The organism is Schleiferilactobacillus harbinensis (assembly GCF_008694105.1).
GTDB lineage: Bacteria > Bacillota > Bacilli > Lactobacillales > Lactobacillaceae > Schleiferilactobacillus > Schleiferilactobacillus harbinensis.
Genome location: NZ_CP041364.1, coordinates 509,679 through 567,349, shown reverse-complemented (window position 1 = coordinate 567,349; position 57,671 = coordinate 509,679). Strand labels below are relative to the sequence as shown.

Sequence of the window (57,671 nt, the reverse complement as noted above, 5' to 3'; positions counted from 1 at the left end):
AACAACTACAGCGGTATCCTGGGTGGCCGTGCCACTTGGTTGGATGGCGTTGAAGTTTACGCTAAGGACGGCAAGCAAGCACTGATCGATTGGCTGAACGGCCAAGGCAAGGAGAACGTTGAGGAATTGAACGATATCCTGAACAAGTATGCTACCCCTTGGTACGAAGTATACGGTGGTCTGGACAACATTGAGGTCTTTGACCGCAAGGTAATGACTGACTAATCGTTATTTCTAAGTTTAAGAAAAACACCGATCCTTTACAGGATCGGTGTTTTTTGCTGTTCCAGCACATTTACCGATGATGCAGCAAGCGGTGTGCCACCCAGTACACCAAGTAGCCCACCAGCGCGCCCAGTGTATTGAACATCACATCGTCCACATCGGTGATCCCCGTGTACAAAATAAACTGAAGCGCCTCAATACATACTGATACAGCCATTCCGGTGAACACCGTTTGAATCATGCCAATGCGCCGCTGGCGCAATACCGGGTACAGCATCCCAAACGGAATGAACCAGGCAATATTGCCGAACAAATTATAAATGAAATCCACAATGGATTGGCCTTGCTGCAGCTTGGCCGTCTGGGTCCACAACTGCCAGTTGATTTCACTCAGCGGCCGGTGCCAGTAAAACTGCAGCTGCCAAGGAAAATAGGTCCCGCGAAAAACGGTGAGGGCGAAGACCAGCATTAAGTAAAAGACAAACAGCCAGACCAGTATTTCTCTCCCCCACTGGCCCCGGTAATGGCGGTGATGGCGCCACCAGAGACGCAGCCCTAAAAAAATCAGAAAATACAGAATGGTTTTGTCCAACGAATAAAAAGTCAGTCGAATCAGCGGAAAATGGTTAATTCGGCCGCTGTATGTGTGTGCCACCCAGTCATAGAGTGGTCCAAGAAAAATCATGCAGTTCGCTCCCCACGTTTAGGATTATCTTACACTTCCCCTGCGAATTGCGTGTTGTTCGGCTTCCGCGGTACAATATTGGCATTGAACACACAGAAAGGATCACGGTCATGCACAAAATTCAGCAATGGGTCGGTACGCGTCCTCGGTATACCATCCTCCTCATGGTCCTGTTTTGGGCTAAATCAATGTTAGCCTACACAGTGGACTTCTTCCTCGGAGTGGATAACCCGTACGACGCATTCATCTTACTCATTAACCCGTTGGCCACGACCCTGTTTCTCTTCAGCTTGAGCTACTTCATTCCCCATCCCAAAGTGGCATATTGGGTGCTCTTCGGCATCTACGTGGTCAACACGCTTTTATTGTATAGTAACATTATTTATTATCGGCAGTTCAGTGACTTTTTGACCCTTTCGACAATCTTAAATGCGCGGAAGGTTAGTGCCGGCCTGGGCGCCAGCACTTTGAAGCTGATGACACTCCACGATGTCCTCTATTGGCTGGATATCGTCGTCCTGCTGCTCTTGCTGCTGCGCAAGGCCATTCCCATGAACCCCAAGCGCTATCCGTCAGTGAATGCCTGGGCGTGTCTGGTGGGGGCGCTCTTTCTGTTCCTGGTCAACCTGACCCTGGCCGATATTTCCCGGCCCCGGCTGTTATCCAGCACTTTCGACCGCACTTATATTGTGAAATACCTGGGCATTGACTCTTTTATGGTCTATGACGCCGCCAAATCCGCGCAAAATAACCAGGTGCGCTCCCAAGCTGACGGCTCTGACCTGGGGAATGTGCTGGCCTATACCCAAAAACATTATGCGGCGCCCAATCCGCAATACTTTGGGGTGGCCAAGAATAAAAATGTAATCATTATCCATCTGGAATCCTTCCAGCAATTTCTGATCAATTACAAAGTGGACGGCAAAGAGGTTACCCCCTTTCTGAACAGCCTATACCGCGACAGCAACACCCTGGCCTTCGATAACTTCTATCATCAGGTCGGCCTGGGCCGCACCAGCGATGCTGAAAACATGTTAGAGAACTCAGTCTACGGCATTTCCGACGGTTCCGTCTTTACCTCCTTGGGCAGCGACAACGTCTTCCAGGCGGCCCCGGCCATCCTGAGCCAAACCGACGGCTACACGTCGGCTGTCTTCCATGGCAACGTCGGCAGTTTTTGGAATCGAGACAGCGTCTATAAAAACCTTGGTTACCAATACTTCTTCGACAGCAAATACTTTGATACCTCCGCGGATAATTCCATCGGCTACGGGCTGAAGGACAAGCTGCTCTTTGCTGAGAGCATCAAGTACCTGGAGCAACTGCAGCAGCCGTTTTATACCAAGTACATCACCGTGACCAACCACTTCCCGTTCACCCTGACCAACACGGACAGTACCTTCCCCAAGGGCGACACCGGCGACAGCCTGGTGGATAACTATTTCCGAACCGCGAATTATCTGGACCAGGCCGTCAAAGAATTTTTCGATTACTTGAAGAAGAGCGGATTGTACAACAACACACTCGTTATGATTTACGGCGATCACTATGGCCTGTCGAACACGGATAATCTATCCCTGGCTAAAATGATGGGCCGGGATCCCAGCCATTGGACCGCCTTTGATAATGCCCAGATGCAGCGAGTGCCCTTCATGCTGCACATGCCCGGCCTCAAGGGTGGGCTGCAGCACCAATACGGCGGAGAAATTGACGTTTTGCCCACTTTGCTCCACCTGTTGGGCGTGAACACCCAATCCTACGTCCAGTTCGGTACCGACTTAATGTCCCCGCAACACGACCAGACAGTGATTTTCCGCAATAACAACTTTGTTACCCCGAATTACACCTTTGTCGGCGGTAAAGGCGGTGACAGCACAGTCTACGACAACCACACCGGCTTGGCCTTGAACGGTTTAACGGACGCGCAAAAAGAGACTTTCAACACGCTTCAGGCCACGGTGGACAACACGCTTGCCTTGTCTGACTCGCTCAATTCCAAGAACCTCCTGCGTTTCTACACGCCTGCAGACTTCACGCCGGTCGACCCGAAGCAATTCGACTATCGCACCCTATGGTCAAAAGTGACGACTGAGCGCGACAACAAGGGTAAGAAATCCACCAGTTTGTATAGTGAAAATCATGATCAAACCACCACTGGCCTCTACCAAACCGATGCGCCTGAACTGCAGAATAACCAGGACGCGATCACGACTGTGCCCGCGGATCAGTTGAAGCGGGAAAAGACGCTGCAGCCGGATGACAGCAGTACCAGCAGCAGCCAAAACAGCAGCACGGCCAAGTGATCGCCATTTTGTGCAGGGATTTTCACAAATAATTCAAACTCACCCAGTACAATAGTTGTTGGAGGGTTAAGGATGCTGTTTATTAATCGCGCGATTGCCAGTCTCAAATACCATCGCCGTAATTCCATAATTACTGTGGTGGGTATGGTGTTTTTTATGATCATTGTGCTGGCACTGCAAATGCTGCGTCAGATTGAAACGACCATTTCGACGGGGTTCATGAATAACATTCAAGGATTTCCCAAAACGATTCAGAGTGAATTGCAGTTGACGATTCGGGCGATGCAAGTGACCCATGGTACGGTACTCAATCAGTACGCCGCATATATTGCCTATACGTATTTGGCAATTTTCATCTTTCTCGTGGTCATCAACAGCATTTCCCTGCATCATCGGCAAAGTGAATTGAAGGCATACTCAGCTACGGGTAAATCGGTCTCCTGGATTTCTCTGCAATTGTTCGTGGAGTATTGTCTGCTTTTCTTCATCGCCTATGTGATCGTGTTCGTCTTAGGCATCGTGCTGACTTTTGTCGGTACTGGCTGGTTGCGGCAAGTGAATCAGCACATCTTCTTGCAGCAATTGCCGGATGTCTTGAGTACCACCCAAACCACGGCGTTCATTAAAAGCCTTTTCCACCAGCAGCTCACCTTCTTTAACTGGCAGGAATTGCTGGCGGGGAATACGGTCACGGTCAATCGGATCGAGATCTTTACTTCCGGTATTCGTCAGAGCTTCTTCTCCTTCCTGTCCATCGTGATCCTTGCCATTATCGGCAGTTCCTGGGTGGGCATTCACTGGTGGCGTTTCCGCCAAAGCCGTCAGTATCGCTAATCTTTTATAATGGAGGTCATGCAATTGCGCAAGGCCAATACTTCACCCCGGTGGGCGGAGGCCCTGCCCACCGCTGGTTCTTACTTCGTGCTTACCCCGACAGGAAGCTCCCCTGCCCACCTTTACCAACAGTTGTGGCACAGTTTCCACCGGTTGGACGACGTTGGCTTTGTTGATCCCAGCGATCAATCGGTTATTCCCTTTTTATCTGTCGCGGATAACATTTTGATTGACTCGCCTAAAAACGATATCGTCCGCTTACGGCAATTTCTGTTTGATAATGAATACACTGAACTCAACACTCACGATTTTTTGGATAAGCCGGCTAGCCAACTCAATGAAACCGAGCGCTTCTATGTGCAGTTGTTTCGCTTCTTGCTGTTGAAACGGCATTACATCATTACAACGAACTTCTTAGATAATCAAGGGATCGCCACATTTCGGATTTTCTTCAATCTCTTGGAAAATGTCCTGCAAGCGACTGACAGCCATTTGATCATGGTGACCAGCGATCACGAGATGGTGGACGGCCAACCGGCGGAACGGCTGCTTTCGGCCGACTTGTTTACCCAACAATAATGGCTTTTTTCAGACCTGGCGCAAGTCGGGTCTTTTGCGTTCTGCAGTTAATCTTTGCATAATAAGGGGGAAAGGAGTCTTAATTTCATGTCTGACATATTTATTGCTGCCCCGGTGCCTCAGCGCTTATTGGCCCCGCTGGCGCAATTGGATGCCCATGTAACGGTCCGCGAGAGCGATACACCGATCACCCCGGCAGAGTTGAAAGCCGGTGCGGCGAACGCGGAGGTGCTGGTGGTGCCCCTCTCGACCCCCGTGACTGCCGATATCATTGCTGCCGCGCCGAAGCTCAAGCTGATTGCCAATTACGGTGCCGGCGTTGATAATTTAGCCTTGGACGCGGCCCATCAACGCGGGATTCAAGTGGTGAATACTCCGGGTGTTTCCGCCAATGCTGTCGCCGAATTAACAATTGCGCTGATCCTGGCCTGGAGCCGGCGGATCCCCGAGGGAGACCAGCTCATGCGCGGCGCTGGCTTCCAAGCCTGGGAACCATTATTCTTCCTGGGCCATGAGATTGCCGGCAAGACCTTAGGCATTGTCGGCTTGGGGGCTATCGGCCGATCCGTGGCGGCCAAGGCGAATGCTTTGGGGATGCATGTCCGGTACTGGCAGCGCCACGCCCTAAGTGCAGCCGATGAGGCCAGCTTGAATGTCCAGTATGCGGCGCTGGACGATTTGCTGGCGGTCAGTGATTTCGTTAGCCTGCACGTACCGCTGGTGCCCGGCACGCATCATTTGATTAACGCCGCGAAACTGATAGAAATGAAACCCACCAGTGTCTTGATCAATGTCGCCCGGGGGCCGGTCGTTGACGAATCTGCTCTGCTGACTGCTTTGCAGCAAAAGCAGCTGGGCGGTGCTGCTTTGGATGTTTATGAACACGAGCCCCAGGTCACGGCTGGCCTCAAGGCCCTGCCCAACGTTATCTTGACCCCCCACATCGGCAACGCCACCGTTGAAGCCCGTGACGCCATGGCCGGGTTGATCGCGGATAACATTGTCGCTTACTTTAATCATCAGCCGTTACGCTATACCGTTTAACAATTAATGAGTGACCAACAAAGCCGGCCCCTCCCATGATGGGAAAGGCCGGCTTTGAACTGCCGCTAAGATTTTGTTTTCTTCTCTGCAGCCGTTGGTGCCTCTGTATTGTAAGCGGTCGTTGACATAGGTATCGTGACCCGGTGCAGGCCTCCTTGTAAACTTGGTTTATCAAGTAAACAAGGAGGCCTTTCATGGTTCAAATCAAAGATATCGTGCCGATCCAGGTGACCGACCGGTCGCCGAAGCCGCTGGTCAAACCGCAGGTTGCGGCACGAGTGAAGCTCAAGGACGCCGAGGTCGTGTTTTACACCGGTGTTGACCGGGCAATTCTGCACGTGGTGCTCCAGGAGTTGACAGGCAATGTTCCCCAATATCCAAGAGCTTAACATCTATATCATTTGCGGAAAAACGGACCTGCGCAAAGGAATCGACGGTTTGGCCGCTTCCTTGCGGGAGCTGTACGGCGAAGACGAAGTGCCTTATGATCACTCGCTGTTCTTATTCTGCGGCAGTCAGCGCGATCGGTTCAAGGCTCTGTACTGGGACCGCAGTGGGTTTGTTCTTTACTACAAACGGTACGAGAACGGCCACCTGCAGTGGCCGCGAACGCGCTCTGAGGTGCAGCATCTCAGTCATTACCAGCTGAAGCGATTGATTACTGGTCTAAGTATTCAAGAACGGAGTACCATTCATGATTTCAAGCCAGGATATACCAACTAATTGAGGAGGAGAAGCCATGATTTATTGGCATCTCCTCTTTCCTTCGCCGTATAAAACATGATATAATCCATTTATTATATTTATTGGAGGAACACCGATTGGTAGACACAAAAGATGCAGTGCGATTGGTGGACGCTTCGCCAGAACAATTACGCACCGCACTGCAGAATTCGATAAATGAAAATCAGGACCTCCGGGAACAGATCGCCGTCTTGAAGCGCATGTTGTTCGGTCGGCGCCGGGAATCAAGCGATAACCTGCCGCATGGCCAGACGAACCTGTTCAATGAGCACATCATCACCGGTGAAGAACAAAGCATCATCGACAAGCTCACCGGTGATGACCGCAAGGTCGCCAAGAAGAAGCTCAAGAAAGCGACACGGACCAAGAGCACCGACTTGAACAAGCTGCCGCTGGACGAGCAGGATTGCCTGCTCGAAGGTGAGGAGCGCAAGTGCCCGGTCTGTGGTGAAGAGATGCAGGATATCGGCCGGTCGAAAGTACGCGAAGAAGCAACCTTGATTCCGGCACAGCTCCTGCACACAATCGTCTATCGGCACACCTACGCGTGTCCTAACGGCTGCTTGAATCAGCGCGGCAACCAGTTCCTTAAGAAGTCCGATGTGCCTCGCCCAGCCATACCGCATAGTCCAGCTTCTTCAAGCGTCTTGACCGAATCCATCATGGCTAAGTTTGCCTACAAGATTCCGGACAACCGGCAAGAACGCTTGTGGCACAGTCGCGGGGTCGATTTCACCCGGCAATCAATTGCCAACTGGCACATCAAGGCGTCAGAAGGCTACCTGGAGTCCCTATACAAGCTGATGCACCGAGATCTGCTGACTCAAGACGTTATCCATGCGGACGAAACGCCCTACCGGGTGTTGGATCTAAAGAAGGCGCAGACCTATTACTGGGTCTACACGTCCAGCAAGCACAGCGCCCACCAGATCGTCATGTATGAGCACGGTAATAGCCGCGGTTACGAGGAAGCTGCCCGGTTCCTGGCCGGCTACGAAGGCTACCTGCAAAGTGATGCCTACGCCGTTTACCCTAATTTGCTTGGGGTCACCAATGTCTTCTGCTGGGCTCACGTGCGTCGTAAGTTTGACGAAGCCGTGACCGCCGGAGACAAGGGGCTGGCCCCAACGGGCCGCCAGTATTGCAATGATCTCTTCCAATGGGAAAAGAAATGGCAAGACTTGTCGGCTGATGAACGTCAAACCCAGCGCGAACAACGACTCAAACCTGTCATGGATGCGTTCTTCGCTTGGCTGGTCTCGTTGGACGGCAGCTATCTGCCAAAATCCAAGGTGGGCAAAGCCATCACCTATGCGTTGAAGCATGAGGCTGGCTTGCGGGCAGTCCTGTTGGACGGCCGACTTGAACTATCGAACAACCGGGCCGAACGCGCCGTCAAAGAACTGGTCATCGGTCGTAAAAATTGGCTGTTTTCGCAGAGCAAACGCGGCGCGACGGCTGCGGGGGTCATTCTTAGTCTGCTCACGACAGCACGGGCTAATCACCTCGATCCGAGTAAATATTTCAACTATCTATTCGACACAGTGCCTAATTTGCCGGCTCCCGGCGACATGGTCGCCTTGCAGGACTATTTGCCGTGGGCGCCGAAGGTGCAGGCGTTCTGTCACGAATAACAGCGGGTAAAGCAATGGTGCAATCTTCATGATAGAGGATTGCACCATTTTTGTCTTCACACCTATTTCAACGACCGCTTACTCTGTATTATCTGGAAACGAAATTTTAAACGTCGTTCCCTGGTGCAGTTCACTGGAAACTTTGATGTCCCCGCCATGCTGCTTGACCAGCGAATGGACAATGGACAAGCCCAGCCCAGATTCACCATACTTGGTGTTTTTCCTGGAAGGGTCCGCTTTGTAATAGCGATCCCATATGTTGCGTACCTGTTCCGGTGTCATGCCGATGCCGGTGTCGCTGATCGTAAAGACCGCCTCGTGGAAGCCGCGCTCGGCTTTGATCGTGATCTGGCCATTCTGGGTAAACTGGATCGCGTTTTGCACCACGTTGAAGATGATCTGGACAAACCGATCATAATCCGCGTAAACACTCACCGGCGATGTGCCCTGCAAGACCAATTTATCCTTGGCGTCTGCCGCTTTCTTGGTCAATTGGGTGACGATATTGTGCAACGGCCCCATGGCGTCGAATTCCCGTTCAGACAAGCGAATCTGACCGGTGCGGATTTTTTCATAATCCAGATTTTCGTTCACCAGCCGAATCAGCCGCTTCGTTTCGCCCCGCATCAATTCGATGCTCTTCCCCTTGGACTCTTCCGGAATGGCATCATAAGCCAAACCTTCCAGCAGGCCGTTGATCGTCGTCAGCGGCGTCCGCATTTCGTGGGCGGCATTGGCCATGAATTCCTTGCGTCGTTCTTCCTGGCGTTCAATCTCTTGCTGAGAATCCTGGAGCGACTTCGCCATGATATTGAAGTCTGTGGCCAAATCGTCAATTTCATCTCGGTGCTTGCTGGGTAAATCAATGTCGAAGTTGCCATCCGCCACTTCATGGGCGGCATGCCGCACGCGGTTCACCCGGGACACTTGATACCGAGCCAGCAGATAGGATAGGATCAGCGCCAGGATCAGGGAGATAATCAAGGCAACAAAGAGATTAGACTCAATTTGGGCAATGTTGGAGTCAATATCTGCTACCCGAGCACTAACCACCACGGCCGCGAACATCTTATTCTGATAGAACCAGGGTACGATCACGTAGGCCTGGGGCTGAGCTCCTTTGGGCATTTGATTCGCACTCAGCAGCTTCCCCGCGTTCGACGTATCCTTGATATATTCACTTTTTTTCAGCCGCGCCCAATAACTCTTGCTCAAGTGCTCCGGCATGGGCCGCCGGCCGACCTCTTGTTCCGTGGGGTAGACGCGCAAATTTTGGTTGGTCGCGCCCTCAGCCAGGGAATAAATCGCGAAGTTGACATTCTGATTGGAGAATACCATTTCGATCTTACGAATCGTATCGGAATTGATTTCGTAATGACCGCTCGTGACGGTTTGAGCCACCAGCTTCTCCGCATTCTGACCATAACCGGTCAGCTGATTGTAGGTGCTAGTGTACACATACGAACTATAGTAATTTAACACGGTCCCGCCGACGATGAAGATCACGGTCAGGATGACCGCAAAGAAGCTGATCATCAGCTGGTAAATAAGTTTCATTCAGTCTCACTTTTTTCATCTGCATCATTTGGTGCCGTGATGCCGGTATCGTCGTACTTGTAGCCCACACCCCAGACCGTCTGGATCACCTGGGGACCGACCTTTTCAATCTTCTGCCGCAATTTCTTGATATGCGCATCCACGGTCCGTTCATCGCCGTAATACTCGTAATCCCAAACCAGCTCCAGCAATTGTTCGCGGCTGAAGACCTGCTTGGGCTTTTGAGCTAGCGTCTTCAACAGGTCAAACTCCTTGGGTGTCAAATTCTCGATTTGCTTGCCGTCTAAGAAAGCTTCCCGGGTCTTGGTCGACAGTTGCAAGTGCTCCGTCGTCACGTCATAGGCCCCATTGCCGTTTTCTTCATGTTCTTCGCCCTCACCGAGTTCCACCCGGCGGTGCAAGGCCTTGATCCGGGCAATCAGCGTGATCGGGCTGAACGGCTTCGTCACATAATCGTCGGCACCCATCTCAAGTCCAAGCACTTGATCACTGTCGGAATCCCGAGCCGTTAACATAATGATCGGCACGGTTTGCGATACTTCGCGAATTTCCTTAGCCACTTGCATCCCGTCTTTCCCAGGCAAGTTCAAGTCCAAGGTAATAATGTCCCAGCCCGTGGGATCTTCTTTGAATTTATCCACAGCTTCATTGCCGTCATAAGCAAACGTGACATCCCAGTCTTCTTTTTGGAAAAACATGGACATCATTTCCGATACTGACTTGTTATCTTCAATCATTAAGAGTTTCATGTGTTTGTTCCCCTTCATTTCAATCGATCGCGCAGACCTTTGACCCGGTGGTGTTGACGGTAGGCGAGATTCTCGTCGGGGTCCACATAGTCACGGGGCAATTCATGCCGCTTGATTAAGTATTTTTTCAGCTTCGTTTCCACGTAAGCGAAAATGCTCACGGTGATCAGCACGCTCAGAAATAACCATATGATAAAAAAGTTGTCCCAATGTAGCCAATGTATGAAGATTCCAAGAAGGACGGTGCCTCCGCCGAGCACCAGGTGCACATTGCGGGCTTCCTTCTGGGCATAGGCAAAGGCGGCTGGGCTGGTGGACGCCAAGTACGATTTATAGGCCACCACTTCTTCTGGATGCTTTGCCGGCCAAATTAAATACTTCAGGCCGATCACTAAAATAATGGCGCCGACAACGATAAAAACCATTAAAACCACCTCCACAATAGGCTTACACGCCAATTCTACATGAATTTACAAGGGATTGCCAAAGATGATACGATTACGCTGTATAATGTTACTAAAAATTCAGGAGGATCAGCATGGCACAGTATTCAGGCGTTGTATTTTTTGATTTGGACGGGACTTTGCTCAATGGCCACTCTCTGGTGGATGCGGCCACGGGTCAGGCGATTCACCAGTTGCGGGCCAATGGCTATTTACCGATTATTTCCACCGGCCGCTCGCCGCTGGAAATTAAAGAAGCTCGGCGCGTCACGGGCATTGATACGTTCATCACCTTAAACGGCGCCTACATCGAGCATAACGGCGAAGCAATTTATAAAGGGGTCATCCCCACCCCCACGGTGGGCCAACTGATCCGCATCGGTAATTCCCTTGGCGAGTCGATCAGTATGTACACCCCGGACCAGATTCGGACTACCTTGGACACCCCGGACATGCGCCGGGCTTACGAATTTATCCACACCCCGATTCCGCAAGTTGATCCGGATTTTTACAAGACCAACGACATTTTGATGCTGCTGGTACTCACCGATCACAATGACGGCCGTTATACGTTCCCGCTGAACGGTTCCTTGACCTTCTATCGGAATGGTCCTTTCTCCATCGATACGGTGAAGAAGAACGAATCGAAGCGGCACGGTATTGAACGGGTGATCAAGCTGCTGAATCTGGGTAACGTACCCTCCTGGGCCTTTGGCGACGGCCCCAACGACATTCCGATGTTGGAGTATGTCGACCACCCCGTGGCCATGGGCAACGGCATTACCCCGGTGAAAGACCGGGCGGAGTTTATTACCGGGACGAATACCGCTGGCGGGATCATTCAGGGGTTGCGCCACTATCAGCTGATCGATTAAGGAGCGCTGCTGTAATGGATATGCAAATCATCGGTCGAATCGGCAGTATCGTTCTCGGCTATGCGCTGGGCAACTTTTTAACTGCCTTTCTGGTTACCCGCATCGTCGCCCACAAATCGCCCACCGAGATTGGTTCCCATAATCCGGGCATGGCCAACGTAATGGCTCAGCTGGGCTTTGTGCCCGGTGTCGCCGTCTTGGCCGGAGATCTGGCGAAAACGATTCTGACGGTCGTCCTGGCCAACCTCTTCTTCCCCCAAATTGGACACTTTGCTACCCTGTACGCTGCGGTGGGTGCTACATTAGGCCACAACTTCCCCTTCTGGCAGCATTTCCGCGGCGGCAAGGGCGTTGCCGTCACAGTGGTACTGGTTATCCTGTATAACCCCTTCTGGGGGTTGATGGCGCTGCTGGGGGCACTGGCCGTCCTGCTGATCAGTCAGTACCTGAGTCTGGCCGGTATCGCAATTCTAACTGTGTATGTCATCATCAGTGTTTTTGTGTTCCCGCTGGAGACAACGATCGTGCTGGCGCTGCTGACGCTGATCATGCTTTGGCGATTCTGGGCAGATATTTTGAACATTGTGCATGGCACCCAAGAGAAGAAGAACATTCCAAAAAAAATCATCCAATTGCTGACTAAGAAGAAAGACTCCGCAAAATCTGCCAAGTAAAGAGAACCGGCCAACCCATGCATATCAGGGCTGGCCGGTTTTTCTTGGCCTCAGCGCAGCGATCGATCCGTTGGTTTTGGCTTGATCTCAGCACTTGCCGCGGTCATTTCAATCTTTGACCCAGTCGCATGGCCTCGCGGTTGAGCGGCTTTCGCCGGAGCGGCCTCACCCCGAATAGACAACAACGCGCCAGCCGCATCCCGAGTGACAAGATATAGCCGTTCTGCGATAATGCGGCTTGTCCCTAACAGACGCCGTTCATCCGCTGCCAACATACGTCCCAGTTTACGCTCTGTATGCATTTCTGCTGCCATCGTATTTCCTCCCATGTGCATGCTTCAACTCACCCGTATTATAGCGCACAACCAGATAATCATCGTTCTTTTGTTCTCGGGCTCTGGTCCTTTGGGCTGATTTAGACCAGGTTTCAGTGGGATTAATTGCTCAGTATGGTAAACTGTTAAGATAACGTTGCGTGTGATATGACAATTGATGTGATTATCATAATTGATAACTAGTCACCGCCAGATTAATGTCATCGTTGGGTATCACTTCATTATCGTTGGTGGTACAGCATCCGCAACGTCTGTCTTTTTAATTGAAAGAACATTTCAGTAAACAACTTGGAGGTTATGATATCGTGCGATTTGACAATTCAAAATATCCCAGCGGCAAAAATGCAGTCGACCCTGTCCACGTCCGGCACATCAAAATCCTTGGCCGGGTGGCCACACTGACCGCAATTCTGATGTACGTCTCCTACATCCCGCAAATCATCAGCAACTTTTCTGGTCATCCTGTTTCCCCCATCCAGCCATTGGTCGCGATGATCAACGCAACGCTGTGGGTTGGCTACGGCTGGTTCAAAACATACCGAGACTGGCCATTGATTATTTCCAATCTGCCCGGGGTGATTTTTGGTCTGGTGACGGTGATCACTGTCTATATTCATTAAAGCAGGGCAACAATAAAACAGCCGCGGCAATCCTGATTTTTCAGGACAGCCGCGGCTGTTTTAATTATGGAGGTGACGGGAGTTGAACCCGTGTCCATACGCATTGCCATGCAAGTCTCTACATTCATAGACCAGCTACTTGTTTTCTCGTCTGCCAGAAACGCCGTTGATCAGGGCTAGCACTGACAGACATGCCTGATGATCTCTTATTCAGCACTCAGGTGGGGCGCTGAATCGTAACCCGGTTATTTTTTGAGACCCATGACCACCGCCCGGGTAACAGCGATGATGGATCACGCTAGAAAGCTGTTGTTAGGCAGCTAATGCGTAAGAATTTTGGTTTTTTGCAGTTATATTTAACTGTGACGGTGATGACGCAGGCGTCTCCTGCGGAATGCAACTCACACTCACCTACGCATGTCGAATCCGTAACACCCCCGAATATCGACACAAGTTAATGATACCAAGAAATTTAGTTGTTGTCAATTTAACCGGTCTACCGGCCAATTTGCGTCGCCCGGTCGCCAAACGCCGGCCACAAAAACTTCACCACATTCTGGGTCACCTGCCAATTATGCTCATGCAGTGCCGAATGCTGCGCATTAGGCCCAATTACCCGGCCTTGATGGAAAACGGCGATGCGGTTCTTCACTAAATACCCAATACTGGTAGCCGATGGGACAGTCACCACCCCATCCGACTGGCTGCCGTCCCCCAAGTCGCCGTATATATTCAACATCCGCAATGTCTTCGGCACCTGCGGCGCGTATTGTTCCAACCGTGCATATTCAGGATGCACGATTGCCGGCCGCCCATCAGCCTCCAAGTGATTCTGGTGCGGCTGGTCGGTCCATGTGGTCCCATCATTGGGGTGGAAAAATTCCGAGACCGGCTGGCGGCCAATGATACCGTTGAACGGGCCGGCCAAGGTCACCAATTTATTCACCGCTGGTAAACCGGCGCCGGCCCCGTGCTGGAACGTATACAGCGTCGAGGCATAGGCGCCCATGGAATGGCCAACCAAATTCACCCTGCGCAGGCGGTCCTGGGTATATAGATAGGCCAGCAGCTGATGCAGCCATTTCGCGTACTGCACTTCCCCAGCCCGATTGTTTTCAAAAACGATCCGGATCAGCTGGCGCGAGTTGGCGTCAATTTTTGGGCCAACAAAAATAAATTTGCCCTGGGGCGTTACCCGGACCGTGGTAATCACGTTGGTCACGCCTAAGGAAACAATATCGTCCGTAATCAGCTGCGTAGAATAACTGGTGGAATGCCACCCGGGTACAAAAACAGTCGGCACATCATTCGCTTGCCTTTCAACTTTCGATAACTTCTGCTGGTGCGGTTGGGGCGAGAGGGCCGTACTGAGACAGACAATCGTAATGCCTGCAGCAATAACGAATAACGCTCCCCACCATAACCAGCGCCGCTTCCTTGGCTGCTGCACACCCGTGCCTCCCTACACTCAAAATCGAAAAAAAGGGCCCGTGCCAAAATAGGCACCGGTCCCCCGCACATCAAATGTTTACTTAAGCAATGGCTTTCTTAGCCGTATCAACCAAAGCCGTAAAACCGGTTGGGTCGGCTACCGCCAGATCAGCCAGCATCTTCCGGTTGATCGTCACGTTAGCAACCTTCAAACCATGCATCAATTGGCTGTAGCTCATGTCGTTCATCCGTGCTGCCGCATTGATCCGCGCGATCCAAAGCTTACGGAAATCGCGCTTCACTTGCCGCCGATCACGGAAAGCATAACGATACGAGTTCATTACCTGAGCATTTGCTGCTTTGAACAGTAAATGCTTCGCGCCGACGTAACCCTTCGCCAGCTTTAATACCTTTTTGCGCCGTTTACGCGCTACATTGCCGCCTTTAACACGTGCCATTTTGTAGTTCCTCCTTGTTCTTCGTTAAACCAGTGGTGGTGCTAATTACTTCATCTGGGAAAGCATCGGTTTGATCCGCTTCATGTCGCTGCTGGATACCAGAGCAGATTTCCGCAATTGCCGACGCTGCTTCACTGTTTTACCGTGGAACCGGTGAGACGTGTAAGCGTGGCCCCGCTTCAACGCACCAGAAGCGGTCTTCTTGAAACGCTTGGCAGATGCACGATGTGTTTTGAACTTTGGCATTTGAATGATCCTCCTAATATACTAGTTTCAATTCATTCAATCCAGCGGATTGGCTGAATTAAAAGGCATTACTTGGTGGCGTCTTGGTCTGCTTTCGGAGCCAGCATCAAGAACATGAAGCGGCCGTCCATCTTCGGCCGGGTCTCGACCGTGGCAATGTCCGCCGTTTGCTTGGCTAACTCGTTCAGTACGTTCTGACCAATATCCTTATGGGTAATTGCCCGCCCACGGAACCGAACAGAAGCTTTGACCTTGGCGCCTTTGCTCAAGAACTTGCGCGCGTTATTCAGCTTGGTATTGAAATCATTGGTTTCAATCGTCGGCGATAAGCGCACTTCTTTGATGTTGATGGTCTTTTGCTTCTTCCGTGCTTCGCGATCTTTCTTCTGCAGTTCGAAGCGGTACTTCCCGTAGTCCATGATACGGGCAACGGGCGGCTTCGCTCCCGGGGCCACTAGAACAACGTCCAGACCGGCTTGTTCAGCCAGATCCAGAGCATCACGTTTGGACTTAACGCCCAATTGGTCGCCATTCTGATCGATCAGACGGACCTCGCGGGCGCGAATGCCATCGTTTACCATCAAATCTTTTGCTATGGTAATTCACCTCTCCATAATTATTTCTAAAGAAAACACAAAACGACGAGTGCACAATGCACCCGTCGATCAGAAATTACCGATTTTCGTAAAGCCCAGAGGTTTATAAACATGGGCGAGAGACGGGTGTCTCTACTTGTATTTTCTCAACTCAACAAGTATACCGATTGGCTTACTGCTTGTCAAGTGCGGACAAGACCTTGGAATTCTGAGCCTCGCCGGTCCGGGAATAGTTCTTGATGTCGGCAACAATGGCGTCGATGAACATCTCCAAATCTTGGGATTCGGCCTTATCGTGCCCATACTTCCGCACTGATACGCTGGAATCCTTCTTTTCTTGATCGCCGACAACCAAAGTATACGGAATCTTCTGGGTCTGGGATTCACGAATCTTGTAGCCCATCTTTTCGTTCCGGTCATCGACCTCAACCCGGACGCCCTCTTGGAGCAAACGCTTCTTAATTTCCAACGCGTAGTCCAGATGCAGTTCGTTGTTGACCGGGATGATCTCGCATTGGATCGGGGACAGCCAGGTCGGGAAAGCACCCTTATAGATTTCGGTCAGGTAGGCGATGAACCGCTCCATGGTGGAAATCACGCCCCGGTGGATCATGACCGGCCGGTGCTCTTCGCCATCGTCACCGATGTAGGTCAAGTGGAACTTCTCCGGCATCATGAAGTCCAACTGAATAGTGGACAAGGTCTCATCATTGCCCAAGGCCGTCTTCGTCTGGACATCCAGCTTAGGGCCGTAGAAAGCTGCTTCGCCCTCAGCCTCGTAGTAATCCAGGCCCAGGTCATCCATGGCGCCCTTCAGCATTGCTTGGGACTTATTCCACATGGCATCGTCATCGAAGTACTTGGCGGTGTTTTGAGGATCCCGATAGCTCAAGCGGAAGCTGTAGTCGGTGATATCGAAGTCCGCATAGACATCCATCATCAAAGTCAGGATCTTCTTGAATTCGTCTTGAATCTGGTCCGGAGCGACGAAGGTGTGACCGTCGTTCAAGGTCATTTCCCGAACCCGTTGCAGACCGGACAAGGCGCCGGACTTTTCGTACCGGTGCATCATACCCAATTCAGCGATGCGGATCGGCAATTCCCGATAGCTGCGGATATGGTGCTTGTAGATCTGAATATGGGACGGGCAATTCATCGGCCGTAATTCCAGCATTTCACCATCGCCCATATCCATCGGCGGGAACATATCCTGCTTGTAGTGATCCCAGTGACCGGATTGTTTGTACAGATCCAGGTTGGCCAGAATTGGCGTATAGACATGCTCGTAGCCGTTAGCAATTTCCTTGTCGATGATGTAGCGCTCAATGGTCCGGCGAATCGTGGCTCCCTTAGGCATCCAGTAAGCTAAGCCGGCCCCGACGGACGGATCAACGAAGAACAGGTCCAGTTCCCGGCCAATCGTCCGGTGATCCCGTTCCTTAATGTCTTCCCGCCGCTTGGCATCGGCTTCCAGTTCTTCCGCACTGAAGAATGCCGTGCCATAGATCCGCTGCAGCATCGGGTTAGAGGACTTGCCTTGCCAGTATGCGCCAGCAACACTCAGCAGGGAGAAGTGCTTCAAGAGTTTCGTATCCGGCAGCAATGGACCGTAGCCAAAGTCCAGGAAATCGCCCAGTTTGTAAACTGGAACTTGGACGCCGGCTTGAGCCTTAACCAGGGCCTCTTTGTACGGATCGTCAGCAAAGTGCTTGGCCAATTCTTCTTTGTCCATCAGCACCCGTTCGATCTTGTCGTCGTCTTTGACAGCGGCCTTCATTTCTTTCTCCAAAGCCGGCAAATCAGTGACGGCAATCTGGTTCTCGCCATCGGCCGGGTTATCGGTATCGTAGAAGAACCCGTCTTCTTGAGCCTTGCCTTCGCCTAAGTGATAGCTCGGGAAGCTCTTGTGGACTGCCGCCGCCAGCAGGAAAGCACCGGTATTGCGCAGGACGGCCAAACCTAAGTCATCTTTCTTGGTCACAATGGCGATTTTGCCATCTTGCTTCAACGGTGCTGTCAGATCCACGGCAGTGCCGTTCAAAGTTGCGGCGACGGCGTTTTTAGCCAACGAGTTGCTGATGCCCTTGGCAATCTCCAGCGCTGTGGTCCCGGCCTCAACTTGCTTCTTGGCGCCATCTGGGAACGTTAACGTAATTGCTGCCATAATAATTCTCCTCCTCAAATATATAAAAAAAGTCCCAGTGATTCACTCACTGGGACGCTTAACTGCGCGGTTCCACCCGTATTGAATGTAAAAATACATTCCGCTTGAACAGTCGATAACGGGACTAGCCGATTGCATGGAATCAAGAAACTGGTAGGCAACCCATTGTCCGGCTTACAGCCTAGGACCGGACTCTCTGGAACGGATTCGCGTAACATTTCTCATGCAGTTTCAAATTGACTTCATTATAACCTCTTGGTTTTCAAAAAAACAAGGGGTGATGTCAATTTGTTTTCATTTCTGCGAGTTAGCCAATTGCGCCCGCCGATCTGGTCCGTTGACTTGGATCTCCCGCGCTAAGAATTTGATTCGGGCCATGATCCGATTCGACTTCAATGAATCATCCTGGCCGTTGCGCCCGGTCGCCATGAACTCCTGGAGATTAGCCATACTTAAATTCGAACTGAAAAAAGTAGCCAATCGTTCCTGCATGCGATACTGCAAAATAACACCCAATACATCATCCCGGAACCACGGACTGGGCGTCTCCCCGCCGATATCATCGAAAACCAGAATGGGCACAGCTTCGATCTTACGGATGCGGTCCAGTACACTGTTATCGCTGATGGCGTCGCGCATTTCCACAGAGAAGGTCGGCACATGCAGGATCAGCGTGGGAATGCGGTAATCGGCCAATTCATTGGCCATGCCGCCTAACAAATACGTCTTCCCCACCCCGTAGCTGCCTGTAAGGTAGAATCCCTGATGATATTTTTTCGGCGACGCGACATAGTTATTCACAAATGTGAGGGCCGCCCCCAGCGCTTCTTCCCGTCCGGCAGTATCCAGCGCGTCCAGCCGGGCGTCTTTGAAGTCTTTGGGCATGTGGGCCGCATCGACCAAGGCCGCCTTTGCCGCCGCCGCGTCGGCAGCGACCTTTTCAGGTTGCGGTTCATAGGTCACGTCAATCAAATGATTGTTCACGATCAGACGCGGATAATAACCTGGCGCAAAGGTTTCTTCATGATTAGCAATTTTTTCTTTTTCGTTGAAAAATTCATACAGCTTGGCCATGCCTTTGTTGACCGCGTCCGGATCTAGTTTTCCTTGATTTTGTTGAAAGAACGCGCGGACATCGGGATCATTCTTCACCCGGCGAATGATGTCCGCATACTTTTTCCGGCGCTGATCCTGATTCAGATAGTAGGCCATATCTTGACCGACATTTTTCATGAGCGGGTCCCTCCCTTCGTGCGTTCTTCTCTATTTTTGCGCAGCTTGGCCATTTCGGCGACCAGCTTAGCTTGTGTGCTTTGATCAGTTGGTTTGGCGGCGGGCGGCTGATAATTCGGATCGGCCCAGGCCGGTTGTTTCGTTTTCGGCGTCACTGTGCCCCGACGGTAGTTACTGCGGCCAGGCGCTGAGGTGTTATTTCTCTGCAAGAATTCGCGGATATGGGCAAAAGCCTTTTCCGGCGTATCGATATGATTGGACAGCCAATCGTTGGCCGTGCGATCCATTGAATTTTGATTAACGATTTGATAATTCGTTACCAAGTAATGGATCAGCACGTTCACCACACTATCCGGCAATGCGTGGCGCTGGGTCAAAGACATCACCGTCTGCGGCTCAAATTTACCGATAATCGTGCCGAGACGCTGGTGCTGCCACTGCAGGAAATCTGCTGGCGCAAGCCGCTGCGCTGCATCTAATACCTCCGCTTCTGTTGGCGGGGTGCGCGGTTTGGTCGGAGCATCCACCGCGGGTACTGGCGCCCCTTGGGTCAAATACTGCTTGCGGGCCATGGTCCGCAGGCGCTGCGGTTCAAGCCTATTGGTCATGATGTTTTTGCTGGCTTCAATCAGTTGCGCCATGCCGATTTCGTCAATTTTATAGAAATCGTGCAGGGTGAAAATAAGCTGGGCATTCTCCTCCAACTGGTCGCGGTTGATCTGGGCGGGCATTAACTGCTGAGCCAGCAAGTCCCAGTCAAAGCTAGCCAATTGGGCTGCGCTGTAACGCGGCCGCGCACTAGTCGCCGCCTGAGTCGTGCGGGCCGCGGGCGTTTGCCCCTTCGCGAGCAGCGATTCGACTTCCGACGAAAACACGGTCGTGAAATCCTGACTCACATTCGTGTACCCCGTCCGGTCAAAACTTTGCTTTTTAAAATGCTGGCGGATCTGCTCTAAACGATGATCCCCGACCTGTTCCCGCAAAAACTCGGTGAGCAGCGGTTCGTGGAAAAACTCCTGAGGCGGCAATGGAGCGTGCAGTTCATACACGTAATATGTCCCGATCTGGTCGGTTTTGCGGTATGACTGTACCAAATCCAAAGCCTCCAGCTTGCTGCGGGCGACAAAGAAAGTCGTTAAATCTTCCCCCAGCATGGTGATCAGCCAATTGTGGGGCAGGCGATCCGACAGAACCATCGGCTGACTAGTACTGTGCACCAAAGTTTGCAGAATATGGTATAGCGCAAAGCCCACCGCGCCGGTGAGCGGTTGATAAAGATACGTCAGCAGTTCTTCTGAATACGCGCTCAGATAGTCCGCTGACGTCACGAGGAAACCATCTTGAGGCGACAGGCTGCCGATATTGGCGACTTGGCCGTTCATTTTTTATTCCCCTTCTCCGCTTTCTTCGGCGGAGTATCCGGATTCGGATGGTGGTTGCCCCGCTGCATCATTTCCTGTAATTCTTTCATGAACACATTCATATCCTTGAACTGCCGATAGACACTGGCGAAACGAATATAGGCCACGTCGTCGATGTTCGACAGGCGGGTCATCACAGCTTCCCCAATATCCTTAGAAGATACTTCGTTTTCGCCGGTTTCCCGTAATTGGCGTTCCACCGCGTCCACGAGGGCGGTCATTTGTTCCATGGTCACGGGCCGCTTCTCCGCCGCGCGAATCACGCCCTTCAGTACCTTTTCCCGGTTGAACTCTTCCCGGGTGCCGTTCTTTTTGATGACCAGCAGCGGGGTCTGCTCGACGCGTTCAAAGGTCGTGAACCGATAACCGCAGTTTTCGCATTCCCGCCGGCGGCGAATCGCCCGGTTGCCATCAGCCGGTCGAGAATCAATAACCCGCGAACTATTGTGGTGACAGCGGGGACAAAGCATAGTCATTCCTCATTTCTTAACGTGTGGGTAATACCGATTTGGGCCAGGATCTGCTGCACTTGGGGATAGAGGGCCGCCAAGGGACCGGTATTGTCAGTGACAAAATCGGCCCGGGCGCGTTTTTCTTCAATCGGCAGCTGGGCAGCGATGCGGGCATCAGCGTCCGCCGCCGACAGCCCGTCCCGCTCCATCAGCCGAGCCTTCTCCAGGGCCGCCGGTACATAAGCCACCAATACGCCGTCCACCATTGCAAGATAATGACCGCCCTCGTAAAGCAAGGGAATATCCAAGACGATCAGCGGTGCTTCCGCAGCCCGGTACCGGTCCAATTCGGCCTGAATCGCTGCCCGAATCAAACCGCCGTTCAGCTGATCTAATTTGTGCCGCTGGGCTGGGTCGTGAAACACGATCTGCCCCAGGGTATGCCGGTTCAAACTGCCGTCTGGATTGAGGACACCGGCACCAAAGGCTTCTTTGATGCGGGCCAAGCCCTCGCTTCCGGGCGCCACGACTGCGTGGGCAATGGCATCCGCGTCCACGACGGGATAGCCCCACTCTTTGAAAATCTGGGCCACCGTGCTCTTCCCGGTCGCGATGCTGCCCGTGAGGCCAAGCACGTAACTCATGGTTAATCTGCCTTCTTTTGCGGAAGCTTTTGGCAATGGGGACAGAAATGTGTCCCCCGGCCAGCCACTCGAATTTTGACGATCATTGTACCACAGCGTTCACAGGGTTGTCCTTCCCGGTCATAGACGTGCAGGGCGTTTTGAAAATCCCCTGTTTGTCCATCCGCGCCCACAAAGGAATGGACGGTCGTCCCGTGGGCGGCGATGGCCTGCTGCAATTCGGCGATGATCGCGTCATGCAGGCGGCGGATCTTCACTGCGGAGATCTCGTCCGCCGGTGTCAGCGGATGGATCCGGGCCAGCCACAGCACTTCATCCGCATAGATATTGCCTAATCCTGCCACAACGGTCTGATTCAGCAAAATACCCTTGATCGCCGCGTGGCGCTTGGCCAGCGCCTGTTTCAGATAATTCACGGTGAACTCTGGGCTGAACGGTTCCGGTCCCAAGTCCCGCAGGCCGTGGACCTGATTTTCGGCGCCGGTGGGTACCAGCGTCATTCGGCCGAACTTCCGCATGTCGCGGTAACGGAGCTGACTGCCGTCAGTGAAAGTGAAAATCACATGGGTAAAGCGTTCCTTGGGCGCATTGGCGGCGCCGTAAGCATATTTGCCCTCCATCCGCAAGTGGGAAACCATCGTCCGGTCGCCGCTGAAGCGGAAAAGCAAATACTTGCCCCGGCGATCAACGCCGGTGATCGTGCGGCCAGTGACGGCGGCTTGAAAGGCGGCTAAATCGCCGCCGACAATTTTTGGCCAGTCGCTGCTGACGGAGCGCACCGTTCGGCCGATCACCGTGTCCGCCAAACCGCGGCGGACCGTTTCCACCTCCGGTAATTCTGGCATTGTGTCCCAGACCCCTTTCTGTTCAGTTACTTCACATCATACCAGGTATCGCCGAAACTGCTGTCCACTTTCAGCGGTACTGCTAATTTTACGGCCGAATCCATGATTGACGGCACGAGCTTCTCCAGAATTGGGATTTCTTCCCGCGGTGCTTCAAAGAGCAGTTCATCGTGCACTTGCAGCAGCATGGTGGCTTGCAAATGCTGATCTTTCAAGGCCTGGGCCATATTGATCATCGCTACTTTGATAATATCGGCGGCGCTGCCCTGGATCGGCGTGTTCATCGCCGTGCGTTCCGCAAACTGGCGCAAATTACGGTTTTTGGCATTAATGTCCGGCAGATAGCGGCGGCGGTGCATAATCGTTTCCACATAGCCTTGTTCCCGAGCGGTCTTCACGATCTGCTCCGTCCAGTCTTTGACTTGGGGATACTGTTCGAAATAGGCGTCAATGAACGCCTTAGCCTGTTCCCGGGGAATCCCGATGTTTTGGGACAATCCATAGTCCGAAATACCGTAGACGATACCGAAGTTCGTGGCTTTAGCCTGACGCCGCATGTTATCGGTGACTTGGCTCGGGTCGGTCAGATGGAAAATTTTCATCGCCGTGTTAGCGTGGATATCCCGATTTTCCTTGAACGCTTCCTGCATGTTCCGATCGCCGGATACATGGGCCAGCACCCGCAGCTCCACCTGGGAATAGTCGGAGTCAAAGATCTGCCAACCCGGATGGCTGGGCACAAAGGCCTTACGAATCTGCTTGCCCTCATCCTGATGCATGGGAATATTTTGCAAGTTGGGGTCTTGCGAAGATAGCCGGCCGGTTTGGGTCAGCGTCTGAATGTAGCGGGTATGAATCTTGCCGTCAGGATGGATCTGACTGAGCAAGCCTTCCACATACGTGGATTGGATCTTGGCCAGCTGGCGATAGCTCAAAATCATCTGAATGATCGGCGACTCATCCTGAAGCTTCTCCAGAACCGCTACGGACGTCGAATAACCAGTCTTCGTTTTTTTGATCGGCGGCAATTTCATTTCGTCAAACAAGACAGTGCCCAGCTGTTTTGTCGAATTAATGTTGAATTCATGACCGGCTTCGGTGTAGATCTGATTCTCTAAGTCCTGCAAACGTTCCTTGAGCGACACGCCCATGGCCTTTAATGTGTCCGGGAGGACCTTGATCCCGGCGATTTCCATATTTGCCAGCACGATGGCCAAGGGCCGTTCCAGATCAGTGTACAGTGTGTACTGTTCATGGGCCTGCAAGTCTTTAACCAGTTGCGGCTGCAAATTATAAACACAGGCCAGTTTATGGGCAATGTGCTGGATGAACACAGCCTGGTCGTCAGGTACTTGGCGTTTCTTGCCTGTGCCGTAAACCGCGGCATCAGTTTCCACACCGGTATACCCGTGCTGGGCTGCGACGGAACCCAGGTCATTACTGTTATCCACCGTATTCAGCAAGTAAGACACCAGCAGCATGTCAAAGTCGATGCCGTTGATCGTTGCCCCGAAGCGATGAGCAGCGACGTAATTCCGTTTGGCGTCAAACACATATTTTACTTTTTGCGTATCAGCCAGCCAAGTTTGCAATGCCGGTTCGCGCAAAATCGCGTCCTGAGTGGCCACATACCACTGGTCCGGAGTGCCCAGCCCCACCGCAATGACCGGCTCGGTGTGGTAATTATCCCCCAGCATTTCGATCATGAAAGTCTTGGGCGCATCCCCCGCCAGTGCTTGCGGCAAGTTGGCGGCCGTTAATGCCGTTACGGGCAAGTCCTTTTGCACTGGCGCGTCATCGTCCCCTTGGGGGGCAAGATCCTTGATAAAGGAGTTGAAGTCCAGTTCTTGATACAACGCCAGCAAGGCTTGGTTGTCTGGGCCCGGATAAACCGTATCCGCCAACCCCAAGGTGATCGGGGCATCCGTCCGAATCGTCGCCAAATCTTTGCTGAGGAAGGCCATATCCTTGTCGTTGATCAGGTTTTCTTTCATTTTGGACTTTTTCATATCGGCCACATGGGCATAAAGATTTTCTACTGAGCCGTATTCCTGAATCAGCTTCAACGCGGTCTTTTCGCCCACCTTGGTGACGCCGGGATAATTGTCGGAATTGTCCCCCATCAACGCCTTGACGTCAATCAGCTGCTTGGGCGTGATGCCCAGCTTCTCTTGGAAGTGTGCTGGCGTATAAGCTTCCAGCTCAGCGACGCCCTTCAGCGTGACCTGGACCGTAATCTGGTCGCTGGCCAACTGCGTCAAGTCCCGATCGCCGGAGAGTACAGTGACCGCCATCCCCGCCTTGGCGCCTTCCTGGGCCATCGTGCCGATAATGTCATCGGCCTCGTAATTCTTCAGCTCGTACCACTTGATACCATACGCGTCCAGCAGCTTGTGCAGGAACGGCAGCTGTTCAGCCAGTTCGCCAGGCATCTTGGCCCGGGTGCCTTTATATTCCTCGAATTTTTTTGTTCGGAAGGTCACTTTTCCAGCATCGAAGGCCACCAGCACATTGGTAGGATCAACCTGCTCCAGGATATTGTCCAGCATGCGTTTGAACGCGAAGATCGCGTTGGTATGCAGGCCGTCGCGGTTGATAAATGAGTCCAGCGCGCTGTGCATGGCAAAGAAGGCCCGGAAGGCCACACTGTTCCCATCCACCAGCAGTAATTTCTTGGTTGTCGGCACGTTTGAAAACTCCTTTCTGACGCTCTTTCTTCTCTATATTGTAACAAAAGAAAACCGTTGAAACACGCGTTCCAACGGTCATCCAGGCAGCAATTCAATTATTTGTCGGCTTGCAGCGCATCCGTGAAGACTTTTTCGTACTTCTGGATGTCGCCGGCACCCATGAACACCAGCACGTTGCCCTTTTCTTTGAGCAGCGGCGTGGTATCACCATTCTCCAAGACTGTAGCGCCCTGGGGGATCTTGGCGGCCAAATCGGCACTGGATACATTCCCGTGGGATTCCCGGACGGAGCCGAAAATCGGGAAGACATAAACCGCGTCAGCTTGGCTCAAACTCTTGACGAAACCAGGCATCAAGGCCTTGGTCCGGGTATACGTATGGGGTTGGAAAACCGCGACGATCTTGCGGTCTGGGAACTTTTGCCGAGCCGCGTCCAATGTAGCGCGAATCTCGTTGGGATGATGGGCATAGTCGTCAATGACCTTCGTGGTGCCGTAGTCTGTTTCGGCAAAGCGGCGCTTCACGCCGTCAAAGGAAACCAGCTCTTGGGCAACCTTGGCCGGATCCATCTTTTCCAAATGGGCGACACCGACAACCGCCAGACTGTTCAAAATACTATGCTCGCCAAACAAGGAAACCGCGTAATGGCCGATCGGCTGCTTGTGGAACAGCACGTCAAAGCTGGACCCTTTGGTGGTGCGGACCACATTGACGGCTTGGAAATCATCAGTATCTTTCAAGCCATAGAAGTAAATCGGGACATCCGTCTTCAATTCATGGACATGGGGATCGTCGCCCCAAGCAAAGATGGCCTTCTTGGTTTGGTTGGCCTCTTGCTGGAAGGCGGATACCACGTCATCGATGTCCTTATAGTAATCCGGGTGATCATAATCGATGTTGGTGATCACCGCGTAGTCGGGATGATACGAAACGAAGTGGCGTTCATATTCATCGGCTTCATAAACGAAGAAGCGGGCCCCGGGCACGCCTTTACCGGTGCCGTCACCAATCAGATAGCTGGTCTTGGCCACCCCGGACAGGGTGTGGGCCAGCAAACCAGTGGTGCTGGTCTTGCCGTGGGTGCCGCTGATGCCGATGCTGGTGTAGGGCTTCATGAATTCACCGAGGAATTCATTGTAACGGTACATGGTCAGGCCCATTTTCTTTGCCTGCTGAATCTCGGGATTGTCGTCCCGGAAGGCATTGCCCCGGATAACCGTCATGCCCTCTTGGAGATTCGCCGGGTCAAACGGATACATGGGAATGCCCGCGGCCGTCAGCGGCTTCTGGGTGAATGTATACTGATCAATATCGGAACCCGAAACATCGTTGCCTAAGTCATGCAAGATCAGCGCCAGCGCGCTCATCCCTGAACCCTTGATACCGATGAAATAATACTTCGTCATGTATGTCATTCCTTCTCTTCGTCTTGTTGATGCGCGGTTGCGGCAGTGTCCGCATCCCCCCGGTAAAAGACCTTGCGGGGTTTGGATCCCCGGGGACCAGAAACCAAGTTCTTGGCCTCCAGATGATCGATGATATTAGCGGCCCGATTGTAACCGACAGAAAACAGCCGCTGCAATTTACTGGTGGAAATGGTGTCCTCATGCTGGACATAATCCAGCACTTGGTCCCACAGCGGGTCTTCCTCTTCAGTCACCGTCGCCGCTTTTTGCAAATCCTGGTTGGTGAATACGTAATCCGCCTGAGCTTGCGCAGTGATGGCCGCCGTCACCCGGTCGATCTCGTCGCCGGTGACATAAGCGCCCTGCAAGCGCAGGGGATGATTAGAGCCGTTCGCCCGATAGAGCATGTCACCCTTCCCCAGCAGCCGATCGGCACCCTGGGCATCCAGAATCGTGCGGGAGTCGACTTGACTGGACACCATGAAAGCGATCCGAGTGGGAATGTTGTTCTTGATCACGCCGGTTAAAACATCCACACTCGGCCGCTGAGTGGCAATCAGCAGGTGGATCCCCGCCGCCCGCGCCTTCTGGGTCAGCCGGGCGATACTGTCTTGGACAGCATTGGCAGTGGTCATCATCAAATCAGCTAATTCATCAATGACGACGACAATATAGGGCATTTGCATCTCTGGTTCACGCTGCGCTTTGGCCCGCTGATTGAACTCTTCGATGTTCCGCACACCGGCTGCCACCAGCTGGGTATAGCGCTGCTCCATCCGTTCGACGACCCAATCCAGGGCCGCCACAGCTTCTTCCGGGTCAGAAATGACCGGCGCCAGCAGATGGGGCAAGTTGTTGTATGGCGCTAATTCCACCGCCTTAGGGTCGATCAGCAGCAGTTGCAATTGATCCGGCGTGGCTTTCAGCAGCAGCGACAGTAAAATCCCGTTGATGAACACGGACTTGCCGCTGCCGGTAGAACCGGCGATCAAACCGTGGGGCATCTTGCGCAGATCCGCCACCACCGGCCGGCCGAACAGGTCGATGCCCAAAGCCACCGTCAATGGCGACAGGGATTGGGCGAAGGCCGTGGAGTCGACGATCTCTTTCAGCGCGACGGAGCGCGGCTTAGCGTTGGGAATTTCGATCCCCACCGTACGCTTGCCCGGAATCGGGGCTTCGATCCGAATCTCTTGAGCGGCCAGCGCCAGTTTCAAATCATCAATGAGCGCGGTGATTTTGGACACCTTAACCCCCGGCGCCAGTTGGATCTCAAACTGGGTCACCGTTGGGCCGACTGTTTGATGGACAACACTGCCGTCCACATGGAAGGCTTTCAATGTCGCGTTCAGCTGACCAGTTTGATTGGCCACCCATTCATCATCTTTAGTCGAATCAACATCCTGGACCGGCCGCAGCAAATCGGTACTGGGCAGCCGATAACCAGTATAATCCGTCGTTTTGCCGCTGTCAGCAGGCAAATGGGCAGTGGCCGCAGTTGGCACCGGACCAGTTGGGGCCATGGCTGCCGCTGCGGGCTTGGGTGTTGCCGGGGCCGCCGGTTGGACCGGCGCCGGTTCTGCCGCGGCCGGTTGCTGCGGACCTAGAGCCTTCTTCAATAGGTCATCGGGCATATGAAAGGCACCGAGCACTGAATCGTCATCGGCCGCTGTTTCTTCAGTATCCGATTCTCTGCTGTCCTCAGTTTCCTGAGGATCTGACGAACCGATGGATTCAGCTGCATCATCTGCTTCTCTGTGCGCAGATCGTGTTTCATCAGCAGCGCTGCCCGGCAATTCTGCCGGTTGCGGTTGCGGAGTTTCTGCAGGTGCCGGTGTCTCGTCCGGCATGTCAGATTCTGCTGACGCCTCGCGTTCGGGCAGCGGTTTTTCTTTGCCCGCGGCCGCTGGGCCGTCTGCCGCTGTCTTCTCTGGCAGCGCCGGTTCGATTGGTTCCTCAACGTCATCATTCGGATCCGCAAATAAGAACACTTGACCAGGTGTCTTGTCAAACGCGGCCACCATCGTCGGATCCGCCTTGTGGTCGGAATAAATAAACGGATGCAGATTACTGATTGGGATATAATCCGCCGTCAAATCATCCGGTGCCGGACTGGGCGCGGCTGCCGCCGGGTGCTGCCGCGGCACTGGCCGGTGCGCCGTACGCGGCCGGACGGTTGGGGCAGTTGACGTCGTCCGTTTTTTCGGTTCTTGAGCCGGCGCCCGCCGGTAAAACGCCGGACCATCGTAATGCGCCATAGTCAAATCTCCTCTTTCTTCTCTGCATCTGATTGTAGCAGAATCCCCAGACACAAAAAACAGCAGATGCCAAATCCCTCAGGACTTGACCCCTGCTGCTGATCAAAAATTAATAGGTGAGCTTAAAGTTCGCCGGAATAAAAGCGGCGCCCACGGGCGCGTCCGCCGGCAAAATCAGCAAGCCCGGTTTTTGCGGGGCATTGGGCAAAGCCAACTCCCGGGGCGCACACAGCATACCGTAGGACGGCACACCGCGCAGTTCGCCCGGCCAAATGATCTTGCCGCTGGGCATGAAAGCACCGGGCAAAGCCGCGACGACCTTCTGGCCTTCAGCGACGTTAGGCGACCCTACCACGATTTGGCGCGGCTTTTCTTCGCCGACATCGACTTGGGCGATCTTTAAATGATCGGAATTGGGGTGCTTCTTCAATTCCTTAACGAACCCGACCACCAAGTAAGGCTTGGGGTCGGCGGTCAGCCGCTCGGCAAAACCGGCATTAGCCAGCGCTGTATTCAGCTTGGCCACATCGGCTTCACCCAGCTTGACTTGCCCATCATGGAGCACGTCGCTGCCGAGAATGTCCGCCGGGTGGAAGAAATTCATCCCCACCAGTGCGCCGCTTTTGGCGTCCCGGATCACGGTGACATTTCCCCGGCGCTCACTGGTCTCTGTAAACTCGCTATCCTGGGCGACCACTGCGAAGAGCACGTCCAGACGGTGATTGAATGCTGTAATTAACAAGGCTTTTTGCTCCTTACCGATTTAAGTTCACCTAAGTTTAGCATTAGGCCGGTAAGTTGTCGATAAATGCCTCGATCTGCTTCTTGGTCTTCCGGTCCTTGTTCACGAACCGGCCGAGCTCTTTGCCGTCTTTCACCGCGATGAAACTGGGAATACCGAACACGTCCATATCCTTGGCCAGATCCAAAAACTTGTCCCGGTCAATTTCAACAAACTGCCAATCGCTGTATTCCTTCTCAATGGCGGGCATCTGCGGCTTGATAAAGCGGCAATCCCCGCACCACGCGGCATCGAAGAATAGCATGTGCTTACCCTGGGCCGTCACGTCTTGCAGCTGAGCATCGTCCATTTCAGCCAATGACTTCATTCCTCCACGCTCCTTTCGCTTTCTTACTTACTAATTATAAGTGAATAGGTCAAAAAAGTAAACCACCGGCTGCGGCGTTGGCAAAGCTGGCCATCCATCATATAATGGGAGCCGTATACTTCAAAAAAGAAAGCAGGTTACGATTATGGCCAAGTCACCCCGTCCTTGGGTCTATTTCGCCGCTGGCGCCCTTACCGGACTATTCACCGGCGCCGTAGAAATGTATTGGCACCAACGCAGCGCCCAGCACTTATTGGATCACCGGCTGCAGCAAGTGAAGGATCTGTTCCTGCAGGAAGGACCCATTCAAGGGTCCTGGATTGAATCCCAAGCTCATCCCTACACTGGTAAAAACGGCCGCACCACCGATGTAAACTATGGCGGCATCACCCGCCAAGAAAACGGGCAGTTGCGGCAGTACGAATTTATCATGGACGTCCCGACCGGCCAGCTGCTGGATATTTATCCCTTAGCCTGATGGAACACCGCCCGGACGCCATAAATAGGCTGGCCCTTGGCGCTGAACTTATCCTCGTATTCCGTCGGCACATTCGCCGCCGCCCAGGTTGTGTCATCGTGATGCAGATCCAGACTCAATTGCTGAAACTGCATCCCAAACTGATTCATACTGATCAGCGAATATTCGAAGAAATGACGGTTGTCCGTCTTCAACTGCACCACCCCATCCGGCACGAGCAACTGCTGGTATTGGGTGAGAAAGCTGGAGTATGTCAGCCGTCTTTTTTCGTGCCGCGTTTTGGGCCACGGGTCAGAGAAATTCAAATAAATTTCACTGAAGTGCCACCCGGCAAACAGGGCCTGCAAGTTCTCGGCATTGGCCACCACCAGCTGCAAATTCGGCAGCTGCGCGTCGACCTGGGCTTTCAAAAGCACTGCCAGGGCGGAATGCTGCATCTCCAAGGCAAGAAAATTGATCTCCGGGTGCAGCTGGGCCATTTTAAAGATAAATTGACCCTTGCCAGTGCCGATTTCCAGCCGTACCGGCTGTTTCTGAGCAAACTGGTCGGCGACGTGCTCCGGTTGCACTTGGATGAGTTCCGGATGGGCATCGATCAGTTCCTTCGCCCAGGGTTTATTTCGTAACCGCAAAAAGAATTCCTACTTTCTAAAAATTACTGCATCTTGGCGATTCGCCGCGGTGCATAGAGATAAATAAACGCTAAGGTCACGGCCAGTGCGATCGCGGCCGCGGCCAGTGTGAGCAAAGAAAAGCCCAGCTGCCAGACCATGGGGATGACGAAAATCACCCAAGCCAGCAGCAGCAGAACCGTCAATAACCGGGCAAACGAATGCTGCTGACTCGCTGGCGGCACGGGGTACAGGAAAGTCATCACGTTATTGCTGTACTGGCCGGCAAACGGCAGCAGCTGAAAGCCGATCAAGTAGATAAACAGTGCCGCTACCAGCGCGGCCGCCCACCATGTGGGAATAAAGTACAGGGCGATCGCCCCAATGATGGTGAGCCGCAGGAACAGTCCCAGATACTCGCTGCCCCGCAAAAAGCCGCGGACATATAAATACGTGAACGTATGCGGCGGGGTCAAGGTCAGTCGGGGAATGAACACATCCAGATACTTGCGCCGCTTCGCACTGCTGGTCAGGCCAGGCACATCGGTGAACAGGTTGTAGAACCGATAAATCCTGAATTGGCGCCGTTCTTCCCGGCCAATGGCCACCAGCCAGTCGATCCGGCTGCGGCGGATCACCCGCTGGAACGTCGTGGTCAGCCACATGTACCAGCCGATGGCCGCGAGTATGGCGACGATGGCCAGCCAACTCGGCCCATAGACACTGAGCGCCAGACTCAGTACGCTGATTCCCTGGGCAAGCCAGAAGCGGCCGGGTGCGGCCGTCTGCTGATCCATCAACAGGCCCAGTCCCTGCCGCACCAGGTCGGTGCTTTTCAGGAGCACCAGGATGAGCAGGAAGGCCGCCCACTGCAGCGTCGTCACCCCTGCCCCGCGAACAGCGAAGGGAAACGCCAGCAGGCCAACAAAGAGCAGCGCCGTCAGCGGGACCGGCAGACTGTAACGCCAAGCCCCCCGCAAATACTCTCGCATGTCCGCTTCCCGGGGCTGAAGGAAGACCGAATCCGCCTCAAAAATCAGGCTGGCAAACTGACCGACCTGCAACAAGGCCCAGAAGGCCAAAATCAATACCGGTTTGCCCCACCACAGCGTGGTGATCCCCTTGAGCGCATTGGCATAACTGACCCCTAAGGCCCCGAAGAGAAAGATCAGGGCAATCATAAAGTGATCGTTGAACACCAGCCGCAAATACTTCAGCTGCTGGGTCAAATGCCGCTGTTGGCGTTGGTGCCACAGAGTCTTCATGAGGCCGCCGGCTCCTTTGTCATCGCCAGATAAATATCGTCCAAGTTGGCGTCGCTCATGCCGAATTCCTGCTTCAATTGATCCAGCGATCCCTGAGAGCGGACCCGCCCATTATTCAGCAGAATAAACGTGTCCGCGTATTGCTGGGCGGTGGCCAAAATATGGGTCGACATTAAAATCGACGCCCCCGCCGCTTTGCGTTCCTGCACGATCGTTAACAGATCATGAACAGCCAACGGATCCAGCCCGGTGAACGGTTCATCAATGATGAACAGCTTGGCCTCCGTCATGAAGGCGGTCACGATCATCACCTTTTGGCGCATCCCTTTGGAAAAATTGCTCGGGAACCAATCCAGCTTATTATCCAAACGGAACATTTTCAGCAGCCGATCGGCCTTTTCCCACGTTTCTTTGACCGGCAGACCGTACGCACTGATCGTTAGATCGATGTGTTCCTTTAAAGTGAGTTCCGGGTACAGCACCGGGGTCTCCGGGACATAGGCAATTTGCTGGTGATAGGCGGTGGCGTCCTGCTGGATCGTCAAGCCGTTCACCGTGATGGTCCCCTTCGTGGGCGTGAGCAGACCGATGACGTGCTTGATGGTGGTGGATTTACCCGCCCCGTTCAGCCCGATCAACCCGGCTATCGTCCCGTCCGGCACGCTGAACGTGACGTCATGGAGCACCGGTACGTGGGCATATCCGCCCGTTAACTGATCAACATTAAGCAATGAATCAACGCTTCCTTTCGTTCGCTGGAAAACAGCAGGCTAGCCCGCCCGCCGCATGGTGTTATGGTATCATGATAGCAGAAAGTTGGCCGCCACGAAACGGCGGCCGTCAGGAGGTTCAAAATGTTAGACGAGAACTGTATTTTTTGCAAGATCATCCGGGGTGAAATCACCAGTGTGACGGTTTTTGAAGACGATCACGTCAAAGCCTTTTTGGATATTTCCCAAACCACCCCGGGTCATACCCTGCTTGTACCCAAGGACCACATCGAAGATATTTTCCATCTGCCCGCCGCCACCGCGGCCCGGCTTTTTTCCTACGTGCCGATGCTGGCTAACGCCATCAAGGCGGCCAACAGCGGCATCAAGGGTATGAACATCATCAACAACAACGGCGAAGTGGCTTATCAAAGTGTGCATCATGTGCATATCCACTTGATTCCCCGCTATTCCGATCAGGATGATTTCAATATTCATTTCGGCAATCACAGCGATATGTATGATACAGCAGCGCTGACCAAAATTGCTTTGACCATCAAAGAAAACTTGCAGGAGGCGCCCCATGCCTAAATTTCGTCACGGCCTTGTGCTCGGAGCCATTGTCGGTACAGCAGTCGCTCTCCTTACGGCTAAAAAAACCGGCGCCGACCGCCAGCGGGATACGGCCGCCTATCTGGACGACGTGACCGGCGCAGTCCAAGACGTCAGCGCGAGTGCCGGCAAATTGCAGACCGCGCTGGGTCATTTGCTGACCCAGTTGCAGACGACGGTGCCCACCGTGCAGAAACAGGTTGAACGGGATATTGCAGATTTCCAATTCCAAGCCCAGCCACGGCTGAATCAAATCAACGAGACCCTGACGACTTTGCAAGCCGACGCAGCCGGTTTCACTGATCAAAAAGTCACAAATAAATCATAACTGTGGCGATTCTATGCCGAATTTGTAAAACTTTAAGAAACCCCCGCCCGAAATTTTCAATGCCATTTCAGGTGTGGTATATTTGACGTTGTTCTGATTACCCGCAATGGGTACAATCTTTAGTTGAATGGATGTGTATTTAATGTTTAAAAAGTCTGGCAAATGGGCCATCGCGCTCAGCGCAGTCGTTGTCATGCTGCTCGCAGCAGGCTGCTCCGCCGGTAATAAGACCGTTGTATCAATGAAGGGCGGCAAAATTACTCAAGAGCAATACTACGAGGCCATGAAAGACTCCAGCTCGGGCAAAACAACCCTACAGACGCTGATCTGGGAAAAAGCCTTGGAGGAACAATACGGTAAGACCGTGTCCGACAAGACTGTCACTAAGCAATACAATTCCGTCAAGACCCAATATGGTGCCCAGTTCTCCCAAGCACTGGCCCAAAATGGTTTGACACCTTCTCAGTTTAAGACCAACATCAAGACCAACCTCCTGACCCGCAAGGCTCTGGAAGCCCTGAAGCCGGTCACCACCGCCGATTTGAAGACGCAATGGAAGTCTTATGAACCGAAGATCACCGTTTCTCATATCCTGGTCAAGGACGAGAAAACGGCCAAAGATATCATTAGTCAATTGGAGAAGGACAACGGTAAGAACTTCGCCGCTTTGGCCAAGAAGTATTCTACCGATACCGGCTCCAAGGCCAATGGCGGAAAGCTGACCCCGTTTGACAGCTCCGATACGTCTTACGATGCCACCTTCAAGAAGGCCGCTTTTGCTTTGAAGCAGGGTGAATACACTAAGACACCGGTCAAGACCCAATATGGTTACCACATCATTATGTCCGATAAGAACCCGGGCAAGGGTAAGATGTCTGACCACACCAAGACCTTGAAGACCCAGATCTATGACAAGTGGATGCAAGATTCTACGGTCATGCAGGGGGTTATGTCCAAGGTATTGCAAAAGGCCAATATTGATATCAAGGATAAGGACTTGAAGGATATTCTGTCCGGCTACCTGAACAGTTCATCCAGCAAGTCGACGGCAACGAGCTCATCTGCGGCTGAATCAAGCAGCGATGACAGCTCTGCGACGTCCAGCTCCAGCAGCACGTCGAGCTCCAGTGCCAGCAGCACAACGAGTTCTTCGGCTTCTAGCTCAAGCAAGTAATTTAATTACTGGTATTGAAAAAGGCATCCTGCGATGGGATGCCTTTTTTGTGGGCTGAGAAAGTTGTTCTGACGCCGTGCCAGCTAATCATCAATTGGCTTTGGTTGGTAGAAGCGTCGATTGTCCAAGCCGAAGACGCGTTCGGAGTATTCGCCGGGTTTGGCGTCAGTGAGGGCCATGGTGATCATGGTCAAGCTGGCATCCATTTGGTCGATTTGGTGGAGCAGTTCGGCTTCAATCAGCTGCGGCCGCACAGGTGAGCCGTAGTCGAGCTCGCCGTGGTGGGCCAGGACCATATGCCGCAAAAGCATAACAGCCTCGCTGTGGCTGTCCAGCTGGAGCTTGTCGCAGGCGCGAATGATTTCTTCATCAATCATCACCACGTGGCCGATCAGGTTGCCCTCCGGCCGATATTGGGTGGCAGTGGGCCCAGTGAGTTCCCGAGTCTTGCCCATATCGTGGAGCAGTGTGCCCGCCAGTAAGAGGTCTTCGTTGACTTTATGGTACAGCGGCGCGATTTTTTGGGCCAGCCGCACCATCGAGACGGTATGGAAAGCCAATCCGCCCTCGTAAGCATGGTGGTTGGTCTTGGCCGCCGGGTAGGTGAAAAATTCATGCCAGTGGGCCCCAAATATATATTGGACGATCCCCCGCCATACTGGCTGCTGGATCTCGGCGATCGTCTGCTTCACGAAGGCTTGCAGATCCTCGATACTCTCCGGCGCCGTGGGCGTATAGGCGTGGGGATCTTGTTCCGATTCCGGCAAGACCCGCATGTGTTTGATCCGAATTTGCGGCCGATCTTGGTAGACTTCCCGTTTGCCGGTCAGCTGCACCACGGTCCCCGTTGTGAAGTCCTGAGTGGCCTTCTCCGCCGCATGCCACAGCTTAGCCGTGATTTCCCCCGACGTATCCGTGAAGACCAGGGCAATGTACTTACTGCCGTCCTTGGCCTCCCGCACGTCGGCGGACTTGATCAAAACCGGGATGTCGAGTTGTTCGTTGGGTTGAAAATCTTTGAGTAATTTTGTCATAAATCGCCAAACGCCCAGCCGGTCAGTCCGTCTGGGCGCTTTCTGCGTCATCCTCTCAGTATTCTACTGGAACAGACCTTTGAGGCTATTATACCATTCACTGGCCTTATCCTTGAGCCCATTGATACCTTTCTCCACGTTGGATTGAAAATCATTCAGCCAATCATCCCCAGAACCGCTGCTGGTGCCGGTGCTGCCGCCATTATTCGCCGCATCTTCCTGGGCGGCATCTTGGACCTTGAACGGTGTCTGCTTAGTGTTGGGCAGAATATTCTGCATTTCCTGCTTAAAAATCGGCGCGACCCCCTGCTCGCTGATGCCCTTCAGGAAGTGATTGGCATCAGTCTGGTCAAAGCCGACCCATGTGGCCACGGTGACGTCCGGCGTGTAGCCAACGACCCATTGGTCCTTGGTACCAAACCCCCAACTGCTGTCGCCCTCGGTACTGCCGGTCTTGCCGGCAATCTTATACCCGCTAGGCGCCGCGGAGGTCCCGGTACCGCTGGAAAAGACGGACAGCATCATACTGGTCATCTCGTTAGCCGTCTTGGCGGTGATGATCTGCTTGGCCGTCGTGTTGGTATTATCCACGACCACAGCCCCGGTGGCGTCCACGATTTTCGTGATGAAATGGGTGTCCGGTAATTTACCGCCATTGGCAAAGGCCGAATACGCCCGCGCCATCTGCAGCGGCGATACCCCTTGGGACAAGCCGCCAATGCCAAAGGCTAAGTTTTGGTCACTCTTAGGAATATTGATCCCGAAGCGTTCTGCCGAAGCGACACCCTTTTGCACCCCGATCTGGTTCAACAGCCAGACAGCAGCGGTGTTCTTACTTTCCGCCAGAGCCTCATACATCGGTACCTCGCCGGCATATTGTTCATCCACATTGTGGGGGGTGTATTTATTTTTACCGAAACTCTGCAGCTTATCTTCCAACATCGAATCCGGATGGTAGCCGGCCTCAATCGCCGGGGTATAAATTGCCAGCGGCTTCATTGCACTGCCTGGCTGGCGGCGCATCTGGGTGGCCCGGTTGTAACCCCGGAAAACATGCTTGCCGCGGCCGCCGATAACGCCCAGCACCCCGCCGGTATTGGGATCCACAGCCACACTGGCCGCTTGGACCGGCGTCCCATCAGCAGCGTTAGCCGGGAAGGCCCAATCTTCTTTGAAACTGCCCTGCATCTGGCTTTGAATCGTCTGGTCCAGCGTGGTGTAAATCTTGTACCCCTTATTCAGAATGTCTTCTTCTTTAATGTCGTACTTGTTGTAAGCTTCATCTAAGACCGCATCGAAGAAATAGGGATAGCGGTACTCGTCAGACTGCTGGTAATTATTCACCAGCGTGAGCTGTTCGTTCTTGGCACTGTTAGCCTCAGCTTGGGTCAATTTGCCGTTGTCGACCATTAAGCTCAGAATCAGGTTGCGCCGGCCGAGGGCATTATCCATATGGTCTACGGGATTATAGAAACTGGGGGAACGCAAAATCGCCGCCAGGGCCGCCCCTTGGGACGCATCCAGATCCTTGGCATGCTTGCCAAAATACCGCTCCGATGCATCCTCCACACCCCAGACGCCATTGCCGAAATAGGCGTTGTTCAAATACATCGTGAGGATGTCGTCCTTAGAATAATGCCGGGTGATTTCCACCGCCAGAAAAATTTCTTGAAATTTTCGGACAAAGGTCTGCTTCTGCGTCAACAGCGTATTCTTGGCCAGCTGCTGAGTGATCGTACTGCCCCCGCCGCTGATCTGGCCGTGGTGAATGACATAACTGACCGCCGCCCGCGCCAGGCCCTTAATGTCGAACCCCGGGTTAGAATAGAAACTGCGGTCCTCAGTGGAGATCACCGCGTTGCGGATCTGGGGCGAAATCTGGTTCAATTCCACAAACGTCCCTTTATTGGTGATCGTCCCCGCTTTTTCGTTATGGGTGTCATAAATCTGGGTGACGGTCTTCAGGTTGGTCTTCAAGTTCTCCACGTCGGCGGTCTTCGCTTTGTACGTGAAAAAGGCGGACGCGGCCACCGCGACTGTTAGAAACAGCACGATCGCCCAGCGTACCACCTGGTAGCGATGATTGAAGCGGCGGATAAACACCCAGGCCCGGTGGCAATATGGATACAACCACGAGGCAAACTGGAGCCAATACGCCCATACACGGCGCCAAAAACCCATGACGAGGATCCCTTCTACATTGGATTACAGAAAAACGATGCATTACAATTGTTAACATCATAGCACACCCGCGGATTAGCTCTGCAGGCAGCCCAGCAAAATTAGGAAAAAGACAAGGATGACGACTTGATGACCGCATATCAGCACCGCATTGTATTGCCCCCGGATTATCCCGGCCGCACTGTTCGGGAACAGCTCCAAGCGTGGTGGATCCCCAAAAAGTGGCAGCACTTCCTGCGCATTGAAGATGGTGTGCTGGTCAACGGCCGCTATCAATCCATGAACACGCGGCTGCACGCCGGCGATCTCGTCAGTTTGGCCTTCACCCATGTGGACCACCCGGTGCAGGATTACAATGTAACCGCCCGCAGCAGTCTCGTCATTTGTCACGAAGATCCCGATGTCCTCGTGGTCGATAAGCCGGCAGGGGAAAAAATGCATCCGAATCACGCCGGCGAAAGCAATACCCTGATGAACGCCGTCGCCAGTTACCTCGCCGCCAGCGGCGGCGCCGCCTTCATGGTTCACCGGCTGGATCAAGCCACCAGCGGGGCCGTACTGATTGCCAAAAACCCAGCCGTGGTGCCGCCGCTGAATCGGCAATTGGCGATCAAAACTCTGCATCGGGAATACTTGGCTGTCGTTCCTGGCACACCAGTGCTGCCTGACCACGGCCATTTCACCGGCCCCATCGCCCACGCCATTAACGACGTACGCCGCCGGACGGTGGATAACAAAAACGGCCAAGCCGCGGACACAGAATTCCGGGTCTTGGACCGTTCTTCAGAAACACAACTTTTATTACTGACCCTGCACAGCGGCCGCACCCATCAAATCCGGGTCCATCTGGCCCACGCGGGTCTGCCGATTATCGCTGACCCGCTCTACGGCCCCGCTGCCGATCAAATTCCAGAAGACGAAATGCTGCTCCACGCGTGGCGCTTGACCTGGGAAACACCGCTGGGCTTTGGTACACAGACCGCCACAGCCCCTATTCCGGCGCGTTTTCGTCCGTATCTGCGGGCGTGGCCAGCGTATCGCTGATGGTTTGCTGAAAAGCCTTGGCCGCATCCTCATCGGGACAGATCACCAGCACCGTGTCGTGCCCCGCGAGAGTCCCGATAATATCCGGCCGGTGGACGTCATCCAACGCCGCAGCGACCAGATTACCGCTGCCGGCTTCTGTTTTCAACACCACCGTGAACTGCACTGCCACCGCCGTTAAAACTTGCGTTGCGACAGCCTGCCGCAAATTCTCCGGCAAAGTTGGCGCCTGGTGATCGGCTACAGCATAATAGGCGTGACCATTGCGGTCCTTGTACTTGCGAATCCCTAATTCCCGCATGTCCCGGGATAAATTACCCTGGGAAATCATAATACCGCGATCATGGAGAGCCGCCATCAGGTCCCGCTGCCGCTCGAAGCGGGTGCTGGTGACCAACTGACGAATGGCTGCCTTGCGCTCTTCCCGTTTCATCAGCCCATCACCCGCCTTACATTTCGGCCGGTGCGCCGACCCCCAGCAGGGCCAACGCACTCTGGAGCACCGCACTGACGGACGCAACCAGCGCCAACCGGCTGTCCTGGTCGGCGTCACCGGTCAAGACCTTAGTATGGGCATAATACTTATTGAAGGCCTTGGCTAACCGCAGCGCATACTTGGCGATGACTGACGGTTCGTATTCCCGCGCGGCTCGGGTAATGATTTCTGGGAAGTCCCCCAAGGTCCGGATCACTTCCCAAGCCCCCGCGTCATCTAATGCGGCTGCATCGATCAGGTCGGCTTCCGTCTTGCCTGCTTTGCGCAAAATACTTTGTGCCCGGGCATTCGTATACTGCACATACGGCCCAGTCTCGCCTTCGAAGCGCACGACTTCTTCCAGGTTGAAATCGAAGTTGTCCATCCGATCGTTCTTCAAGTCATGGAAGACGACCGCGCCCACACCGACCTGGTGTGCCACTTCTTCTTTGTTGGCCAGCGTCGGATTCTTTTCATCCACCTGCTTTTGCGCCAAGCCAACAGCATCCTGGAGCACTTTCTCCAACAAAATGATTCGGCCGGAGCGGGTCGACAATTTCTTCCCGTTTTCCGTGATCAAACCAAAGGGGACGTGGACGATCTCGTCGGCCCAGTCGAAGCCCATTTTCTTCAAAACGGCCTTCAGCTGATCGAAATGTTCCTTCTGCTCACCACCGACAACGTACAAGGACTTAACAAAGTTGTAGGTCCGCTTGCGGTAGATCGCCGCGGCCAAGTCCCGGGTCATGTACAGCGACGCGCCATCCGACTTGCGGATCAGCGCTGGATTCAGGTCTTGATCACTGAGATCAACGATATCAGCGCCCTGACTCTTTTCCAGCAGGCCCTTTTGCTCCAAGATTTGGATCACTTCATCCATCTTGTCATTATAGAAAGCCTCGCCGTTGTATGAATCGAAGGTGACACCCAGCTGATCATAGACCTTCTGGAATTCTTTGAGGGAAATCTCCCGGAACCACGCCCAGAGCTTGGTTGCTTCCGGATCGCCCTCTTCTAGTTTCTTGAACCATTCCCGAGCCTCGTCATCCATCTCAGGATGATCCTTATCCTCCTGATGGAAGCGGACATAATACGCCAGCAGATTCTTGATCGGATTCTCCTTGACGGCCTCTTCCGACCCCCACATCTTGTAACCAACGATCAGCTTGCCGAACTGGGTGCCCCAGTCGCCCAAGTGGTTGATCTTGATCGGATGATAACCCAATTTTGAGAAAATATTGGCCAGGGCATTGCCGATCACCGTGGAGCGCAAATGGCCCATGGACATGGGCTTGGCGATGTTGGGCGAAGACATATCGATGGGCACATTGCCGCCGTGTCCGATATCTGCGGCGCCGTAACCGGCGGGATCGCTCAAGATGGCATGGAACGTCGTGTGGGCGAAGACCGGCTGGTCCAGGAACACGTTGACGTACGGGCCCTTCGCCTCGACCTTTTGCAACCCATCCGCGTTCACGAGCGGCGCTAACTGCTGGGCAATTTGCACTGGTGATTTGTGCAGCGTCTTCGCCAGTTGGAACGCTGGGAAAGCAAAGTCGCCCAGATCCAGCGACTTAGGTACTTCCAGTAAATCGGCCACTTGGTCCGTCGTCAGTGATGCGTCGATCTGGTTCAAGGCCTGACTGATCTTTTCGGCCACAGTATGACGTAAGTCCATGAAAAACATCCTCCTTAAGATAGAAAAAAATCCTGCCGCAAAAAACGGCAGGAGAGACGGACGTGACGTCCGCGGTACCACTCTCATTCTTACGAATCGCACCGCCGAAGCGGCGCAACGAAGCGCTCGAGAAATGCACTATATGGTTGTGTGCCTGGGGTGCGCCGGCCAGCCTGTTGATCCGGCTTGCACCATTCCGGACTCGCTCGGCAATCAGAGTTGACCTATTCCTCAGTTCAAAGCGGGTGACGAGAATCGAACTCGCGACTTCAGCTTGGGAAGCTAATATTTTACCACTAAACCACACCCGCATTACAAGATACCAGTATAGCGAATTTTGGCGGCAATGGCAAATGAATTTCACAACGGTTAATTCAAATATACCATTCATTTCTCTTTAATTTTTTGACACAGGTTGTTATACTAGGAGTAAGAAATCCATGTTGGAGGAGCCGCGTATGAAACAAGCAGAAAAGGTCGATCAGTTGATCTATGGCGTCGTGAGTGAGCGGACACCGCGAGGCTACATCTTGCGCCTAAGCAGTGATCCGCAGGTCTTTGCCAAAGGGACAGTCTTCGAGGAGGCTGTTTATTACTTCTACCGGGTACTCGCCGAGTTTCTGAAGAAACAGCGAGACGCCGGCCACGATATCCACGATTACACCTTTCAACAGTTCGATTTTGCCGCATTAGATAAAGTGCATTTTCTCACTTTAGTCAGTGCCACGAATGATCTCGATCCGCACCATATGAATATGACCATGACTTTCCCCCAGGCCCGGCTGATTGATTTGCCGGAGACCTTTGATCAATTGAAAGCTTTGTTAAGCTAGCCGGTTGAGCCGCAGTGTAATGCCCGTGGTGACTAGGACACCGGCGATGGCAATTGCCAGGTCAAACCACATTACCGTGGTGAGCTGCTGGCTCCACTGGGCCGTGATCAGCGGCAGGATAAATTGAGCGGTGGCCCCGGCGGAATAGTACAGGCCGGTAGCGATCCCCTTACCCAGCGGCAGCGTTTCACCCATCACCGTCAGCCCCAGCTGCATTACCCCGCCGGCCATGCAGAAGCCGATGAGGAAGACGCTGGGAAACAGGATGATGGGTGGTGCTTGGCTGAGAATTGGAATCAGACTGAGTGTGCCGCCAATGGTGAACGGGACCAGTAATTGCGGCGGGGTGAAGCGGCGGCTGAGGATAAACACATTGACCAGCACGCAAATGAATGAGCCGGTGCTGTACCAACTCAGTAAGCTCCCACTGGTGCTGGGGGTCAGGTGCAGGATTTGAATCCCATATTGCGTGATGTTTTGGGTAAAGACCCAAAAGACGCCTTGAGAGAGGAACCCATAGACAATGAACAAACCTAATAATAGCCACGGCATCGTGGCAAACGAGACAGCTGCGGCTGGCTCGTTTTTTGTTTGAACAGATTGCGGCTGTTGCGGTTTGGTGCGCTTGGCACCCCACCAGGGGGTGAGAAACACGACCGCGTTGATGATGAGGATTGCTGCGAGAAATGCGTAGTTGAGGCCGAACCAGGCGTGGCTGGTGATCGTCCAGCCCACCAGCAGCGGCAGGATGAATTGGCCGGCGGACATGGCGCCTTTGATCAAGACGTTGGCTGCCCCGGCCTGCTCCGGGTAAATGTCCATTATCGCCGGATAGGTACCGGCGTCCAGGAATGAATTGGCACAGCCGGCGAGGAAGCTGAAAGCAAAGCCCCAAGCCGCCGTTGGACTCCACAAAATGCCCAGAAAAAAGAGCAAGTAACTGACCATGCCCAAACCCACGAAGAACTGCCGCCCCCAGCGGTCGCTGAGCCAACCGGACAGGAGCAGCACGACCAAGCGGCCGATCCCCATGGCGGCAATAACGGCACCGACTGCGGCGGCGGTGGTGTGCCACTGAGCGGCGAGGCTGGTCATGGATTGGGCAAGGATGAGGACCCCTGCGCCGTGAACGATGTAATTGGTGTAAAGACCGATGGCGATGCGGGTGCGGTGGGGTTTGGCTGTGGACAATGTGCGGCGTTCCCTTCTGTGGATCGATTTGCGTGCGCTGGTTCTTAGTTTACCAAAAAAGCCGCAGGTTGGGCGGCTTGTGGGGAATTTTATTGGTGTTTGGGGGGGTGGCCGGTTTGGTCGTCGTCGGGGTCGTCCCATTCCTTATAATGGGGCAATGGTTTGTGCAGTTCGCGCAGTTGGCTGCGGTGTTCGTAATTGAGGTACCAGACCAATGGAACAATAAATAGTATTGCCGCAACGATGAAGATACCAGACAGTTCGAACAAGTTGACGAAAAAGACCCTAACATTGTCCCACGACCAATCAAAGAAGAAAGGCGAATTGGCGATTTTCTGGGGAATGTGCCGAATATACCGAAAAAATTCGTCTGGATTATGGGCAAAATTGAGGAACAACACGGTGATTAAGAAAGTGGCTAAAAAAGAATGCCAGGGTCGCCGCCGGCGCTTGGTTTTGGGTGTTGGCTGTGCTTGTTGTGCTGGTGTCTTTGTTTGTGTGCTCACGGTCGTCACCCCCTACTCAATAATCATCCCAGTGACCGTCGTCATCATGGCCGTCCCAGTCGTCATACCAGAACATTCCACCGCCAAAACCGAAAAAGCCGAACGGTAACGCCAAGCCGCCGGCACTTAACGTTGAAAGAATCAGCAGGACCACCATCCCAACAACAGTCCTGATGAAGGCCAGCGCTGCGTTCTGAAATACATAGAAGAGCAAGCCGACCATCACTCCGGCCAGCCGGAGACTGCGCTTTTGCAACTGCCGGGGAGTCCGTCCGGCTTGGCGCTGCGTCCCATAGGCGGTTACCAAAAACCAGACGATCAAAATGATGCCGACGTTTAGCCACTGGGGCAAGCCAAAAAGAAAGGCACTGCACGTCATGAGCACGTGTTTAAACAGGTCTCGATTGTCCCAAAATGACAAACCGCCTCCCGCAATCATGATAACGATAAAGAAAATAATGCCCGCATTGTTGAGCGATTCCTGCCACTTGGGCGTTGGGTGATTTGTTGTGGATTGTTGTGCTGGCTTGTTTTTCATTCGTTCCGCCCTCCCCCTGACGATCTGCCCCAAGTATCGCGCGAAATGGAATAAAGTCAACGGATTTAGACGCAACTGGTATGCTTCCAACATCAAGAATAAGTGCCAGTTTTGGTCATATTTCTACGAGGATTGGGATTTCCCAATGACAGCGTAAAATTTTCCCCGTCTAACGATAGACTGCATCGGTTATTTTATTGGGTATGACAGTCGGCAGTGGCAAATACGAAGACTACTCAATGATATCACTCTAATGATGGAAAAACTTTAAAAGAGGGAACTGAATGCTTATTTGTTGTCTTGGGTTCGCTCGTCATGCTCTCCAAGTACTCAAACCAATAGCAACCGGATATTATCGTCAACACGCAAAATAGATGTCCGAAAACTGCTGATTATTGGGAACAGCGTAAGTTTGCTGACCTCGTAAACATTTCAACGGATATGGTCGACCCACGCCTGCAAGAATACTCTGAGCTTCCTCACGTGGGGCCGGGAAATATTGAATCATTTAGCGGCAGGTTACTGGATAACGTTCATACCGTGAAGCAAGATAATCTGATTTCGGGAAAATTCCGTTTCTTCCCAGGAGATATAATTTACGGAAAAATCAATCCACAACTGGCAAAGTACGTCATTGCCGCAACGAATGGGCTATCAAGTGCTGACACATACGTATTACGTGCGAATTCAACGCACCTTAAGCAGGTTTTCCTGTTTTATCTGATCCAAACACGTTCTTTTTATCAATACACCGTCTCCGTATCAATGCGTACAGGGATGCCAAAAATTAACAGAGAAGAACTCGATAACTTCCTCTTCTTAGGTCCCGAAGTGGGTGAACAAGCAAAGATAGGCTTGTTTTTCTCATCATTGGATAAAACGATTGCTCTTCATCAACGTTCGTGGCTGAAACCTACTGTCAAGAAAAATCGAGATACACTGACAAAAATGGTATTTGTCTGCGTATATAAATAATGGTTCCCAACAAGACTTTTCAGGAGGTTTGAAAATGAATTCAGAAAATCCCACCGAAATCCGGTTCGAACGTTATTTTTATGATTGGGTGCACTTGTACAAGGTCGGCGCGGTCCGAGAAGTCACTCTCCGAAAGTACATGATCACTCACCGCCGATTGCTGGAATTAGCTCCCGGTCTTACTCTCGCTGACCTTGACCGTAAGTCATATCAGCAACTGCTCAACGACTATGCCGAGACTCACGAAAAGCAAACAACGATGGATTTTCACCATCAACTGAAAAGCGCTGTTCTGGATGCTGTTGATGAAGGCCTAATTGACCGAGATCCCACGCGAAAAATTGTCATCAAGGGTAAAAGTCCTGGCCTAAAGAAGCCGAAGTACCTCAACCAGTTTGAACTTCATGCACTACTCACTTCCCTTGATCTCGGTCCTGACGTGACTTAGGACTGGTTCATCCTATTGGTCGCTAAAACTGGATTGCGTTTTGCGGAGGCTTTAGCCGTTACACCAAAGGATTTTGACTTTGCCAGACAAACACTGTCCATTTCAAAAACTTGGAACTACAAGGATGTTAAGCACCAGGGTTTTCAGCCGACCAAGAACCGGTCATCAAAACGCCGAATTCAAATCGACTGGCAAACCATTATGCAATTTTCTCAACTGGTGAAACAGCTGCCCGATGACCAGCCGATGTTTGTCCATGGCCGCATTTTCAATTCCACGGCCAACTACCACCTTTCCCAGCATTGCCTGGCTGCGCAAGTGCCGGTTATTTCTATCCACGGCCTGCGCCACACCCACGCGTCGCTTCTTCTGTATGCCGGCGTCTCCATTGCGAGTGTGGCGCGCCGGCTCGGTCATTCAAATATGACCACTACTCAGCAGACATATCTGCACGTAATTCACGAATTGGAGAACCAGGATAATGATAAGGTAATGCGGTACCTGGCGGGTTTGAACTAACACTGATCCACGGTGGGAGTATGAAAATGGACGCTTGAGAGCGTCCATTCTTTCTGTCTGCTGTTATTCAAACGAACATCTTTTGCAGGTATCCCTGCTTGAGTTCCTGTAGCCGGTCGATCTCTTGTTGATGAAGAGCGATAGTTGAATCCAGTAAATCCAGCAATCCCACAATCTTCTCCTGCTCTTTAGGTGAAGGAGTATCCAAATCAAACTTTTCAACGTTCGAACGACTAATACCAAAGACCTTCAGCCCCTGGCCGACTTGATACCCGTAGTGTCTAAACTTTGGTGCAGTGAGCGTAAAGTAAAGAAACAATGGAATCAATTCATTTTTGGGTCTGAAGGCGATAGTATGCAGTCCTGCAACAATCTGCTGATTATCGGTATCGAGCAGTACTGATGGAATCGCGATTTCTTGATAATCTTCCGAGGCATCAGCAACCACGACGTCCCCCTTCTTCAAAGTGACGTAAGAGCCCTTACGTATTGAGGGAAGAACACGCCAGTCATTTATTTTATCCGCTACACCAGTATGAATATCTCCATAGTGAATATATCGATATCCGGTTTCGGAACTTGTTTCGACATCTCTGGACAGAGGATAGGAACGAACGGTATCTACTAGCCGGCCAAGCTTACGCTGTTCCCAATCATCAGTGAATCCAGAGAATCGGAGCTCAGGTTGTCGCTGACCTTTTTGTGGGAAAAGTTTTTGGAGATATCCTTGTTTCAATTTTTCTAGAAGACTTTGCTTACGTTGATGAAGAGCGAGCGTAATGTCAATTGTCTTTAGAAAGTCGCCGATCTTCTTTTGTTCATTCAGGTTTGGAAGATGGATCAACCATTTTTTCACTTCATTCATCGGAACAAGATTAGTAATGGCAGATCCCGGATTCGATTCCGTCAGACGTCTCTGCATATCGTCGCCACGCATAAATTGCAGGAAAAACTCTGCATCTGTTTTCTTTGAGTCAATCTTGAAGCGAATCAGTGCCTGGTTAAAAACTCCTTTTTTTACGCCTTCTGGCACTCTTGATATCCGACCAATCGTTCCTGCTCCACTCATGATGAAATCACCGGGAGTGAGCTCGAATTTCATCAACTTTCGAAAGATATCAGCTGGGATGTTGTAACGGGTTGCGTAGTGGTCATAGATGGCATTTTGTTGTTCATAAACCACGTAATCACTTTTTGATACGAATAGACTTTTCTTCAACGCACTTCCGAATGGACCACGTCGAATACCATCTTGAGCGTCCAGCATCCAAGATAACTTACGCTGTTCCCAATCGTCAGTGAACCCACGAAACCGTAGTTCCGGCACCTTCCTTTGTTTCTTACTTGTCATCGTGATCCCCTTTATCCGTCCAAACGAGTTGACTGGCTAGTTTGTCAAACTCTGCCTGCGCATCCTGAATCTGTTGGTCTACCTCAGCCAGTTGCTGTTTGACTTCATCGATATCGATTGGCGGTTCCGGCTCAAACGTATCCACATAGCGCGGAATATTGAGGTTGTAGTCGTTCTCCTTAATTTCATCCAGTGAAGCGACGTGGGCATATTTATCCACATCTTCCCGCTTCTTATAAGCATCAAGAATCTTTTGCACGTCAACATCAGGGAGCGTATTTTGGTTCTTGCCCTTCTCAAAATCGCTGGAGGCATCAATAAAGAGCACGTCATTCCTGTCACGTCCCTTTTTGAAGACCAACACACACGTAGGAATGCTCGTCCCATAAAAGAGGTTGGCAGGCAAGCCGATGACGGTGTCCAGAACGTTGTCTTGTTCGATCATGTAGCGCCGAATCGCGCCCTCCGCAGCGCCCCGGAAAAGGACACCATGAGGCAGTACAACTGCCATTGTGCCGGTAGCGCTGAGGTGGTAGAGCATGTGCTCGACGAAGGCAAAATCTGCCTTTGACTTCGGCGCCGTTTTCCCATATTTTCTAAACCGTTCGTCATCCAGCTTGCCCGCTGGATCCCAATTGGCAGAATATGGCGGGTTGGCGACGACGGCGTCGAATGTCATGGAATCGACGTGGTCTTCTTCCAACGTGTCGCCCAAATACAGATTGAACCGGGAGTAATTAACCCCATGCATCAGCAGGTTCATTCGGGCCAAGTTATACGTGGTGCCATTGATTTCTTGACCATAGTACTCACCAACCTTGGCGTAATTACCCAACTGCAATAGTAGCGAACCAGATCCCATAGTCGGGTCATATACTTGTTTCAGTTCAGAACGACCCATGGTCACAATCTGTGCCAGCAGTTTAGAAACTTGTTGTGGTGTGTAAAATTCTCCGGCTTTCTTCCCTGCTCCGGCGGCAAATTGGCCAATCAGATATTCATACGCATCGCCCAGCACGTCGATCTTCAAGTCGGCCTCTTTGAAACTGATATTGGCCAGGGATAGGATAACTTTCCCAATTAATGCACTCCGCTTGGCGACAGTGTTGCCTAGCCGGGAGGCACTCAGATCCATGTCCTCAAACAAACCCCGAAAGTCGCTTTCGGATTCTTGGCCCAGTGTTGAATTCTGTACGGCGTTGACGGCATTCTGCAATTGTTCCACATCAAAATGACCATCCTGGATATTTTTCACGAGACTTGGGAAGAGATATTGCGGCTCAATGAAGAAGCCAACCTGGCCGACCAGCTCGTCTTTCACAGCATCCTTATAGTCTGGTTTGGCATAGGCTTCGGCGAACGTAAGGTGGTCGGGTGCCAGCATTTTATCGGCATGCTCGACAATCTGATCGGACAAGAACCGGTAGAAGATCAGGCCCAGAATGTAATTCCGATACTCGCTCGCGTCCATGTTGCCGCGCAAATCGTTAGCAATTGCCCACAGTCGTTTTTGCAGCTCGGCTTGCTGCTGTGTTTGGGTCGTATGTGTTTCTTCAGACATGTTGTTTTATTCTTCCTTCTCAGTTAAGTGTGTAATTATTGATGGCATCGGATACGAAGTCGATGATGACTTTTTTCAAGTCGCGGCGCTGGAGAAAGCCTAAGTCAGGGACTTTCCCCAGCCGATTCATGATATCCGCATCGTCGGCCCGACCATAGAACTGGTAATCAGCCATTTGTTCGGTGATCAAGTCTTGGGGAATCCTCTTTTCGCGGGCAAAGGACTGAACCGCCTTCTGCTGACTTTCCCGGAGAAACTGGGTCAAGGCATCACCGATGTCGGAATTAGGCTTCAGCTGCGGAATCACTTTATCCAGGAATTCCTTGAGCAATTCAGATTTAGCCTTCAATTCTGGACTGTCTGCATTGTCGATCATCCGTCGAATTCGCTGGCTGTCTGAATCGCGGTTTTCCTTCGAATCCAGATCAATGGATTTAATCAGATTCACGATGTACTGCACATCAATCTTGTCTTGCCGGACCAGGTTGATTTCGAAGTCAATGTCGTCCAGCACTGAACCAACCACTTTATCTGACCCGTCACTGGTGAGCCGTTCGTAAGCAGTAAAGTAGCGGCCGCGATAATTTTCCATGTCTTGCGGCGTAAAAGCCGGTGCAAACTGGCTCCAATCAAAGTCGTCGTAAACTCTGAGCTTATTGAAAATTCGGAGAACGTCGCGGAAAGACAAAACAAACTCTTTCACGGCGTCATCACCAACGTTGTACAAATCATCCACGGATTGTACGGTGGGGACAACCTGACGCAGCTTGTGAATGGCATCGGTGAAGTCGCCCTTCAACTCATCATAGCTGGGGGCTAAGAAATTAGCCGCCCCGGTGCCGCCAGAAAACAGCTTGATGGCGTCATCGGTGTCCCGCTTAAGGTTGCGGTAGGCAATAATATTGCCGAAGGGCTTGCTGTCGGTTTCTACGCGGTTGGTCCGAGAAAAAGCTTGGAGCAGTGTGTGCCATTTTAAGTAGCGATCAACGTACAATGTGGACAACTTAGGTGAGTCAAAGCCGGTCAGAAACATATTCACCACAATTAGGACGTCGATATTCTGGTCAGGTGTCCGGGAATCATGTTCCTTCATTCGTTTGGATACATCGGCAAAGTATTTCTTGAAGTCCTCAGTTGAAAAATCTGTATGGTAATACGCGTTATAGTCTTTGATAACCCGATCAAGCCCCAAGCGGGACGTCACGTCATCTGTTCCCTGGTGTTCTTCGTTATCGTCCTCGTTGGCTGTCCAGGTGTAAATCGTCGTCACGTTCAGTCGATGCTTAGGATCCAGCTTTTTGAACATGTCATAGTAGGCCAGCGCCATGCGAGTGTTGGGTACTGTAAGAATGGCGTTATAAAGCCGATTCTTTGACGTCCGATCATGGTTCAACAGAATGTGCTCAGCAATCAGTTCCAACCGCTTTGGATTTTCGTAGACTTCCCGGGTATTAATGGCATTGACCTTTTCGTCGTCCCCGGTTTCAATCCCTTTGCCCCTGATCGTACTGATGTACTGTACGGCAAAGCCCAGGACGTTCCCATCCCGAATGGCGTCTCTGATCAGATACTGATGCAGCTCCTTGTCGTACAGATCTTTAGTCGTCCGGCCGTCTGCACCGACGTTTTCTTTAAAAATCGGCGTGCCAGTGAACCCGAAGTGTTGCGCATTTTGAAACCAGTGATTAACGTCTTTGCGCATCTTGCCGAACTGGCTGCGATGACACTCATCTTCAATGAACGCTACTTTTCTGTCGTGGTATGGCGTGAGGACACTCTTAAACCGATCATTTTTGACGGCATTACTCAATTTCTGGATTGTGGTCACGATCAACGGGTTATCCAAAGACTGCAACTGCTTAACCAGTGTTGCCGTATTGTCCGTGCGGTCCAGCGCAGGGCCGCCGCCAGTGGTAGCTGGTAAGTAAGAATCGAAATTCTTTGCGGTTTGAGCGTCCAAATCAGCTCGATCAATCAGAAAGATGACCTTCTCAGCATCTGTCGTCTGGGAAAGCAGCCGGGCCGCTTTAAACGACGTAATGGTTTTACCGGAACCAGTGGTATGCCAAATAAACCCATTTTCGTCAGGATGTTGATTGGCCTGGCGAATAATGGCTTCCGTCGCATAAACCTGGTAAGGCCGCATCACCAGCATTTTTTGGTTGGACGAATCAAAAATCGTGTACCGGGCAATAATACTGTGCAGCCGCTGGGGTTTCAAAAAAGCCAGCGCAAAAGCATCCAAGTCGTTGTACCAATTATTTTGCACATCCGTCCAATAGAACATGAACTTGCTGTTGAGACTACCGTCACCATTGGCAAAATACCGGGTTTCGTTACCGTTAGAAATGATATACATCTGAACGAGTCGGAGAATTGGGACCTGCCGTTGTGTTTCCTGCTTGTACCTAATGATTTGATTAAACGCCTGCGTGAAGTCGACACCCCGACGCTTCAATTCAATCTGGACCAGAGGCAGGCCATTAACCAAAATAATAACGTCATACCGGTTTTCGTGCACTCCCTCAACGGTCAGCTGATGGGTAACTTCCCACACGTTCGCCGACCATGTTCGGCCATCAAAAAACTCTAAGTATAACGGTGAGTTATCATCCCGTTGAATCGTCACTTTTCCGGTTGGTTGAGTGTCATTTCCCCGCAAAATCTGAGCAATCTCAAAAAACGACCGGGAACGGGGCGGTGCCCCGTCAAGTGGACAGCTCAAATATTAAAAGGTCGTTCTCGTGTTGTTCCCCAATTAGGGGCGAATTAGTTACTGATTTTGGCAGTCCGCAGGGGCTGCCATTTTTGATCCAAGAACTTTCCTAATCAAATGGTCCTTCTGGAATAGTTGGATACCGATTTAGTGCCATCTCATACGTTCCCATAGAGATGCGCTTGGCCTTGGCTATCACATTTTCTGTGTAGATTTGGAACCTTGTGCGGGTCGGCGTTACAACAAATACAAGGTCGACAATCGAATCGCTTTCTTCGTCGTAAAGAAGTGAATGATCGTAGACCTGGAAAACATCACCCGCGTCGAAAATAATCTCTTCTCGCGGTTCATCACGATAAATATCAAAACCAGTAATTTGGTCCCAGGCCTGGTAAAATTGTCCTTCTCGAATCATGGTTCTCCTCCTTATGCGTCCCTCAATACACGATCAAGCCGCTGTCTTAACGGCATGATTCCGGTATTCCACGGGGGTCATGCCATCGAGTGTTTCTTGGCGCCGATTGCAGTTGTACCACAACGCGTATTCTTCAATGAGCCGCATCATTTCTTCGTATGTGTTGGCGTGGAAGAAGGCAAAATACTCAGCCTTCGCATGACTCCAGAGACTCTCCATCGGGCCGTTGTCGCCAGGCGTTCCTGGCCGTGACATGCTATGAATGACGCCGGACCCGGCTAATTCCGTGTTGTAAAGCCGGGAAGTGTAACTGGAGCCCTGATCACTGTGCAGAAGCTTAGGCAGTACTTCTTCGGCTTCTACTGCCGCCCTGAACGTGTCGGTGACCAGCGTGGCAGTCTCAGTCGGTTCAACCTCCCAGGCTACGATACTATGGTCGTAGAGGTCCTTGATCGCGCTCAGACGCAAGCGGCACTCTGAATTGAAACCGTACGTCAACTCGCTGCAGTCCGTGACCCAAACCTCGTTTGGCCGGGTAGGATGAAAGGCATGACTGCCGTCTTGGTTAAGCAATTTATTGCCAAGAATGAATTCTTTCTTCTCCGCTACTCGATCATGCTTCTTCTGACGAATCGAACACTGGATACCGTTATCCCGCATCAATCGCCGGACCCGTTTAGGGTTCACGTGATGTTGCGTTTCCCGATTGATAATCATCGTTAATCGGCGCACGCCATAAATATAATGGTTGTCCGCTTCCTGTTCCTTGATAAGACGGACCAGCTCGTCGTTTACGATGTCTTGCTTCGTCGGTTTCCGGCGCAACCACTTGTAGTAAGCAGAGCGTGGAATATCGAATATTTGGCAACACACCGATACCGAGTGGTATCGCTTGGTGACCTGGTTTACTTCTTGGGTGAGTTCGTGAATGGCAATATATTGGTGCTGTCGGTGTCGTTGCCGGCACTCCTTCTCTCTACATCCTGCAATTTTTTTAATAGTGCGATTTTCGTCTCCAGATAATCAATCCGAGCCTTGCTCTCCTTGTTCTCGAGTTTTAAACGTTCATTCTCATCAAGGATACTTTCAGGCTTACGCTGGCCGCGACGATCAGTGAGACCCTCCTCGCCGCTCTCGCGGAACTTCTTTACCCATGAATAAACTTGGCCATACGAAACACCAAAGTGCTTAATGGCCCCTTGGTAGTCCATGTCATGTGCAATGGTCCACTGTGCAATTTCAATTCTCTCAACGTAAGTCGTTTTCCTGCCCTTGGTCATGAGTGCACTCCCTCTAGTGGTCTGTAGTAGTTGACCACTATTATACAGAGAAACCCATTGGTAAACGACTGCTGGATTGGAGATGTCGTACTTAGCACACAGCTTATAGTAGGACGTCCCACCCGCTAGGTATTCCTGAACAATCTGAAACTTGAGCTCGCTGGAATACGTCGTGCGCTTACGCTGTTGGCGTCGCGGTGCTCGTTCCTTAGGGACGAGTCCGGCTGCTCCCCATTGTTTATACTTCTGTACCCATTGACTCAATGCTTCCTTGCGCGGCCCTCCGGATCGCTGAACATCCATGAGTGACTGGCCAGACAGTACTCGATTAACGAACTCAATCTTGTCTTCCAAAGAGTAACGGATTCCCTTCCGCCGCATAAAAAAACTCCCTTCTGGGAGAACAGACCTTTGATTATTTGGTCTGTCCACCCTGAAGGGAGTGTACCCAACCAATCATCTGGTTCAACGCTCGTTGAAATTCTTTGTCGGATAATGGCGTACCCTTCAATCGGTCCGCATTCCGCTGGTTCAGTATTTCTCGGAAGTGGGCATACAGCGTTGCCTCATCGGGTATGGCAACCTGTCGATACCCTACCGACTGCAGGCGCCGCAGTAACGATTCCTCTAGCTGCGACTCTGATTGATAATCATTCCCCATATTTATACACGTCTTTCTTCGCTCGTTCGCTCATTCGCTTACTTACGCTCTATCATAGCAAAAAAAGACGGTCCAGTACACGAACTGGACCGACAACTAAACGGGCGAAAATGCCGTGTGCGGGCCCGTTAAGTGTATTTTTAATTCACATGTTCCCGCGAACATGATTGACAACACGAATCGTATTATATTTTAGGCTTCCAGAATTCGCCCTTATATTTCTCCGTGCCGCGGTCAATCTCCCGCCCCATATTACCCAGATTCGGGGTAATATCATGGTAATTGTAGAGATTGACCATGTCATTGATCATTTGTTGGCTCTGGTCGTATGCCGAATGCTTTGGTAAACCGTGCTTCTTCTGCCGCGCATGTAAGGCAATTTCCACCCACAACAAAACAAATACAACTACTGTAAGGATCACAATGCCTGCGAACAAGTAGTCATTCATCAGTTTCTCCCCCAGATTATTTTAGGACACAACCTTTTTCAGCTCTACTGACTCCACATCTATTATAACAAGCGTTTTCAATTCAGCGGCAAAAATCAGCTTGTCGGAAGCCAATTTCATCTTTCATTTCTTTCGGTCTAGCGATGTCTTCCCCAGCCGTAACTGCTTGGCTACTGACGGTCTGGTATGCATCTTAACGCTGATATCGCTCAAATCATGACCGGTAGCCGTCATCAGCTTGCCCAATTTATTCAACCGAGCCACGTTATTCAACGGCTGCACCCGAATAGTGAGGTCGCTGTTGGGCAATGGGTAGAACTGGTGGAAACGCGGATCTTCGCTGATTTCTGCTTGGTGAAAAATGAGGTCGTTGTCGTCGCTGTTAGCCGCCCGATAGAATGGCGTCGGATCCAATGCCCAGAGGTCTAAAGCCACTGAAATAAAAACTGCTTTCCAATTTTTCGCGACTTTCGGCGGCTGATCAAATATACGGTAGGCGCTGACGACCTGATCCGTGATTGTTACATTGGCTTCCAAGGTCGTCCAGTCCGGCGGCAGCATGTGCTTGGCAGTATTGGTTGGCGTGATGGCAGGCCGCGGCCATGCTCGCACCGCCAAATTGTAAAGCTGCCGCTCCCGGGCCTTGAGCGTCGTCTCATTCCAGTGCTCCAATTTCGCCAGGTTCTGGTTCAGTTTGATCCCAGATTGCTGGTAACCATTTTCCATATCCCGTTTGTCCTGAAACAAGCGGTTGCTCATGCGCGAATTGAATCCGGTCAGCGTTAAATTGGCAAAGCGATTATCCCACTGGTTGTATATCAGTTCCCAATTGTGGCCGAGTTCTTGCCGCCACTTTTCAGAAAGTGTTTGCGGCATGATGTGCTCAATCGACAGATGACCCGCTTGGGCCGCGTCAAACGTAAGAGGTCGTTAAACGGGCGTATATGAAAAAGTGGCGCAACCCTCTAACATAAGGATTGCGCCACTGCTGTACTCGAATTATTTATTCGTGGCAGATCTCCTGCACTTTCGGTGACCAGGGTAAATAGTCCTGTAGGACCGTCAAGTCCCCGGGCACCGGCAAATTAGGTAATGCCGCAAACAAATAGTTCAAGTATTGACGAAGGTCGAGGTGATTTATCTCTGCAGTTTTGAGCACACTTAATAAGATGCCCGTCGCTACGGCGCCGCGTTTGCTCTGTGAGAAGAGCCAATTTTTGCGGCCCATCACCAGCTCTTTGACGGCTCGTTCGGCCCGGTTATTGGATAACTCCAACCGGCCGTCTTGGAGAACCGCCCGTAATCCTACTTCATGGCCCAGTGCGTATTCAACTGCGCGACCAAGTTTGGATTTCGGTAAGTAACTGTCACCCAATTCAAACAACCATTTGAAGAAGGCATCCATCTGCGGCTGGAGGTGTTCTTTACGCTGCGCAAGTCGCTCAGTTGCGGGCAGGCCACGCCATCCCTGTTCCAAGTGGAACATCTCATTACAGTATTGCCGACCAATGGGTGCCAATCCGGTATCACCACCGGTAACCGCTTCGTCGAACTTCCGCCGGACGTGCGCCCAGCAATAAACATTGGTCAGATCCGGCAACCGGGGATACACAGCATAGCCATCGGTCTGCAGGTATTTCGTATATCCCTTAAGGAAGCGCTCAGCTTCGCCGTACCCGCGGGTGTCGCCGTGGTCATACAGGATAATTTGATGCTCCGCAAACTTGCCTGAGGTGTAAACCCAGTAATAGGTCTTGGCCTTCTTGATGGCGAGCACCCGGTAGGGCGTCTCATCGGCGTGAATGATATCCTGGGCCAGCAGTTCTTGATGCATCAAATTGTAGAGCGGCCGCAGATATTCTTCGGCTGCCTTGATAGGCCAACCAGACAGGGCTTGCCGGGTAAAATCTGCGCCACGATTATGCCAGAGCTTTTCTTGCCGGTAATCCGGCACTTTATAGATAAATTTGGTCAAGATTGATTCGGTCACGACCGCATTTGAAGCCATACTGTGGGAGATCACGGGCTTCGGTACGTCTGCTTTCTTGGTGATTACCTTACCGTGGTCTTGTAAACACTGCTCGTTAGTGCAGACGTAAGTGTGCTGGTAAACAGTGGTGGCCAACAACTTAACGGGGACAAAGTCGACCTCTTTACGTACGGCTGTCCGCCCAATATCGGCCATCATCTTCCCACATCCTGGGCAAATCTGATCTTCAGTGTCTAAAGTATAGTCGCGAGTGTTTTGTGGTAATTGACTCAGGTCCATCGATTTTCGGTGAACCACTTTCTTAGGGCGTTTCTTGACTGGCTCGTCTTCGCCACTCGCCTTGGCGACCGCTGCTTGTTCTTCCTGGGTGAGCACGTGTTCGTTGAAGAGGTTG

At 52.2% G+C, this 57,671-nt stretch carries 57 protein-coding genes, 1 tRNA gene, 1 other RNA gene and 1 pseudogene (2 of these 60 cut by a window edge); 19 read left to right on the top strand and 41 right to left on the bottom strand.

Annotation, left to right across the window (positions count from 1 at the left end; all coding sequences use genetic code 11):
• Positions 1–225, top strand: partial view of a tagatose 1,6-diphosphate aldolase gene (locus tag FMM01_RS03155; protein WP_027827240.1) — the end only. It extends 828 nt beyond the left edge of the window; only the last 225 of its 1,053 coding nucleotides appear in the window; its start codon lies off the left edge, out of view; its stop codon occupies positions 223–225.
• 70 nt (positions 226–295) lie between these two features.
• Here FMM01_RS03155 and FMM01_RS03150 read toward each other — a convergent pair whose 3' ends face one another.
• A complete protein-coding gene (locus FMM01_RS03150) occupies positions 296–910 on the bottom strand; it encodes a VanZ family protein (RefSeq protein ID WP_150391647.1) in 615 nt (204 codons plus the stop codon).
• A 110-nt stretch (positions 911–1,020) separates the two neighbouring features.
• Between FMM01_RS03150 and FMM01_RS03145 the strand changes: the two genes are divergently transcribed.
• From FMM01_RS03145 to tnpC (FMM01_RS03115), 7 genes are all read left to right on the top strand, one after another.
• Positions 1,021–3,213: an LTA synthase family protein gene (locus tag FMM01_RS03145; protein WP_150391646.1), complete on the top strand. Its 2,193-nt coding sequence runs from the start codon at positions 1,021–1,023 to the stop codon at positions 3,211–3,213.
• A 72-nt stretch (positions 3,214–3,285) separates the two neighbouring features.
• Positions 3,286–4,047 (top strand): FtsX-like permease family protein, encoded by a 762-nt coding sequence (locus FMM01_RS03140; RefSeq protein WP_027829482.1) that lies wholly within the window; start codon positions 3,286–3,288, stop codon positions 4,045–4,047.
• An 18-nt stretch (positions 4,048–4,065) separates the two neighbouring features.
• Complete coding sequence (locus FMM01_RS03135; protein WP_027829483.1) at positions 4,066–4,626, top strand: hypothetical protein; 561 nt, start codon at positions 4,066–4,068, stop codon at positions 4,624–4,626.
• Between the two features lie 87 nt (positions 4,627–4,713).
• Positions 4,714–5,670 (top strand): NAD(P)-dependent oxidoreductase, encoded by a 957-nt coding sequence (locus FMM01_RS03130; protein WP_150391645.1) that lies wholly within the window; start codon positions 4,714–4,716, stop codon positions 5,668–5,670.
• 194 nt (positions 5,671–5,864) lie between these two features.
• Positions 5,865–6,059: a hypothetical protein gene (locus tag FMM01_RS03125; RefSeq protein ID WP_027827606.1), complete on the top strand. Its 195-nt coding sequence runs from the start codon at positions 5,865–5,867 to the stop codon at positions 6,057–6,059.
• Positions 6,034–6,393, top strand: a complete 360-nt coding sequence (gene tnpB / locus FMM01_RS03120) for an IS66 family insertion sequence element accessory protein TnpB (protein WP_150391429.1) — start codon at positions 6,034–6,036, stop codon at positions 6,391–6,393. The genes FMM01_RS03125 and tnpB overlap by 26 nt, the downstream gene beginning before the upstream one ends.
• 98 nt (positions 6,394–6,491) lie before the next feature.
• Positions 6,492–8,048 (top strand): IS66 family transposase, encoded by a 1,557-nt coding sequence (tnpC, locus tag FMM01_RS03115; RefSeq protein WP_150391428.1) that lies wholly within the window; start codon positions 6,492–6,494, stop codon positions 8,046–8,048.
• Positions 8,049–8,126: 78 nt separating this feature from the next.
• Here the strand turns inward: tnpC (FMM01_RS03115) and FMM01_RS03110 are convergent, their stop codons facing one another.
• From FMM01_RS03110 to FMM01_RS03100, 3 genes are read right to left on the bottom strand one after another with little or no spacing between them, the layout of a single operon-like run.
• Positions 8,127–9,605, bottom strand: a complete 1,479-nt coding sequence (locus FMM01_RS03110; RefSeq protein ID WP_150391644.1) for a sensor histidine kinase — start codon at positions 9,603–9,605, stop codon at positions 8,127–8,129.
• Complete coding sequence (locus FMM01_RS03105) at positions 9,602–10,354, bottom strand: response regulator transcription factor (protein ID WP_035441235.1); 753 nt, start codon at positions 10,352–10,354, stop codon at positions 9,602–9,604. Before FMM01_RS03105 ends, FMM01_RS03110 begins: the two co-directional genes overlap by 4 nt.
• 14 nt (positions 10,355–10,368) lie before the next feature.
• On the bottom strand, positions 10,369–10,779 hold the full coding sequence (locus FMM01_RS03100; protein WP_027829486.1) for a hypothetical protein: 411 nt from the start codon (positions 10,777–10,779) through the stop codon (positions 10,369–10,371).
• Positions 10,780–10,892: 113 nt separating this feature from the next.
• Here FMM01_RS03100 and FMM01_RS03095 point away from each other — a divergent pair, with 113 nt between their 5' ends.
• Both FMM01_RS03095 and FMM01_RS03090 read left to right on the top strand, forming a co-directional pair.
• On the top strand, positions 10,893–11,672 hold the full coding sequence (locus FMM01_RS03095; RefSeq protein ID WP_027829487.1) for a Cof-type HAD-IIB family hydrolase: 780 nt from the start codon (positions 10,893–10,895) through the stop codon (positions 11,670–11,672).
• Between the two features lie 14 nt (positions 11,673–11,686).
• Positions 11,687–12,346, top strand: coding sequence for a glycerol-3-phosphate acyltransferase (locus FMM01_RS03090; RefSeq protein WP_150391643.1), 660 nt, complete (start codon positions 11,687–11,689; stop codon positions 12,344–12,346).
• A 50-nt stretch (positions 12,347–12,396) separates the two neighbouring features.
• On the opposite strand, the gene FMM01_RS03085 is transcribed toward FMM01_RS03090, so the two are convergent.
• Positions 12,397–12,660: a hypothetical protein gene (locus tag FMM01_RS03085; protein ID WP_063516341.1), complete on the bottom strand. Its 264-nt coding sequence runs from the start codon at positions 12,658–12,660 to the stop codon at positions 12,397–12,399.
• A 326-nt stretch (positions 12,661–12,986) separates the two neighbouring features.
• Here FMM01_RS03085 and FMM01_RS03080 point away from each other — a divergent pair, with 326 nt between their 5' ends.
• A complete protein-coding gene (locus tag FMM01_RS03080) occupies positions 12,987–13,301 on the top strand; it encodes a SemiSWEET family transporter (RefSeq protein WP_146993997.1) in 315 nt (104 codons plus the stop codon).
• A gap of 64 nt (positions 13,302–13,365) precedes the next feature.
• On the opposite strand, the gene ssrA is transcribed toward FMM01_RS03080, so the two are convergent.
• The 16 genes from ssrA to FMM01_RS03000 form a co-directional block, all read right to left on the bottom strand.
• Positions 13,366–13,740: a transfer-messenger RNA gene (ssrA, locus tag FMM01_RS03075) on the bottom strand.
• 57 nt (positions 13,741–13,797) lie between these two features.
• On the bottom strand, positions 13,798–14,751 hold the full coding sequence (locus FMM01_RS03070; RefSeq protein WP_150391642.1) for an alpha/beta hydrolase: 954 nt from the start codon (positions 14,749–14,751) through the stop codon (positions 13,798–13,800).
• Positions 14,752–14,833: 82 nt separating this feature from the next.
• Positions 14,834–15,190, bottom strand: a complete 357-nt coding sequence (rplT, locus tag FMM01_RS03065) for a 50S ribosomal protein L20 (protein ID WP_027829229.1) — start codon at positions 15,188–15,190, stop codon at positions 14,834–14,836.
• Between the two features lie 45 nt (positions 15,191–15,235).
• Positions 15,236–15,436, bottom strand: coding sequence for a 50S ribosomal protein L35 (rpmI, locus tag FMM01_RS03060; RefSeq protein ID WP_027829230.1), 201 nt, complete (start codon positions 15,434–15,436; stop codon positions 15,236–15,238).
• 68 nt (positions 15,437–15,504) lie between these two features.
• Positions 15,505–16,038: a translation initiation factor IF-3 gene (infC, locus tag FMM01_RS03055; RefSeq protein WP_027829231.1), complete on the bottom strand. Its 534-nt coding sequence runs from the start codon at positions 16,036–16,038 to the stop codon at positions 15,505–15,507.
• 166 nt (positions 16,039–16,204) lie between these two features.
• Entirely contained in the window at positions 16,205–18,196 is a 1,992-nt protein-coding gene (thrS, locus tag FMM01_RS03050; protein ID WP_027829232.1) for a threonine--tRNA ligase, read from the bottom strand.
• A 294-nt stretch (positions 18,197–18,490) separates the two neighbouring features.
• The gene (gene dnaI / locus FMM01_RS03045; protein ID WP_150391641.1) at positions 18,491–19,429 is read right to left on the bottom strand and encodes a primosomal protein DnaI; all 939 of its coding nucleotides are present in this window, start codon (positions 19,427–19,429) and stop codon (positions 18,491–18,493) included.
• Positions 19,426–20,811, bottom strand: a complete 1,386-nt coding sequence (locus tag FMM01_RS03040; protein WP_150391640.1) for a DnaD domain protein — start codon at positions 20,809–20,811, stop codon at positions 19,426–19,428. The genes dnaI and FMM01_RS03040 overlap by 4 nt, the downstream gene beginning before the upstream one ends.
• Positions 20,808–21,320 (bottom strand): transcriptional regulator NrdR, encoded by a 513-nt coding sequence (gene nrdR / locus FMM01_RS03035; protein ID WP_027829235.1) that lies wholly within the window; start codon positions 21,318–21,320, stop codon positions 20,808–20,810. Before nrdR ends, FMM01_RS03040 begins: the two co-directional genes overlap by 4 nt.
• A 2-nt stretch (positions 21,321–21,322) precedes the next feature.
• A complete protein-coding gene (coaE, locus tag FMM01_RS03030; protein WP_150391639.1) occupies positions 21,323–21,946 on the bottom strand; it encodes a dephospho-CoA kinase in 624 nt (207 codons plus the stop codon).
• 2 nt (positions 21,947–21,948) lie between these two features.
• Positions 21,949–22,791, bottom strand: a complete 843-nt coding sequence (gene mutM, locus FMM01_RS03025) for a bifunctional DNA-formamidopyrimidine glycosylase/DNA-(apurinic or apyrimidinic site) lyase (RefSeq protein WP_150391638.1) — start codon at positions 22,789–22,791, stop codon at positions 21,949–21,951.
• Between the two features lie 26 nt (positions 22,792–22,817).
• Complete coding sequence (gene polA, locus FMM01_RS03020; protein ID WP_150391637.1) at positions 22,818–25,478, bottom strand: DNA polymerase I; 2,661 nt, start codon at positions 25,476–25,478, stop codon at positions 22,818–22,820.
• A 98-nt stretch (positions 25,479–25,576) separates the two neighbouring features.
• Entirely contained in the window at positions 25,577–26,896 is a 1,320-nt protein-coding gene (gene murC / locus FMM01_RS03015; protein ID WP_150391636.1) for a UDP-N-acetylmuramate--L-alanine ligase, read from the bottom strand.
• Positions 26,893–29,145 (bottom strand): DNA translocase FtsK, encoded by a 2,253-nt coding sequence (locus FMM01_RS03010; RefSeq protein WP_150391635.1) that lies wholly within the window; start codon positions 29,143–29,145, stop codon positions 26,893–26,895. The genes murC and FMM01_RS03010 overlap by 4 nt, the downstream gene beginning before the upstream one ends.
• 109 nt (positions 29,146–29,254) lie before the next feature.
• Positions 29,255–29,887, bottom strand: a complete 633-nt coding sequence (gene ytpR, locus FMM01_RS03005) for a YtpR family tRNA-binding protein (protein WP_035441007.1) — start codon at positions 29,885–29,887, stop codon at positions 29,255–29,257.
• 43 nt (positions 29,888–29,930) lie between these two features.
• Complete coding sequence (locus tag FMM01_RS03000) at positions 29,931–30,254, bottom strand: thioredoxin family protein (RefSeq protein ID WP_035441009.1); 324 nt, start codon at positions 30,252–30,254, stop codon at positions 29,931–29,933.
• A 145-nt stretch (positions 30,255–30,399) separates the two neighbouring features.
• Here FMM01_RS03000 and FMM01_RS02995 point away from each other — a divergent pair, with 145 nt between their 5' ends.
• Entirely contained in the window at positions 30,400–30,732 is a 333-nt protein-coding gene (locus FMM01_RS02995) for a hypothetical protein (RefSeq protein WP_027829243.1), read from the top strand.
• On the opposite strand, the gene trmB is transcribed toward FMM01_RS02995, so the two are convergent.
• The 3 genes from trmB to FMM01_RS02980 are packed head-to-tail and all read right to left on the bottom strand — an operon-like array spanning position 30,717 to position 33,339.
• Positions 30,717–31,364, bottom strand: coding sequence for a tRNA (guanosine(46)-N7)-methyltransferase TrmB (gene trmB, locus FMM01_RS02990; protein ID WP_027829244.1), 648 nt, complete (start codon positions 31,362–31,364; stop codon positions 30,717–30,719). The two genes, FMM01_RS02995 and trmB, sit on opposite strands and share 16 nt — an antisense overlap.
• A gap of 23 nt (positions 31,365–31,387) precedes the next feature.
• The gene (locus tag FMM01_RS02985) at positions 31,388–32,608 is read right to left on the bottom strand and encodes an ABC transporter permease (RefSeq protein WP_150391634.1); all 1,221 of its coding nucleotides are present in this window, start codon (positions 32,606–32,608) and stop codon (positions 31,388–31,390) included.
• Positions 32,605–33,339, bottom strand: coding sequence for an ABC transporter ATP-binding protein (locus FMM01_RS02980; RefSeq protein ID WP_027829246.1), 735 nt, complete (start codon positions 33,337–33,339; stop codon positions 32,605–32,607). Before FMM01_RS02980 ends, FMM01_RS02985 begins: the two co-directional genes overlap by 4 nt.
• A 123-nt stretch (positions 33,340–33,462) precedes the next feature.
• Between FMM01_RS02980 and FMM01_RS02975 the strand changes: the two genes are divergently transcribed.
• The 3 genes from FMM01_RS02975 (at position 33,463) to FMM01_RS02965 (ending at position 35,432) form a co-directional block, all read left to right on the top strand.
• Complete coding sequence (locus tag FMM01_RS02975) at positions 33,463–33,909, top strand: HIT family protein (protein ID WP_150391633.1); 447 nt, start codon at positions 33,463–33,465, stop codon at positions 33,907–33,909.
• Positions 33,902–34,258, top strand: a complete 357-nt coding sequence (locus FMM01_RS02970) for a YtxH domain-containing protein (protein WP_051225424.1) — start codon at positions 33,902–33,904, stop codon at positions 34,256–34,258. Before FMM01_RS02975 ends, FMM01_RS02970 begins: the two co-directional genes overlap by 8 nt.
• A gap of 142 nt (positions 34,259–34,400) precedes the next feature.
• Complete coding sequence (locus FMM01_RS02965; RefSeq protein ID WP_027829248.1) at positions 34,401–35,432, top strand: peptidylprolyl isomerase PrsA; 1,032 nt, start codon at positions 34,401–34,403, stop codon at positions 35,430–35,432.
• Positions 35,433–35,515: 83 nt separating this feature from the next.
• On the opposite strand, the gene FMM01_RS02960 is transcribed toward FMM01_RS02965, so the two are convergent.
• Complete coding sequence (locus FMM01_RS02960; RefSeq protein WP_150391632.1) at positions 35,516–36,466, bottom strand: 3'-5' exoribonuclease YhaM family protein; 951 nt, start codon at positions 36,464–36,466, stop codon at positions 35,516–35,518.
• 63 nt (positions 36,467–36,529) lie between these two features.
• Positions 36,530–38,647, bottom strand: a complete 2,118-nt coding sequence (locus FMM01_RS02955; protein WP_081674935.1) for a PBP1A family penicillin-binding protein — start codon at positions 38,645–38,647, stop codon at positions 36,530–36,532.
• Between the two features lie 129 nt (positions 38,648–38,776).
• On the opposite strand from FMM01_RS02955, the gene FMM01_RS02950 reads away from it, so the two are divergent.
• Entirely contained in the window at positions 38,777–39,691 is a 915-nt protein-coding gene (locus tag FMM01_RS02950; protein ID WP_150391631.1) for an RluA family pseudouridine synthase, read from the top strand.
• On the opposite strand, the gene FMM01_RS02945 is transcribed toward FMM01_RS02950, so the two are convergent.
• The 3 genes from FMM01_RS02945 to FMM01_RS02935 all read right to left on the bottom strand — a co-directional run bounded on the left by FMM01_RS02945 (position 39,639) and on the right by FMM01_RS02935 (position 42,155).
• On the bottom strand, positions 39,639–40,124 hold the full coding sequence (locus tag FMM01_RS02945; protein ID WP_051225449.1) for an arginine repressor: 486 nt from the start codon (positions 40,122–40,124) through the stop codon (positions 39,639–39,641). The genes FMM01_RS02950 and FMM01_RS02945 overlap by 53 nt on opposite strands.
• A 16-nt stretch (positions 40,125–40,140) precedes the next feature.
• A complete protein-coding gene (gene argS, locus FMM01_RS02940) occupies positions 40,141–41,844 on the bottom strand; it encodes an arginine--tRNA ligase (protein WP_027829404.1) in 1,704 nt (567 codons plus the stop codon).
• A 240-nt stretch (positions 41,845–42,084) separates the two neighbouring features.
• A tRNA-Gly gene (locus FMM01_RS02935) sits at positions 42,085–42,155 on the bottom strand.
• 147 nt (positions 42,156–42,302) lie between these two features.
• Here FMM01_RS02935 and FMM01_RS02930 point away from each other — a divergent pair.
• The gene (locus FMM01_RS02930; RefSeq protein ID WP_027829405.1) at positions 42,303–42,677 is read left to right on the top strand and encodes a hypothetical protein; all 375 of its coding nucleotides are present in this window, start codon (positions 42,303–42,305) and stop codon (positions 42,675–42,677) included.
• On the opposite strand, the gene FMM01_RS02925 is transcribed toward FMM01_RS02930, so the two are convergent.
• From FMM01_RS02925 to FMM01_RS02915, 3 genes are all read right to left on the bottom strand, one after another.
• Positions 42,669–43,868: an MFS transporter gene (locus tag FMM01_RS02925; protein WP_190973444.1), complete on the bottom strand. Its 1,200-nt coding sequence runs from the start codon at positions 43,866–43,868 to the stop codon at positions 42,669–42,671. The genes FMM01_RS02930 and FMM01_RS02925 overlap by 9 nt on opposite strands.
• Positions 43,869–43,957: 89 nt before the next feature.
• Positions 43,958–44,374 carry a hypothetical protein gene (locus FMM01_RS02920; RefSeq protein WP_150391629.1) on the bottom strand — a complete coding sequence of 139 codons (417 nt, stop codon included), beginning with the start codon at positions 44,372–44,374 and terminating at the stop codon, positions 43,958–43,960.
• Between the two features lie 16 nt (positions 44,375–44,390).
• Positions 44,391–44,912, bottom strand: a complete 522-nt coding sequence (locus tag FMM01_RS02915; protein ID WP_150391628.1) for a hypothetical protein — start codon at positions 44,910–44,912, stop codon at positions 44,391–44,393.
• Between the two features lie 441 nt (positions 44,913–45,353).
• Between FMM01_RS02915 and FMM01_RS02910 the strand changes: the two genes are divergently transcribed.
• On the top strand, positions 45,354–45,887 hold the full coding sequence (locus FMM01_RS02910) for a restriction endonuclease subunit S (protein WP_150391627.1): 534 nt from the start codon (positions 45,354–45,356) through the stop codon (positions 45,885–45,887).
• A 34-nt stretch (positions 45,888–45,921) separates the two neighbouring features.
• Positions 45,922–46,854 (top strand): annotated as a pseudogene (locus tag FMM01_RS02905) (site-specific integrase).
• A 67-nt stretch (positions 46,855–46,921) separates the two neighbouring features.
• On the opposite strand, the gene FMM01_RS02900 reads toward FMM01_RS02905, so the two are convergent.
• The 9 genes from FMM01_RS02900 to tnpC (FMM01_RS02860) all read right to left on the bottom strand — a co-directional run.
• Positions 46,922–48,205: a restriction endonuclease subunit S gene (locus tag FMM01_RS02900; protein ID WP_150391626.1), complete on the bottom strand. Its 1,284-nt coding sequence runs from the start codon at positions 48,203–48,205 to the stop codon at positions 46,922–46,924.
• Positions 48,195–49,766, bottom strand: a complete 1,572-nt coding sequence (locus FMM01_RS02895; protein WP_150391625.1) for a type I restriction-modification system subunit M — start codon at positions 49,764–49,766, stop codon at positions 48,195–48,197. The genes FMM01_RS02900 and FMM01_RS02895 overlap by 11 nt, the downstream gene beginning before the upstream one ends.
• Before the next feature lie 19 nt (positions 49,767–49,785).
• On the bottom strand, positions 49,786–52,428 hold the full coding sequence (locus FMM01_RS02890) for a type I restriction endonuclease subunit R (RefSeq protein ID WP_223849998.1): 2,643 nt from the start codon (positions 52,426–52,428) through the stop codon (positions 49,786–49,788).
• Positions 52,429–52,591: 163 nt separating this feature from the next.
• Positions 52,592–52,897, bottom strand: a complete 306-nt coding sequence (locus FMM01_RS02885) for a hypothetical protein (RefSeq protein WP_056990078.1) — start codon at positions 52,895–52,897, stop codon at positions 52,592–52,594.
• Positions 52,898–52,930: 33 nt separating this feature from the next.
• Entirely contained in the window at positions 52,931–53,770 is an 840-nt protein-coding gene (locus tag FMM01_RS02880) for an IS3 family transposase (protein WP_063516983.1), read from the bottom strand.
• Positions 53,771–53,802: 32 nt separating this feature from the next.
• Positions 53,803–54,558: a helix-turn-helix domain-containing protein gene (locus FMM01_RS02875; RefSeq protein ID WP_150391623.1), complete on the bottom strand. Its 756-nt coding sequence runs from the start codon at positions 54,556–54,558 to the stop codon at positions 53,803–53,805.
• A 465-nt stretch (positions 54,559–55,023) separates the two neighbouring features.
• A complete protein-coding gene (locus FMM01_RS02870) occupies positions 55,024–55,287 on the bottom strand; it encodes a hypothetical protein (RefSeq protein ID WP_150391622.1) in 264 nt (87 codons plus the stop codon).
• Between the two features lie 123 nt (positions 55,288–55,410).
• Positions 55,411–56,166 carry an HNH endonuclease family protein gene (locus FMM01_RS02865; protein ID WP_223850034.1) on the bottom strand — a complete coding sequence of 252 codons (756 nt, stop codon included), beginning with the start codon at positions 56,164–56,166 and terminating at the stop codon, positions 55,411–55,413.
• Positions 56,167–56,290: 124 nt separating this feature from the next.
• Positions 56,291–57,671: the 3' portion of an IS66 family transposase gene (gene tnpC / locus FMM01_RS02860; RefSeq protein WP_150391513.1), read on the bottom strand. It continues 176 nt past the right edge of the window; the window shows 1,381 of its 1,557 coding nt (coding positions 177–1,557); its start codon lies off the right edge, out of view; the stop codon is at positions 56,291–56,293.

Bases quoted from the DNA above. Each gene is read 5' to 3' on its own strand.
- FMM01_RS03150 (WP_150391647.1), bottom strand. From the start codon at position 910: ATGATTTTTCTTGGACCACTCTATGACTGGGTGGCACACACATACAGC.
- FMM01_RS03145 (WP_150391646.1), top strand. From the start codon at position 1,021: ATGCACAAAATTCAGCAATGGGTCGGTACGCGTCCTCGGTATACCATC.
- FMM01_RS03140 (WP_027829482.1), top strand. From the start codon at position 3,286: ATGCTGTTTATTAATCGCGCGATTGCCAGTCTCAAATACCATCGCCGT.
- FMM01_RS03135 (WP_027829483.1), top strand. From the start codon at position 4,066: ATGCAATTGCGCAAGGCCAATACTTCACCCCGGTGGGCGGAGGCCCTG.
- FMM01_RS03130 (WP_150391645.1), top strand. From the start codon at position 4,714: ATGTCTGACATATTTATTGCTGCCCCGGTGCCTCAGCGCTTATTGGCC.
- FMM01_RS03125 (WP_027827606.1), top strand. From the start codon at position 5,865: ATGGTTCAAATCAAAGATATCGTGCCGATCCAGGTGACCGACCGGTCG.
- tnpB (WP_150391429.1), top strand. From the start codon at position 6,034: ATGTTCCCCAATATCCAAGAGCTTAACATCTATATCATTTGCGGAAAA.
- FMM01_RS03110 (WP_150391644.1), bottom strand. From the start codon at position 9,605: ATGAAACTTATTTACCAGCTGATGATCAGCTTCTTTGCGGTCATCCTG.
- FMM01_RS03105 (WP_035441235.1), bottom strand. From the start codon at position 10,354: ATGAAACTCTTAATGATTGAAGATAACAAGTCAGTATCGGAAATGATG.
- FMM01_RS03100 (WP_027829486.1), bottom strand. From the start codon at position 10,779: ATGGTTTTTATCGTTGTCGGCGCCATTATTTTAGTGATCGGCCTGAAG.
- FMM01_RS03095 (WP_027829487.1), top strand. From the start codon at position 10,893: ATGGCACAGTATTCAGGCGTTGTATTTTTTGATTTGGACGGGACTTTG.
- FMM01_RS03090 (WP_150391643.1), top strand. From the start codon at position 11,687: ATGGATATGCAAATCATCGGTCGAATCGGCAGTATCGTTCTCGGCTAT.
- FMM01_RS03085 (WP_063516341.1), bottom strand. From the start codon at position 12,660: ATGGCAGCAGAAATGCATACAGAGCGTAAACTGGGACGTATGTTGGCA.
- rplT (WP_027829229.1), bottom strand. From the start codon at position 15,190: ATGGCACGTGTTAAAGGCGGCAATGTAGCGCGTAAACGGCGCAAAAAG.
- rpmI (WP_027829230.1), bottom strand. From the start codon at position 15,436: ATGCCAAAGTTCAAAACACATCGTGCATCTGCCAAGCGTTTCAAGAAG.
- thrS (WP_027829232.1), bottom strand. From the start codon at position 18,196: ATGGCAGCAATTACGTTAACGTTCCCAGATGGCGCCAAGAAGCAAGTT.
- dnaI (WP_150391641.1), bottom strand. From the start codon at position 19,429: ATGAAAAATGTCGGTCAAGATATGGCCTACTATCTGAATCAGGATCAG.
- FMM01_RS03040 (WP_150391640.1), bottom strand. From the start codon at position 20,811: ATGAACGGCCAAGTCGCCAATATCGGCAGCCTGTCGCCTCAAGATGGT.
- nrdR (WP_027829235.1), bottom strand. From the start codon at position 21,320: ATGCTTTGTCCCCGCTGTCACCACAATAGTTCGCGGGTTATTGATTCT.
- coaE (WP_150391639.1), bottom strand. From the start codon at position 21,946: ATGAGTTACGTGCTTGGCCTCACGGGCAGCATCGCGACCGGGAAGAGC.
- mutM (WP_150391638.1), bottom strand. From the start codon at position 22,791: ATGCCAGAATTACCGGAGGTGGAAACGGTCCGCCGCGGTTTGGCGGAC.
- murC (WP_150391636.1), bottom strand. From the start codon at position 26,896: ATGACATACATGACGAAGTATTATTTCATCGGTATCAAGGGTTCAGGG.
- FMM01_RS03010 (WP_150391635.1), bottom strand. From the start codon at position 29,145: ATGGCGCATTACGATGGTCCGGCGTTTTACCGGCGGGCGCCGGCTCAA.
- FMM01_RS03000 (WP_035441009.1), bottom strand. From the start codon at position 30,254: ATGAAGTCATTGGCTGAAATGGACGATGCTCAGCTGCAAGACGTGACG.
- FMM01_RS02995 (WP_027829243.1), top strand. From the start codon at position 30,400: ATGGCCAAGTCACCCCGTCCTTGGGTCTATTTCGCCGCTGGCGCCCTT.
- FMM01_RS02985 (WP_150391634.1), bottom strand. From the start codon at position 32,608: ATGAAGACTCTGTGGCACCAACGCCAACAGCGGCATTTGACCCAGCAG.
- FMM01_RS02975 (WP_150391633.1), top strand. From the start codon at position 33,463: ATGTTAGACGAGAACTGTATTTTTTGCAAGATCATCCGGGGTGAAATC.
- FMM01_RS02970 (WP_051225424.1), top strand. From the start codon at position 33,902: ATGCCTAAATTTCGTCACGGCCTTGTGCTCGGAGCCATTGTCGGTACA.
- FMM01_RS02965 (WP_027829248.1), top strand. From the start codon at position 34,401: ATGTTTAAAAAGTCTGGCAAATGGGCCATCGCGCTCAGCGCAGTCGTT.
- FMM01_RS02960 (WP_150391632.1), bottom strand. From the start codon at position 36,466: ATGACAAAATTACTCAAAGATTTTCAACCCAACGAACAACTCGACATC.
- FMM01_RS02955 (WP_081674935.1), bottom strand. From the start codon at position 38,647: ATGGGTTTTTGGCGCCGTGTATGGGCGTATTGGCTCCAGTTTGCCTCG.
- FMM01_RS02950 (WP_150391631.1), top strand. From the start codon at position 38,777: ATGACCGCATATCAGCACCGCATTGTATTGCCCCCGGATTATCCCGGC.
- FMM01_RS02945 (WP_051225449.1), bottom strand. From the start codon at position 40,124: ATGAAACGGGAAGAGCGCAAGGCAGCCATTCGTCAGTTGGTCACCAGC.
- argS (WP_027829404.1), bottom strand. From the start codon at position 41,844: ATGGACTTACGTCATACTGTGGCCGAAAAGATCAGTCAGGCCTTGAAC.
- FMM01_RS02930 (WP_027829405.1), top strand. From the start codon at position 42,303: ATGAAACAAGCAGAAAAGGTCGATCAGTTGATCTATGGCGTCGTGAGT.
- FMM01_RS02915 (WP_150391628.1), bottom strand. From the start codon at position 44,912: ATGAAAAACAAGCCAGCACAACAATCCACAACAAATCACCCAACGCCC.
- FMM01_RS02910 (WP_150391627.1), top strand. From the start codon at position 45,354: ATGGTCGACCCACGCCTGCAAGAATACTCTGAGCTTCCTCACGTGGGG.
- FMM01_RS02900 (WP_150391626.1), bottom strand. From the start codon at position 48,205: ATGACAAGTAAGAAACAAAGGAAGGTGCCGGAACTACGGTTTCGTGGG.
- FMM01_RS02895 (WP_150391625.1), bottom strand. From the start codon at position 49,766: ATGTCTGAAGAAACACATACGACCCAAACACAGCAGCAAGCCGAGCTG.
- FMM01_RS02885 (WP_056990078.1), bottom strand. From the start codon at position 52,897: ATGATTCGAGAAGGACAATTTTACCAGGCCTGGGACCAAATTACTGGT.
- FMM01_RS02875 (WP_150391623.1), bottom strand. From the start codon at position 54,558: ATGCGGCGGAAGGGAATCCGTTACTCTTTGGAAGACAAGATTGAGTTC.
- FMM01_RS02870 (WP_150391622.1), bottom strand. From the start codon at position 55,287: ATGAATGACTACTTGTTCGCAGGCATTGTGATCCTTACAGTAGTTGTA.